68 protein-coding genes, 2 rRNA genes and 2 other annotated features (2 of these 72 cut by a window edge) are annotated in these 54,914 nt (G+C 48.4%); of the genes, 1 reads left to right on the top strand and 69 read right to left on the bottom strand.

What is annotated here, in order from left to right; translation table 11 throughout:
- Positions 1–341, bottom strand: partial view of a M15 family metallopeptidase gene (locus L985_RS00905; RefSeq protein WP_047390619.1) — the 5' portion only. 310 nt of this gene lie to the left of the window's left edge; only the first 341 of its 651 coding nucleotides appear in the window; it begins with the start codon at positions 339–341; its stop codon lies beyond the left edge, outside the window.
- A 96-nt stretch (positions 342–437) separates the two neighbouring features.
- On the opposite strand from L985_RS00905, the gene L985_RS00900 reads away from it, so the two are divergent.
- A complete protein-coding gene (locus L985_RS00900) occupies positions 438–725 on the top strand; it encodes a hypothetical protein (protein ID WP_047390616.1) in 288 nt (95 codons plus the stop codon).
- A 93-nt stretch (positions 726–818) separates the two neighbouring features.
- Here L985_RS00900 and rpsI read toward each other — a convergent pair whose 3' ends face one another.
- From rpsI to L985_RS00555, 68 genes are all read right to left on the bottom strand, one after another.
- Positions 819–1,211, bottom strand: coding sequence for a 30S ribosomal protein S9 (gene rpsI, locus L985_RS00895; RefSeq protein ID WP_023466655.1), 393 nt, complete (start codon positions 1,209–1,211; stop codon positions 819–821).
- A 24-nt stretch (positions 1,212–1,235) separates the two neighbouring features.
- Positions 1,236–1,673, bottom strand: a complete 438-nt coding sequence (rplM, locus tag L985_RS00890; protein ID WP_023466654.1) for a 50S ribosomal protein L13 — start codon at positions 1,671–1,673, stop codon at positions 1,236–1,238.
- 168 nt (positions 1,674–1,841) lie between these two features.
- Complete coding sequence (truA, locus tag L985_RS00885) at positions 1,842–2,576, bottom strand: tRNA pseudouridine(38-40) synthase TruA (RefSeq protein ID WP_035399345.1); 735 nt, start codon at positions 2,574–2,576, stop codon at positions 1,842–1,844.
- Entirely contained in the window at positions 2,576–3,367 is a 792-nt protein-coding gene (locus tag L985_RS00880) for an energy-coupling factor transporter transmembrane component T family protein (RefSeq protein ID WP_047390613.1), read from the bottom strand. The genes truA and L985_RS00880 overlap by 1 nt, the downstream gene beginning before the upstream one ends.
- Entirely contained in the window at positions 3,364–4,218 is an 855-nt protein-coding gene (locus L985_RS00875; RefSeq protein ID WP_047390609.1) for an energy-coupling factor transporter ATPase, read from the bottom strand. Before L985_RS00875 ends, L985_RS00880 begins: the two co-directional genes overlap by 4 nt.
- Positions 4,206–5,036: an energy-coupling factor ABC transporter ATP-binding protein gene (locus L985_RS00870; RefSeq protein ID WP_029343095.1), complete on the bottom strand. Its 831-nt coding sequence runs from the start codon at positions 5,034–5,036 to the stop codon at positions 4,206–4,208. The genes L985_RS00875 and L985_RS00870 overlap by 13 nt, the downstream gene beginning before the upstream one ends.
- Before the next feature lie 98 nt (positions 5,037–5,134).
- Complete coding sequence (rplQ, locus tag L985_RS00865) at positions 5,135–5,506, bottom strand: 50S ribosomal protein L17 (protein ID WP_023466649.1); 372 nt, start codon at positions 5,504–5,506, stop codon at positions 5,135–5,137.
- Between the two features lie 33 nt (positions 5,507–5,539).
- Complete coding sequence (locus L985_RS00860) at positions 5,540–6,484, bottom strand: DNA-directed RNA polymerase subunit alpha (protein ID WP_023466648.1); 945 nt, start codon at positions 6,482–6,484, stop codon at positions 5,540–5,542.
- 137 nt (positions 6,485–6,621) lie between these two features.
- Entirely contained in the window at positions 6,622–7,017 is a 396-nt protein-coding gene (gene rpsK, locus L985_RS00855) for a 30S ribosomal protein S11 (protein WP_023466647.1), read from the bottom strand.
- Positions 7,018–7,033: 16 nt separating this feature from the next.
- Entirely contained in the window at positions 7,034–7,399 is a 366-nt protein-coding gene (gene rpsM / locus L985_RS00850; RefSeq protein ID WP_023466646.1) for a 30S ribosomal protein S13, read from the bottom strand.
- 20 nt (positions 7,400–7,419) lie between these two features.
- Positions 7,420–7,533, bottom strand: a complete 114-nt coding sequence (rpmJ, locus tag L985_RS00845) for a 50S ribosomal protein L36 (RefSeq protein WP_003156543.1) — start codon at positions 7,531–7,533, stop codon at positions 7,420–7,422.
- A gap of 33 nt (positions 7,534–7,566) precedes the next feature.
- Positions 7,567–7,785: a translation initiation factor IF-1 gene (gene infA / locus L985_RS00840; protein WP_012369032.1), complete on the bottom strand. Its 219-nt coding sequence runs from the start codon at positions 7,783–7,785 to the stop codon at positions 7,567–7,569.
- A gap of 149 nt (positions 7,786–7,934) precedes the next feature.
- A complete protein-coding gene (gene map, locus L985_RS00835; RefSeq protein ID WP_023466644.1) occupies positions 7,935–8,687 on the bottom strand; it encodes a type I methionyl aminopeptidase in 753 nt (250 codons plus the stop codon).
- Positions 8,687–9,334: an adenylate kinase gene (locus L985_RS00830; protein ID WP_023466643.1), complete on the bottom strand. Its 648-nt coding sequence runs from the start codon at positions 9,332–9,334 to the stop codon at positions 8,687–8,689. The genes map and L985_RS00830 overlap by 1 nt, the downstream gene beginning before the upstream one ends.
- Before the next feature lie 71 nt (positions 9,335–9,405).
- Positions 9,406–10,695: a preprotein translocase subunit SecY gene (secY, locus tag L985_RS00825; protein WP_047390605.1), complete on the bottom strand. Its 1,290-nt coding sequence runs from the start codon at positions 10,693–10,695 to the stop codon at positions 9,406–9,408.
- Positions 10,695–11,135, bottom strand: a complete 441-nt coding sequence (gene rplO / locus L985_RS00820) for a 50S ribosomal protein L15 (RefSeq protein WP_047390602.1) — start codon at positions 11,133–11,135, stop codon at positions 10,695–10,697. Before rplO ends, secY begins: the two co-directional genes overlap by 1 nt.
- Before the next feature lie 35 nt (positions 11,136–11,170).
- Positions 11,171–11,356 carry a 50S ribosomal protein L30 gene (rpmD, locus tag L985_RS00815; protein ID WP_023466640.1) on the bottom strand — a complete coding sequence of 62 codons (186 nt, stop codon included), beginning with the start codon at positions 11,354–11,356 and terminating at the stop codon, positions 11,171–11,173.
- Positions 11,357–11,374: 18 nt separating this feature from the next.
- Complete coding sequence (gene rpsE / locus L985_RS00810; RefSeq protein WP_023466639.1) at positions 11,375–11,875, bottom strand: 30S ribosomal protein S5; 501 nt, start codon at positions 11,873–11,875, stop codon at positions 11,375–11,377.
- Positions 11,876–11,897: 22 nt separating this feature from the next.
- On the bottom strand, positions 11,898–12,248 hold the full coding sequence (gene rplR, locus L985_RS00805) for a 50S ribosomal protein L18 (RefSeq protein ID WP_029343092.1): 351 nt from the start codon (positions 12,246–12,248) through the stop codon (positions 11,898–11,900).
- A 37-nt stretch (positions 12,249–12,285) separates the two neighbouring features.
- A complete protein-coding gene (rplF, locus tag L985_RS00800) occupies positions 12,286–12,822 on the bottom strand; it encodes a 50S ribosomal protein L6 (protein WP_029343091.1) in 537 nt (178 codons plus the stop codon).
- Between the two features lie 31 nt (positions 12,823–12,853).
- Positions 12,854–13,252, bottom strand: coding sequence for a 30S ribosomal protein S8 (gene rpsH, locus L985_RS00795; RefSeq protein WP_012369023.1), 399 nt, complete (start codon positions 13,250–13,252; stop codon positions 12,854–12,856).
- A gap of 31 nt (positions 13,253–13,283) precedes the next feature.
- Complete coding sequence (gene rpsN, locus L985_RS00790; protein ID WP_023466636.1) at positions 13,284–13,553, bottom strand: 30S ribosomal protein S14; 270 nt, start codon at positions 13,551–13,553, stop codon at positions 13,284–13,286.
- Positions 13,554–13,567: 14 nt separating this feature from the next.
- Entirely contained in the window at positions 13,568–14,107 is a 540-nt protein-coding gene (rplE, locus tag L985_RS00785; protein ID WP_023466635.1) for a 50S ribosomal protein L5, read from the bottom strand.
- Positions 14,108–14,138: 31 nt separating this feature from the next.
- Positions 14,139–14,450 carry a 50S ribosomal protein L24 gene (gene rplX / locus L985_RS00780; protein WP_012369020.1) on the bottom strand — a complete coding sequence of 104 codons (312 nt, stop codon included), beginning with the start codon at positions 14,448–14,450 and terminating at the stop codon, positions 14,139–14,141.
- A 34-nt stretch (positions 14,451–14,484) separates the two neighbouring features.
- Complete coding sequence (rplN, locus tag L985_RS00775) at positions 14,485–14,853, bottom strand: 50S ribosomal protein L14 (RefSeq protein ID WP_012369019.1); 369 nt, start codon at positions 14,851–14,853, stop codon at positions 14,485–14,487.
- Between the two features lie 48 nt (positions 14,854–14,901).
- Positions 14,902–15,165: a 30S ribosomal protein S17 gene (gene rpsQ / locus L985_RS00770; protein WP_023466634.1), complete on the bottom strand. Its 264-nt coding sequence runs from the start codon at positions 15,163–15,165 to the stop codon at positions 14,902–14,904.
- Between the two features lie 31 nt (positions 15,166–15,196).
- The gene (gene rpmC / locus L985_RS00765; protein WP_012369017.1) at positions 15,197–15,400 is read right to left on the bottom strand and encodes a 50S ribosomal protein L29; all 204 of its coding nucleotides are present in this window, start codon (positions 15,398–15,400) and stop codon (positions 15,197–15,199) included.
- Positions 15,387–15,824 carry a 50S ribosomal protein L16 gene (rplP, locus tag L985_RS00760; protein ID WP_012369016.1) on the bottom strand — a complete coding sequence of 146 codons (438 nt, stop codon included), beginning with the start codon at positions 15,822–15,824 and terminating at the stop codon, positions 15,387–15,389. The genes rpmC and rplP overlap by 14 nt, the downstream gene beginning before the upstream one ends.
- 33 nt (positions 15,825–15,857) lie before the next feature.
- The gene (gene rpsC, locus L985_RS00755) at positions 15,858–16,514 is read right to left on the bottom strand and encodes a 30S ribosomal protein S3 (protein ID WP_023466633.1); all 657 of its coding nucleotides are present in this window, start codon (positions 16,512–16,514) and stop codon (positions 15,858–15,860) included.
- 12 nt (positions 16,515–16,526) lie between these two features.
- A complete protein-coding gene (rplV, locus tag L985_RS00750) occupies positions 16,527–16,859 on the bottom strand; it encodes a 50S ribosomal protein L22 (protein WP_012369014.1) in 333 nt (110 codons plus the stop codon).
- Positions 16,860–16,879: 20 nt separating this feature from the next.
- Positions 16,880–17,158 (bottom strand): 30S ribosomal protein S19, encoded by a 279-nt coding sequence (gene rpsS / locus L985_RS00745; RefSeq protein WP_012369013.1) that lies wholly within the window; start codon positions 17,156–17,158, stop codon positions 16,880–16,882.
- A gap of 63 nt (positions 17,159–17,221) precedes the next feature.
- Positions 17,222–18,052 (bottom strand): 50S ribosomal protein L2, encoded by an 831-nt coding sequence (gene rplB, locus L985_RS00740; RefSeq protein WP_023466632.1) that lies wholly within the window; start codon positions 18,050–18,052, stop codon positions 17,222–17,224.
- 32 nt (positions 18,053–18,084) lie between these two features.
- Positions 18,085–18,369: a 50S ribosomal protein L23 gene (rplW, locus tag L985_RS00735; RefSeq protein WP_047390592.1), complete on the bottom strand. Its 285-nt coding sequence runs from the start codon at positions 18,367–18,369 to the stop codon at positions 18,085–18,087.
- Positions 18,369–18,992 carry a 50S ribosomal protein L4 gene (rplD, locus tag L985_RS00730; RefSeq protein ID WP_023466630.1) on the bottom strand — a complete coding sequence of 208 codons (624 nt, stop codon included), beginning with the start codon at positions 18,990–18,992 and terminating at the stop codon, positions 18,369–18,371. The genes rplW and rplD overlap by 1 nt, the downstream gene beginning before the upstream one ends.
- A gap of 29 nt (positions 18,993–19,021) precedes the next feature.
- Positions 19,022–19,648 carry a 50S ribosomal protein L3 gene (gene rplC / locus L985_RS00725; protein ID WP_023466629.1) on the bottom strand — a complete coding sequence of 209 codons (627 nt, stop codon included), beginning with the start codon at positions 19,646–19,648 and terminating at the stop codon, positions 19,022–19,024.
- Positions 19,649–19,716: 68 nt separating this feature from the next.
- On the bottom strand, positions 19,717–20,025 hold the full coding sequence (rpsJ, locus tag L985_RS00720) for a 30S ribosomal protein S10 (RefSeq protein ID WP_029343090.1): 309 nt from the start codon (positions 20,023–20,025) through the stop codon (positions 19,717–19,719).
- 316 nt (positions 20,026–20,341) lie between these two features.
- Positions 20,342–21,529 carry an elongation factor Tu gene (gene tuf, locus L985_RS00710; protein WP_023466627.1) on the bottom strand — a complete coding sequence of 396 codons (1,188 nt, stop codon included), beginning with the start codon at positions 21,527–21,529 and terminating at the stop codon, positions 20,342–20,344.
- Positions 21,530–21,646: 117 nt separating this feature from the next.
- Positions 21,647–23,725, bottom strand: coding sequence for an elongation factor G (gene fusA, locus L985_RS00705; protein ID WP_029343088.1), 2,079 nt, complete (start codon positions 23,723–23,725; stop codon positions 21,647–21,649).
- A 124-nt stretch (positions 23,726–23,849) separates the two neighbouring features.
- On the bottom strand, positions 23,850–24,320 hold the full coding sequence (rpsG, locus tag L985_RS00700) for a 30S ribosomal protein S7 (protein ID WP_023466623.1): 471 nt from the start codon (positions 24,318–24,320) through the stop codon (positions 23,850–23,852).
- A 49-nt stretch (positions 24,321–24,369) separates the two neighbouring features.
- Complete coding sequence (gene rpsL / locus L985_RS00695) at positions 24,370–24,789, bottom strand: 30S ribosomal protein S12 (RefSeq protein WP_023466621.1); 420 nt, start codon at positions 24,787–24,789, stop codon at positions 24,370–24,372.
- A 125-nt stretch (positions 24,790–24,914) separates the two neighbouring features.
- The gene (locus L985_RS00690; protein WP_023466620.1) at positions 24,915–25,166 is read right to left on the bottom strand and encodes a ribosomal L7Ae/L30e/S12e/Gadd45 family protein; all 252 of its coding nucleotides are present in this window, start codon (positions 25,164–25,166) and stop codon (positions 24,915–24,917) included.
- Positions 25,167–25,246: 80 nt separating this feature from the next.
- The gene (gene rpoC / locus L985_RS00685; protein WP_047390588.1) at positions 25,247–28,846 is read right to left on the bottom strand and encodes a DNA-directed RNA polymerase subunit beta'; all 3,600 of its coding nucleotides are present in this window, start codon (positions 28,844–28,846) and stop codon (positions 25,247–25,249) included.
- 20 nt (positions 28,847–28,866) lie between these two features.
- Positions 28,867–32,424, bottom strand: a complete 3,558-nt coding sequence (rpoB, locus tag L985_RS00680; protein ID WP_047390625.1) for a DNA-directed RNA polymerase subunit beta — start codon at positions 32,422–32,424, stop codon at positions 28,867–28,869.
- Between the two features lie 231 nt (positions 32,425–32,655).
- Positions 32,656–33,252 (bottom strand): class I SAM-dependent methyltransferase, encoded by a 597-nt coding sequence (locus L985_RS00675; RefSeq protein WP_023466614.1) that lies wholly within the window; start codon positions 33,250–33,252, stop codon positions 32,656–32,658.
- Positions 33,253–33,334: 82 nt separating this feature from the next.
- Positions 33,335–33,703 (bottom strand): 50S ribosomal protein L7/L12, encoded by a 369-nt coding sequence (gene rplL, locus L985_RS00670; protein ID WP_023466613.1) that lies wholly within the window; start codon positions 33,701–33,703, stop codon positions 33,335–33,337.
- Between the two features lie 76 nt (positions 33,704–33,779).
- Positions 33,780–34,286, bottom strand: coding sequence for a 50S ribosomal protein L10 (gene rplJ / locus L985_RS00665; protein WP_023466611.1), 507 nt, complete (start codon positions 34,284–34,286; stop codon positions 33,780–33,782).
- A 50-nt stretch (positions 34,287–34,336) separates the two neighbouring features.
- Positions 34,337–34,488, bottom strand: a sequence feature (ribosomal protein L10 leader region).
- A 55-nt stretch (positions 34,489–34,543) separates the two neighbouring features.
- Positions 34,544–35,230, bottom strand: coding sequence for a 50S ribosomal protein L1 (gene rplA, locus L985_RS00660; protein ID WP_023466610.1), 687 nt, complete (start codon positions 35,228–35,230; stop codon positions 34,544–34,546).
- A gap of 117 nt (positions 35,231–35,347) precedes the next feature.
- The gene (gene rplK, locus L985_RS00655; RefSeq protein WP_023466609.1) at positions 35,348–35,773 is read right to left on the bottom strand and encodes a 50S ribosomal protein L11; all 426 of its coding nucleotides are present in this window, start codon (positions 35,771–35,773) and stop codon (positions 35,348–35,350) included.
- A 149-nt stretch (positions 35,774–35,922) separates the two neighbouring features.
- Entirely contained in the window at positions 35,923–36,474 is a 552-nt protein-coding gene (nusG, locus tag L985_RS00650; RefSeq protein ID WP_023466607.1) for a transcription termination/antitermination protein NusG, read from the bottom strand.
- Between the two features lie 19 nt (positions 36,475–36,493).
- A complete protein-coding gene (gene secE / locus L985_RS00645) occupies positions 36,494–36,664 on the bottom strand; it encodes a preprotein translocase subunit SecE (RefSeq protein ID WP_023466605.1) in 171 nt (56 codons plus the stop codon).
- 44 nt (positions 36,665–36,708) lie between these two features.
- Positions 36,709–36,855 carry a 50S ribosomal protein L33 gene (rpmG, locus tag L985_RS00640; protein WP_023466603.1) on the bottom strand — a complete coding sequence of 49 codons (147 nt, stop codon included), beginning with the start codon at positions 36,853–36,855 and terminating at the stop codon, positions 36,709–36,711.
- Between the two features lie 155 nt (positions 36,856–37,010).
- Positions 37,011–37,652: an RNA polymerase sporulation sigma factor SigH gene (sigH, locus tag L985_RS00635; RefSeq protein ID WP_029343084.1), complete on the bottom strand. Its 642-nt coding sequence runs from the start codon at positions 37,650–37,652 to the stop codon at positions 37,011–37,013.
- A 189-nt stretch (positions 37,653–37,841) separates the two neighbouring features.
- Positions 37,842–38,372 (bottom strand): NYN domain-containing protein, encoded by a 531-nt coding sequence (locus L985_RS00630; protein WP_029343083.1) that lies wholly within the window; start codon positions 38,370–38,372, stop codon positions 37,842–37,844.
- Positions 38,369–39,133 carry a 23S rRNA (guanosine(2251)-2'-O)-methyltransferase RlmB gene (gene rlmB, locus L985_RS00625; protein WP_035399377.1) on the bottom strand — a complete coding sequence of 255 codons (765 nt, stop codon included), beginning with the start codon at positions 39,131–39,133 and terminating at the stop codon, positions 38,369–38,371. The genes L985_RS00630 and rlmB overlap by 4 nt, the downstream gene beginning before the upstream one ends.
- Before the next feature lie 85 nt (positions 39,134–39,218).
- Positions 39,219–39,623, bottom strand: a complete 405-nt coding sequence (locus L985_RS00620) for a Mini-ribonuclease 3 (RefSeq protein WP_047390584.1) — start codon at positions 39,621–39,623, stop codon at positions 39,219–39,221.
- The gene (gene cysS, locus L985_RS00615) at positions 39,620–41,017 is read right to left on the bottom strand and encodes a cysteine--tRNA ligase (RefSeq protein WP_047390581.1); all 1,398 of its coding nucleotides are present in this window, start codon (positions 41,015–41,017) and stop codon (positions 39,620–39,622) included. Before cysS ends, L985_RS00620 begins: the two co-directional genes overlap by 4 nt.
- Positions 40,971–41,690: a serine O-acetyltransferase EpsC gene (gene epsC / locus L985_RS00610; RefSeq protein WP_255343794.1), complete on the bottom strand. Its 720-nt coding sequence runs from the start codon at positions 41,688–41,690 to the stop codon at positions 40,971–40,973. The genes cysS and epsC overlap by 47 nt, the downstream gene beginning before the upstream one ends.
- Before the next feature lie 9 nt (positions 41,691–41,699).
- Positions 41,700–41,918 (bottom strand) — a binding site (T-box leader).
- The gene (gene gltX / locus L985_RS00605; protein ID WP_029343080.1) at positions 41,918–43,366 is read right to left on the bottom strand and encodes a glutamate--tRNA ligase; all 1,449 of its coding nucleotides are present in this window, start codon (positions 43,364–43,366) and stop codon (positions 41,918–41,920) included. It overlaps the preceding feature by 1 nt.
- A gap of 43 nt (positions 43,367–43,409) precedes the next feature.
- Complete coding sequence (gene ispF, locus L985_RS00600; protein WP_029343079.1) at positions 43,410–43,892, bottom strand: 2-C-methyl-D-erythritol 2,4-cyclodiphosphate synthase; 483 nt, start codon at positions 43,890–43,892, stop codon at positions 43,410–43,412.
- A gap of 2 nt (positions 43,893–43,894) precedes the next feature.
- Positions 43,895–44,578 carry a 2-C-methyl-D-erythritol 4-phosphate cytidylyltransferase gene (gene ispD, locus L985_RS00595; RefSeq protein ID WP_029343078.1) on the bottom strand — a complete coding sequence of 228 codons (684 nt, stop codon included), beginning with the start codon at positions 44,576–44,578 and terminating at the stop codon, positions 43,895–43,897.
- A gap of 132 nt (positions 44,579–44,710) precedes the next feature.
- Positions 44,711–45,796 carry a PIN/TRAM domain-containing protein gene (locus L985_RS00590; protein WP_047390578.1) on the bottom strand — a complete coding sequence of 362 codons (1,086 nt, stop codon included), beginning with the start codon at positions 45,794–45,796 and terminating at the stop codon, positions 44,711–44,713.
- A 127-nt stretch (positions 45,797–45,923) separates the two neighbouring features.
- Positions 45,924–47,300, bottom strand: a complete 1,377-nt coding sequence (gene radA / locus L985_RS00585; RefSeq protein WP_029343076.1) for a DNA repair protein RadA — start codon at positions 47,298–47,300, stop codon at positions 45,924–45,926.
- Between the two features lie 76 nt (positions 47,301–47,376).
- Entirely contained in the window at positions 47,377–49,824 is a 2,448-nt protein-coding gene (clpC, locus tag L985_RS00580) for an ATP-dependent protease ATP-binding subunit ClpC (RefSeq protein WP_023466588.1), read from the bottom strand.
- Positions 49,824–50,897: an ATP--guanido phosphotransferase gene (locus tag L985_RS00575; RefSeq protein ID WP_029343074.1), complete on the bottom strand. Its 1,074-nt coding sequence runs from the start codon at positions 50,895–50,897 to the stop codon at positions 49,824–49,826. Before L985_RS00575 ends, clpC begins: the two co-directional genes overlap by 1 nt.
- On the bottom strand, positions 50,890–51,318 hold the full coding sequence (locus L985_RS00570; protein WP_029343073.1) for a hypothetical protein: 429 nt from the start codon (positions 51,316–51,318) through the stop codon (positions 50,890–50,892). Before L985_RS00570 ends, L985_RS00575 begins: the two co-directional genes overlap by 8 nt.
- 25 nt (positions 51,319–51,343) lie before the next feature.
- A complete protein-coding gene (locus L985_RS00565; RefSeq protein ID WP_029343072.1) occupies positions 51,344–51,799 on the bottom strand; it encodes a CtsR family transcriptional regulator in 456 nt (151 codons plus the stop codon).
- 131 nt (positions 51,800–51,930) lie between these two features.
- Positions 51,931–52,046: ribosomal RNA gene (gene rrf / locus L985_RS00560) — 5S ribosomal RNA — on the bottom strand.
- Between the two features lie 46 nt (positions 52,047–52,092).
- Positions 52,093–54,914, bottom strand: a 23S ribosomal RNA gene (locus L985_RS00555); it runs 92 nt beyond the window's last position.

Raw genomic sequence — 54,914 nt, 5'->3', positions numbered from 1 at the left:
TTCATCGCAGCAACAATCTTTTGAAAGCTTTGATCGTTTCGAAACAGCGCTTGTGTACCGTCTTTGGAATATTGAAAGAGGTCGACGGCAATTCCGCGATTATGATTGGATTGTCCCCCACGTGCATTCGTTACAATTGGTCCCGGTAGTGTCCGTCCCTGTGCGTACAACCGATTCTGTTCTGCAATGGATCGGTACCCTTGTGCGACGCCGACATAAATCCCTTGCGCATGCATCTCCCGAATGACCTCTTGCGTCCGTTTGGCGACTTCTCGCGAAAGTCCCGAAGCATTCAACTTCCGATTCGCTCGCTCGAGTAACCAGCTGATCGATAATGCCATCTATGCTCACTCCCTTTGTCTCCTGTTCCCGAAAACAAAATCCGCTATACTTATGGAATGCAGAATGATTTTAACTCATATCAAAAGGAGCATCCTATGAAAAAACGCATCATTTGGACACTTGGCGTCACCTGTCTCTTACATCTTAGCTTCGTCCTGTATCTGACGCTGCAACCGACTGTCGCTACCGAGACGAAGTTACCGGACAATGCAACCGTCTTAAGTGAAGAAACCGCTTTTACAGGACGTGTCGGTCAAGCGACGGCACATACACCTACCCAATTCATACAATCTCTCTTTGTTTGGAGCATCCCGCTGACGATCGTCATCCTCTACGTTCTTCTGACGATATTGCACCGATTACGCTCCACTCCGTCGACTTGACTTGAATCGCTGTTCTGACACTTCGTCAGGAGAGCGGTTTTTTAGTGCATAAAAAAACCTCCCACCACAAGGGTGAGAGGGATTCGAAAAGAATTAACGTTTCGAGAATTGTGGTGCACGACGAGCTGCTTTAAGACCGTATTTTTTACGCTCTTTCATACGAGCATCACGAGTCAAGAAGCCTTTCGCTTTGAGTGCGCCGCGGAATTCTGGATCCGCTTGAAGAAGAGCACGTGAGATACCGTGACGGATAGCGCCTGCTTGACCAGTGAAGCCGCCGCCTTTGACCGTTACGATTACATCGTACTTGCCTTCTGTTTCTGTGATTACGAGTGGTTCTTTTGCAGTCATGATCAATGTCTCATAACCGAAGTATTCGCTGATATCGCGACCGTTAACTGTGACTTTACCGTCTCCAGCAACGAGGAAAACGCGCGCTGCCGCGTGTTTCCGGCGACCAGTGCCGTAGTAACGTACATCTGCCATCGTGTAGTTCCTCCTAAATTCGTATTAACCGCGAAGTTCGTAAACTTCTGGTTGTTGTGCTTCGTGCTTGTGTGCAGCTCCAGCGTAGACGTGGAGTTTGTTGAACATTTGACGACCGAGGCTACCTTTTGGAAGCATCCCTTTGATCGCGAGTTCAAGCATGCGCTCAGGTTTGTTAGCAAGCATATCGCGTGCAACAGTCTGCTTTAAGCCGCCTGGATGACCAGAGTGACGGTAGTAGACTTTTTTGTCGAGTTTGTTACCAGTTAAAACGATTTTCTCAACGTTGATGAGGATAACGTTATCCCCACAGTCAACGTGTGGTGTGAACGTAGGCTTGTGCTTACCACGGAGAAGTGATGAAACTTCGCTCGCAAGGCGACCGAGTGTTTTACCTTCAGCGTCGATAAGGAGCCATTTGCGTTCTACATCAGTAGCTTTCGCCATGAAAGTTGTGCGCATGTAAAATACCTCCTAAGGAATTAAAAGTTCTGTTTTTGATTTTTCATTTATTCACTAGGTGAATCTATCATAATCTTAGGTGTACGGGGCTAAGATTGTGGTTTCATAATAAATGAAATGCCAATAAACATTGTATGTTTTTTAATAGCCAATGTCAATTGCCTTTTTTCACTCCGGATAGAAAACTTCCCATAGATAGAGTCCATGGGGAGGCGCTGTCACGCCTGCGACGTTCCGGTCCTTTGCCAGTAACATTTTTTTAATGTCCTCTGGTGCAAAACGACCGCGTCCGACGTCAAGTAACGTCCCGACCATGATCCGGATTTGATTATAGAGAAACCCACTGCCCTGGAACCGAAAGACGAGTTCGTCACCGACTGTCATCAACTCTGCCTCGTAAATCGTCCGGACCCGGTTATCCGTTTCCGTCTTCGCGACACAGAACGAACTGAAATCGTGCGTGCCGACGAGATGTGCCATCCCTTGACGGATGCGCTCGAGATCGAGCGGATACGGAATATGAACCGATAGATTCCGACGAAACGCATTTTCTTCGCGGCGGACGAAATAGCGGTATTCCTTCCCTACGACATCGTAACGCGCTTCAAAGGTCGGTTCGACCTCCTCGCAGCTCCGGACACGAATATCCGCTGGTAAGAGCGTATTCAGTGCCTTGACGACGTTCTCCGGTGGAATCGCTAGTTCCGTATCAAAATGAATGACTTGCCCGTAGGCATGCACCCTCGCATCCGTCCGTCCCGACCCGATGATCTTGACGGGATGTTTGTGCATCCGCGCAAGCGTCGTTTCAATTACTTCTTGAATCGTCAATCCGTTTGGTTGCACCTGATACCCGGCGTAGCCGGTTCCGTCATACTGAATCGTACATTTTAAACGACGCATTAACCGATCCCTCGCAATCCTACTAAATTGATCGTTAGGAGGACGAGTAGGATGATCAGACCTGTATCCCGCATCGTCCACTTGGACTCCCGTAGGCGTGTCCGTCCCTCTCCTCCACGGTATCCCCGCGCTTCCATTGCTGTCGCAAGATCCTCTGCCCGCTTAAAGGCGGAGATGAACAACGGAATCAATAACGGAATGATCGCCCGTAAACGTTCCTTGATCGGTCCTGCCGATAAATCAACACCACGTGCTTGCTGTGCCTTCATGATTTTCTCCGTCTCCTCCGCTAAGGTTGGTAAGAACCGAAGTGAGATTGATAACATTAAGGCGATCTCATGCGTTGGAACACGGACGACCTTGAACGGCTTTAACAACAACTCAATCGCATCTGTCAATTCGATCGGTGAGGTCGTCAGCGTGACGAGTGTCGTGATCGAGACAAGATAGAAGAAACGTAATGAGACGATGATCGCGAGTCGCAGTCCTTCTTCATAGATCCGAAGCCAGCCGAACTCAAAGAGGACAGCCCCTTCACGTGTGAAGAACAGCTGGATGACGAACGTAAAGACGATCAGGAACAGAATCGGTCGCAGTCCCTTTAGAACATAACGAAGTGGTAACCGACTACTCATGAGTGCTAAGAACGTAAAGACAAGTAAAAAGATGTTCGTTGCTGCATTGTTCGCGAGAAAGACGAGCGGAATGAAGCAGAAGGCGAAGATGATCTTCGCGAGTGCCGACGACCGGTGCAAGTACGACTGACCGGGAATATGTTGTCCGACGATCATTCGCTCACCCCTTTCGTCATCAACCACTCGATCAATTCGGTCTCCGTCCGGATCTCCGGTCGTTGCAATCCACGCCGATCAGCGACTTGCCAAGCAAGCGATAAGACGTGCGGAAGATCGAGGTGGAATTGCTCGAGGAATATCTCTTCTTTAAACAGATCAAGCGGTAGCCCGTCAAACGCCACCTGGGCGTCTTCCATGACGATCACACGCTCGGCATACTCAAGCACCTGATCCATGTCGTGCGTGATCAGGAGCAACGTCATACCGGTCTCTGCATGGAGCCGGGCAAACAGACTCAGCATATGCTTGCGCCCTTGCGGATCGAGTCCTGCCGTCGGCTCATCGACGATCAACACGTCTGGTTGACTAGCGAGTACGCCGGCAATTGCAACACGCCTCATTTGCCCACCAGACAGGTCAAACGGCGAACGACTCCAAAAGACTTCATCGAGTCCGACAGTCCGTAATGCCTCTTTCGCTAATTGCTCAGCCTTCGCGGCGTCATGACCGAAGTTCATCGGACCGAACATGACATCCTTTAAGACCGTCTCTTCGAACAATTGATATTCCGGATATTGAAAAACAAGCCCGACGCGACGTCTTAATGGCTTGAGGTCTTGTTTTTTCTTCGGTTCGACGATGATGTCATCGACTTGTACCTTCCCCGCTGTCGGCTTGAGCAACCCATTGATGTGCTGCACGAGCGTCGATTTCCCGGATCCGGTATGCCCTACAAACGCAACAAGCGCCCCTGACGGAATCTCAAGATTCACATCACGTAGCGCGACTCGTTCGAACGGACTATTGAGTTGATACGTATAATTTAATTCCTGGATTAAGATTGGCATAAACGGTTCACCAATTCTCTTTCATCTAGTATCGTCTCCTCGAGTGAGAGACCTTGCGCCCGTAAACGTTCTTGTACCCGAACAACGAATGGAACATCGAGTCCGATGTCTTCTAAGAACGATGCATGACGAAAGACTTCCTGAGGGGATCCTTCTAATACGATTTTCCCGGCATCCATGACGATGACACGACTAGCCCGTAATACTTCGTCTAATTCGTGTGTAATCGCGATGACCGCCATTGGGTGGGTCGCATGGAGTTCCTGAACGGTCGACATGACCTCTTGTCGTGCTAATGGATCAAGCATCGATGTAGCTTCATCGAGCACGAGAACATCAGGGCGCATCGCAAGCGCCGAAGCGATTGCGACACGCTGCTTCTGTCCGCCGGATAGTTGATGGGGTTCCCGATCAACAAAATCCGTAAGGCCAACGCGCGCTAGACTGTCGTCGATACGACGAACCATTTCCTCGCGTGGCACACCCCAGTTTTCTAGAGCAAATGCCACGTCGTCGCGCACGGTCGTGCCAACGAATTGATTATCTGGATTTTGGAAGACGATGCCGATTGCTCGGCGCATCTCCCACAGTTGCTCCGGATTCGCACTTGAAAAGCGCTCAGCAACCGTAACGGTCCCTGTCTCCGGTAACAACAATCCATTAAACAATTTCGTCAGCGTTGATTTTCCAGAGCCGTTGTGACCAACGATGGCGACCCATTCACCTGAACGAATCGTCAGAGAGACCTCGTGTAGGGCTGCTTGCTCCTGTTCCGGATACCGATAGGTGACCTGTTCCAGTTCAATCAGCTTGTCCATGATCTCTCCTCCTTCATCAAATCAATACTTTCATTTTGTAGCAAAAGGGCAGAAGCGGGATACGCACTGCCCTTTTATGGCGAATCATTTAATGAGGATTAAACGAGTTCGATGATGACCATTTCTGCGCCGTCACCACGACGTGGTCCCATTTTCATGATGCGTGTGTAACCACCTTGACGCTCAGCAAAACGTGGAGCCACATCAGCGAATAATTTTTGGATCGCGTCTTGTGCTTTGCCCTCTGCGTTTTGACCAGCAGCTTCACGGCGAACGAACGATGCAACTTGACGACGAGCGTGGAGATCACCGCGTTTACCTAAAGTGATGAGTTTCTCTACGACTGGACGAAGTTCCTTCGCTTTTTGTTCTGTAGTTTGGATACGCTCATTGATGATGAGATCAGTCGCAAGGTCACGCAAAAGTGCCTTACGTTGTGAGCTTGTACGGCCTAATTTCGAGTATGCCATGGATGGATTCCCTCCTTCGTGCAATTAATAGTATTAGTCTTCTTTGCGCAAGCCTAGTCCGAGTTCGTCGAGTTTCGCTTGAACTTCCTCGAGTGATTTACGTCCGAGGTTACGGACTTTCATCATCTCGTCTTCGCTCTTGTTCGCGAGTTCTTGAACCGTGTTGATACCAGCGCGTTTCAAACAGTTGTACGAACGAACTGAGAGATCGAGTTCTTCGATCGTCATTTCGAGTACTTTTTCTTTTTGATCTTCTTCCTTTTCGACCATGATTTCAGCATGGAGCGCTTCGTCCGTAAGACCAACAAAGATGTTTAAGTGTTCTGTCATGATTTTCGCACCGAGTGACACTGCTTCTTCAGGGCGGATTGAACCGTCCGTCCAAACATCAAGCGTCAACTTATCGAAGCTCGCATCTTGACCGACACGTGTTTTTTCAACTTGATAATTTACACGTTGAATTGGCGTGTAAATCGAGTCGATTGGGATTACACCGATTGGCATATCGTCCCGTTTGTTATCTTCAGCCTGAACATATCCACGACCACGGCGTGCTGTTAGACGCATATGAAGTGATGCACCTTCTGCAAGCGTTGCGATGTGAAGTTCTGGGTTGAGGATTTCGACGTCGCTGTCATGCGTAATGTTCGCAGCAGTGACAACACCAGCGCCTTGAATATCGATCTCAAGCGTTTTCTCTTCTTCCGAGTACACTTTGAGGGCGAGTTTCTTAAGGTTCAAGATGATTTGGGTAACGTCTTCTACAACGCCATCAATCGTCGAGAACTCATGAAGAACGCCATCGATTTGGACTGCAGTGACTGCAGCACCCGGAAGTGAAGACAATAGGATACGACGCAATGAGTTACCAAGCGTTGTACCGAATCCACGCTCAAGCGGCTCAACTACGAATTTACCAAACGTAGCGTTCTCGCTTAACTCGATCGTTTCAATCTTCGGTTTTTCGATTTCGATCATCTGAACCCCTCCTTGAATATCGTCATGTTGGCCATCGCGTTCAATCGCCAACCGCCTTGTGTACGTTTCTACTGCCTTGCTTGGTCAAACGATCAACAAAAGTCTACTCGAATCCCCGCTCTGCAGTACAAGACGGGTTACACGCGACGACGTTTTGGAGGGCGGCAACCGTTGTGTGGTACTGGAGTAACGTCACGGATTGCAGTGACTTCGAGACCGATTGCTTGAAGAGCACGGATAGCTGCTTCACGACCTGCACCAGGACCTTTAACGTTAACTTCTACAGTACGCATACCGTTATCCATTGCTGTTTTAGCAGCTGTTTCAGATGCCATTTGTGCAGCGAAAGGAGTCGATTTACGTGAGCCTTTGAAGCCCATGTTACCTGCAGTTGCCCAAGAGATTGCATTCCCTTGCATATCAGTGATCGTAACGATCGTGTTGTTGAATGTTGAACGGATATGCACGATACCAGATTCAATATTCTTTTTGACTTTACGTTTACTACGAACGTTCTGTTTGCGTTTTGCCATCTTAGTTTACCCTCCCTTACTTCTTCTTGTTCGCTACTGTACGGCGTGGGCCTTTACGAGTACGCGAGTTGTTTTTAGTGTTTTGACCACGAACTGGAAGACCACGACGGTGACGAACACCACGGTAGCAACCGATTTCGATCAAACGTTTGATGTTGAGTGAGATTTCACGACGAAGGTCACCCTCAACTTTGATTTTGTCTAAACCATCACGAAGTTGGTTCAATTGTTCCTCAGTCAAGTCGCGAGTACGAGTATCTTCAGAGATACCAGTTTCTTTCAAGACTTTTTGAGCAGTCGTTTTACCAACACCATAGATGTAAGTGAGTGAGATGACGATGCGTTTCTCACGTGGAATATCTACACCAGCAATACGTGCCATGTGTGCACCTCCTTGTTTAATTACCCTTGTTTTTGTTTATGCTTAGGGTTTTCGCAAATAACCATTACTTTGCCTTTACGGCGGATAACTTTACATTTTTCACAGATCGGTTTAACCGAAGGTCTTACTTTCATTGTGAATACCTCCTCCTGAAAAAATCGGAGTTTTTATTTGAAACGGTATGTGATCCGTCCGCGAGTCAAGTCGTATGGTGACAACTCAACCGTTACTTTATCTCCTGGCAAGATCCGAATGAAGTGCATCCGAATTTTTCCTGAGACGTGCGCGAGGACCGTGTGGCCGTTTTCTAACTCCACCTTAAACATCGCGTTTGGAAGCGGCTCGATAACCGTACCTTCCACTTCGATTACATCTTGTTTCGCCATCAATTATACCCCTTTCTCTATAAAGTTGATTGGGAGCCCAGACGATTTGTAGCGCTAGGGGCTTTCTACAAGAGCCATTGAGAGATCATCGGTCACAAACACGAGTGGATACTGGCTTATAGAAAGGTGACACCAATAACGCGCACAGCTCACTCTGCATCGACCGTTAAGATCTCGTAGCCGTCGTCTGTGATGGCGATGGTGTGCTCAAAGTGGGCGCACATGCTACCGTCCACCGTCACTACCGTCCAATTGTCGGATAGTGTGCGAACATAGCGTTTCCCGACGTTGACCATTGGCTCAATTGCCAGTGTCATGCCGGTTTTCAGGCGCGGCCCTTTCCCCGGTGGTCCATAATGTGGAATTTGCGGATCTTCATGCAAATTTTGTCCCACGCCGTGGCCCACATATTCGCGGACTACAGAAAAATTCGCTGCTTCAACATGTGACTGAATCGCATGCGAAATATCTGTCAGGTGCACGCCAGCTTTGGCGCGCTCCAATCCTTTATACAGAGATTCTTCAGTTACGTCAAGTAACCGCTTCGTCTCTTCAGAGATTGTACCTACCGGATATGTCCAGGCTGAATCTCCGTGATACCCATTGTACTCTGCTCCGATGTCAATCGAGATGATGTCACCGTCCTGAAGTACACGATCTCCCGGAATACCATGGACAAGCTCTTCGTTCACGGAAGCACAGATGCTACCCGTGAAACCATTATACCCTTTAAACGATGGTGTTGCCCCTTGACTTCGAATATAGCGTTCAGCGATCGCGTCGAGTTGCCCCGTCGTGATACCTGGGCGAATGTGAGCTTGAAGCTCCTTATGCGTCCGGGCGACGATTTGTCCTGCTTTACGCATGATGTCGATTTCACGCGGCGCTTTCGTGATGATCATTACTGATCACCAAGGAGTGCCTGAACATCGGAATATACATCGTTGATTGGACGATCACCGTCCAAATTACGAAGATACCCTTTTTCTGCGTAAAAGTCAATCAAAGGTTGCGCTTGAGCGACGTTGACTTCCAAGCGACGACGTACTGTCTCCTCTTGGTCATCTTCACGTTGTACAAGTGCTGATCCGTCGATATCACAGATCCCCTCCACTTTTGGTGGGTTATAGAGAACATGATACGTTGCTCCGCAAGTTGGGCAAATCCGGCGACCTGTCAAACGAGGGACAAGTTTCTCCGGGTCTACACCGATGTGGATGACGTGATCAATTTGTTTGCCCAGATCTTCAAGTAATGCTTCAAGAGCATCTGCTTGTTTCACTGTGCGTGGGAAACCGTCAAGGAGAAAACCATTTGCACAGTCTTCTTTGGCGAGACGCTCACGTACGATGCCGATTGTGACTTCGTCCGGAACGAGTTCCCCTTTATCCATGTATGATTTCGCTTCTTGTCCGAGTGGCGTTGAATCTTTGATCGCCGCGCGGAACATGTCGCCTGTCGAGATATGGGGGATCGCATAGTCTTCGATGATTTTCGCAGCCTGCGTTCCTTTACCAGCACCCGGCAAACCCATCAATACTAGATTCATGTCGGTAGCCTCCACTTCTATAGCTCTATAGACACAACAGAAAGGAAAGGGATGGTCCCCTTCCTCCCGCCTTATCGGATAAAGCCTTTGTAGTGTCGTTTAACCAATTGGCTTTCAATCTGTTTCATCGTCTCTAGTCCTACACCGATGACGATCAACAAGCTCGTTCCACCAATCTGCACCGAGTTCGGTAAGCCAGCAAACTTAATAAAGAATGTCGGCGTCACCGCGATGACAGCGAGGAAGAGTGAACCGAAGAATGTCAGACGGTATAGAATCTTCGTGATGTACTGCTCCGTTTGCTTACCAGGACGAATACCAGGAATGTATCCGCCTTGTTTTTGAAGGTTCTCTGCCATTTGTTCCGGGTTCACCTGAACAAATGTGTAGAAGTACGAGAACGCGATGATCAGTGCCACATAGATCGACATACCGATTGGACTCGTGTAGTCGAAGATGTCACGGATCTTCGTTGCCGTTTCCGGACTTGCAAAGAAACTCGCAATCGTTGGTGGCGTCACCATGAACGACACCGCGAAGATGACTGGAATAACACCGGCAGCGTTCAATTTGATCGGCAAGTGTGCCGATTGACTGCCAACTGGTGTCCGGTTCACCGTACGCTTAGCGTACTGAATCGGAATCTTACGTGCAGCTTGCTGGACGTAGATGACTCCGACGATGACCGCGATGATGATTAAAAGCAAGAGTACGATATAAAGCACGTTTACAAACAAAGCATCCCCTGCATTTTGGAGCTTCGTTTCGTAAATCTGGCGGAATGCATTCGGGAAGCCCGCGACGATCCCAGCGAAGATGATCATTGATATCCCGTTACCAATGCCCTTCTCCGTGATGAGTTCACCGATGAACATCAAGAATGCTGTTCCCGCTGTCAATACGAGTGCAATCATAACGTATGTCCAGGTGCCGAACTGTTCGTCGACAAGACCTGGGTAGATACGGTTAAATCCAAGCGCGATTCCAAACGCTTGGACTAAGCCGAGTACGATCGTTCCATAGCGCGTTACCGTTGCTAACTTCTTACGGCCCGCCTCTCCTTGTTTTGCCCATTCGGCAAACTTTGGAACAACGTCCATCTGTAAGAGTTGGACAACGATCGAGGCCGTGATATACGGCATGATTCCCATCGCAAAGAGTGAGAAATTCTGCAAAGCATTCCCACCGAACGAGTTCAAGAAACCAAGAATACCATTCTGGTCGATCTTGAACACTTCCGTGTTTACCATCGGCACCGGGATATGTGCTCCGATCCGGAACACGATGACCAATGCCAAGGTAAAGAGAATGCGCCGACGAATGTCAGCTACGCGCCACATATTGGAGATCGCTTGAAACATTAGATCACCTCAACCGTACCGCCGGCAGCTTCGATCGCTTGCTTCGCAGCTTCGGAGAACTTATGAGCTTTAACTGTTAGTTTCTTTTCGATCTTACCGTTAGAAAGGATCTTAACGCCGTCTTTCATGCCTTTGACTGTACGAGTCTCGACAAGAAGTTCTGGAGTGATTTCAGTTCCTTCTTCAAAACGGTTGAGTGTGTCAAGGTTAATGACCGCGAACTCTTTACGAGTTGGGTTGTTGAAGCCGCGTTTTGGTAAACGACGGTAAAGTGGGTTTTGTCCACCTTCGAAACCTGGACGAACACCACCGCCTGAACGAGCTTTTTGACCTTTGTGACCACGGCCAGAAGTCTTACCGTTACCAGAAGACATACCGCGACCTACACGGTTGCGTTCTGAACGTGAACCAGCAGCTGGTTTCAATTCATGGAGTTTCATAGTGGGGCACCTCCTCATAAAATTATATCGAACTATTACTCTTGAATTTCTTTTACTGTCACTAAGTGTGACACGTGGTTAATCATCCCACGCATAGCAGCGTTGTCAGGTACGACAACAGTCTGGTGCATCTTACGGAGACCAAGCGTACGAGTAGTAACGCGTTGGTTCTCCGGACGACCGATCATGCTGCGTGTGAGGGTAACTGCGAGTTTCGCCATCTGTTTTCCCTCCCTTTCTTAACCGCGAAGTTCTTCGACGGTTTTACCGCGGAGTTTCGCAACTTCTTCAGCACGTTTGAGTGATGTGAGACCTTCGACAGTCGCACGAACCATGTTGATTGGAGTGCTTGATCCAAGTGATTTTGAAAGAATGTCGTTGATTCCCGCTAATTCGAGAACCGCACGAACTGGACCACCAGCGATGACTCCAGTACCTTCAGAAGCAGGCTTCAAGAAGACGTGACCTGCACCGAATACACCGTTGACTTCGTGTGGAATTGTTGTGTTAACGATTGGAACGTTAACCATGTTTTTCTTAGCATCTTCGATTGCTTTACGGATCGCTTCAGGCACTTCCTGAGCTTTACCCGTACCGAAACCTACGTGACCATTCTTGTCACCAACGACGACGAGTGCAGCAAAACGGAAGCGACGGCCACCTTTTACTACTTTCGCGACGCGGTTTACGGTAACAACGCGTTCTTCGAGTTGATCCATGTTAATTTCTAACTGGCGCATGTAGAGGTTCCCTCCTTTTCTATTAGAATTTGAGACCAGCTTCACGAGCTGCTTCAGCTACAGCTTTGATACGTCCATGATAGAGATATCCTCCACGGTCGAAAACGACTGTTTCAATACCCTTTTCAAGAGCGCGCTCAGCTGCAAGCTTACCAACTGCTGTTGCAGCGTCAGTCGTGTTGCCTTTTTCAAGGTCGAGTGATGATGCAGATGCGAGTGTTGCATGTGTTGCATCGTCAATGACTTGTACGTAAATGTTCTTGTTCGAACGGAATACGTTCATACGTGGACGTGTTGCAGTCCCGATGATTGTACGACGGACACGACCATGACGTTTTTTACGCGTAGCGTTTTTATCTGCCTTTGAGATCATTTATGCCACTCCTTTCCGGTCAATTCGCATTTGCGAATTACTTACCTGTTTTACCTTCTTTACGACGAACGACTTCATCACTGTAACGAATACCTTTACCTTTGTACGGCTCAGGCTGACGGTACGAACGGATCAATGCAGCGACGTGACCAACACGTTCTTTGCTGATTCCGCGAACGATGAGTTGCGTATTCGTAGGAACTTCGACTTCGATGCCTTGTTCCGGAGTGTACTCGATTGGGTGTGAGTAACCGAGGTTGAGTACGATTTTGTTACCTTGCTTTTGTGCACGGTAACCAACACCTTGGATATCGAGTGTCTTAGCGAAACCGTTGTTTACACCTTCGACCATGTTCGCGATAAGCGCACGAGTCGTTCCGTGGATCGTACGGCTTGCTTTCTCGTCGTTCGGACGAGTGACAGTCAATTCATTACCTTCTACGTTGATCGCCATAGCTGGGCTGAACTCGCGTGTGAGTTCCCCTTTAGGACCTTTTACCGTAACCGTGTTGTTTTCAACTGTTACTGTAACGCCTGCTGGGATGACGACTGGCTTTTTACCAATACGTGACATTTAAGACACCTCCGTTCTTTTTATGCGTGTATTACCAGATGTATGCGATCACTTCGCCGCCGACTTTTTGTTGGCGAGCTTCTTTGTCAGTCATTACACCTTTAGATGTTGAAACGATAGCGATTCCGAGACCACCGAGTACTTTCGGGATTTCATCAGCTTTCGCGTAAACGCGAAGACCTGGTTTCGAGATACGTTTGAGTCCAGTGATGACGCGCTCGTTGCTTGCGCCGTATTTAAGGAATACGCGGAGCGTACCTTGTTTGCTGTCCTCGAGATATTCAACATCGCGGATGAAACCTTCACGTTTGAGGATTTCAGCGACTTCACGTTTGATTGTAGAAGCTGGCATTTCCAACTTCTCATGGCGAACCATGTTTGCATTACGAATGCGTGTAAGCATATCTGCAATCGGATCTGTCATAACCATGCGATGTACCTCCTTTCACAACTTTAATGAATTACCAGCTTGCTTTTTTAACACCAGGGATTTGACCTTTATGAGCAAGATCACGGAACTTAATACGGCTGATACCGAATTTACCAATGTAACCGTGTGGACGGCCAGTGATACTACAACGGTTGTGTAAACGAACCGCTGAAGAGTTACGTGGGAGTTTGCTCAAGCCGATGTAGTCGCCTTGTGCTTTCAATTCTGCGCGTTTTTCAGCGTAGCGCTCAACGAGTGCTTGACGTTTTACTTCACGTGCGATCATTGATTTCTTAGCCATGTTGTCGACCTCCCTTATTTTTGGAATGGCATGCCGAGTGCTGTGAGAAGCTCACGTGACTCTTCATCCGTGTTAGCAGTAGTTACGATAACGATGTCCATACCACGGACTTTCGATACGCGATCGTAGTCGATCTCTGGGAAGATCAATTGTTCCTTCACGCCTAGCGTGTAGTTACCACGGCCATCGAAAGATTTTTTCGATACGCCACGGAAGTCACGTACACGTGGAAGTGACACGTTGATCAACTTGTCGAGGAATTCGTACATGCGCTCGCCACGAAGTGTAACCTTCGCACCGATTGGCATACCTTCACGAAGTTTGAAACCAGCGATTGATTTCTTAGCTTTCGTGATGAGTGGCTTCTGACCAGTGAGGAGCTGAAGCTCTTCAACTGCCATGTCAAGTGCCTTAGAGTTCGTAACAGCGTCACCAACACCCATGTTGATTACGATTTTATCGACTTTCGGCGCTTGCATTACAGAACTGTAATTGAATTTCTCCATCATTACTTTGACGATTTCGTCTTGGTATTTAGCTTTTAAACGGTTCATCAGAAAGTGGACCTCCTTTCTTTAAATCTTCTTATTTATCTAAAGCTTCGCCCGATTTTTTAGCGATACGTACTTTCTTGCCGTCAACCACAGTGAAACCAACGCGTGTTGGGTTACCTGTCTTAGGGTCGATGAGCATAACGTTCGATACGTGAATCGGTGCTTCTTTCTCGACAATTCCGCCTTGCGGGTTGAGTTGAGAAGGTTTTGAGTGTTTTTTGATCATGTTAACGCCTTCGACGATTACGCGATCTTTTTTAGGCATAGCTGTAAGGACAACGCCTTGTTTGCCTTTGTCTTTACCAGTCATCACCTGAACTTTATCACCTTTTTTGACATGCATCGTTAGAGCACCTCCTTGTAGGAATTCTTTGGAATTAAAGTACTTCCGGTGCCAACGAGACGATCTTCATGAAGTCTTTTTCACGAAGTTCGCGTGCGACTGGTCCGAAGATACGTGTGCCACGTGGGCTTTTGTCATCTTTGATGATGACTGCTGCGTTTTCGTCAAAACGGATGTACGAACCGTCTTTACGACGAACGCCACGTTTAGTACGAACGACTACTGCGCGTACAACTTCACCTTTTTTGACAACGCCACCTGGTGTTGCTTGTTTTACTGTACAAACAATAACGTCACCAATGTTAGCAGTTTTACGACCAGAACCACCGAGGACTTTGATCGTCAAGACTTCACGAGCTCCTGAGTTGTCTGCTACTTTTAAGCGAGATTCTTGTTGAATCATACGATTGTACCTCCCTCCGGATGTTTATTCACCCGAACTAATTAGAGTTTAGATGATTACTGCTTCTTCAATGACTTCTACGAGACGGAAACGTTTGTCCTTAGATAATGGACGTGTTTCTTGAATGCGTACAACATCACCGATTTTAGCTGTGTTGTTTTCATCATGCGCTTTGTACTTTTTAGAGTAGTTTACGCGTTTGCCGTAAAGCTTGTGCTTTACTTTTGTTTCAACTGTAACTACGATCGTTTTGTCCATTTTGTCAGAAACGACGCGTCCAGTTAACACTTTGCGGTTGTTAGTGCGTTCCATTGAGTGTTCCTCCTCTCAGAATCCGAGTGAATTATGCGTTGTTGATGCCGAGTTCGCGTTCACGAAGAACGGTTTTCGCGCGTGCAATCGACTTGCGCACTTCACGGATACGAGCAGGGTTCTCAAGCTGACCAGTCGCGAGTTGGAAACGAAGGTTGAACAACTCTTCTTTCCACGAACCGACTTTACCGTTAAGCTCTTCAGTTGTTTGCTGACGGAGATCAGTTGCTTTCATTCGTATCACCACCATTTTCTTCACGTTTTACGAACTTACATTTTACTGGAAGTTTGTGTGATGCAAGACGGAGAGCTTCGCGTGCGATCTCTTCCGATACTCCTGCGATTTCGAACATTACTTTACCCGGTTTGACGACTGCTACCCAGCCCTCCGGAGCACCTTTACCTGAACCCATTCGGACTTCAAGAGGTTTTTTAGTGTATGGCTTGTGTGGGAAGATCTTGATCCACACTTTACCACCACGTTTCATATAACGAGTCATCGCGATACGCGCTGATTCGATTTGACGGCTAGTGATCCAGCTAGCTTCTTGAGCTTGGATACCGAACTCGCCGAAGTGTACTGTAGTACCACGTTTCGCTTTACCACGCATGTTGCCGCGGTGAACACGACGATATTTTACACGTTTTGGTAACAACATGTTGTGTTGCCTCCTTCCCTAGACGGATGTGGATTATTCTTCGTTTGCTGCTGCTTTTTTCGTAGGAAGCACTTCACCGTGGTGGAGCCATACTTTTACGCCAATTTTGCCGTAAGTTGTATCAGCTTCTGCAGTACCGTAATCGATGTCTGCACGGAGTGTATGAAGTGGAACTGTTCCTTCCGAATACTTCTCAGAACGAGCGATATCAGCGCCACCAAGACGACCAGAAACTTCAGTCTTGATTCCTTTGATACCAGAACGCATTGAGCGTTGGATTGATTGCTTCATAGCACGACGGAACGATACGCGACCTTCAAGTTGGCGAGCGATGTTCTCAGCGACGAGCTTAGCAACTGCATCCGGGTTTTTCACTTCAACGACGTTAACGTGAACGCGTTTGCCTTTTGCAAGGTTAGTGATGTCTTTACGAAGTGTTTCGATTTCAGAACCGCCTTTACCGATAACCATACCAGGCTTAGCAGTGTGAAGTGAGATGTTCAAGCGGTTAGCTGCGCGCTCGATTTCTACTTTAGAGACACTAGCGTCTTTAAGACGTTTTTCGATATATTCACGAACTACGTAGTCTTCATGAAGGAGATCAGCATAGTCTTTATCTGCGAACCAACGTGATTCCCAGTCTTTGATGATACCTACGCGAAGACCAGTTGGGTTAATCTTCTGACCCACGGTAATCCCTCCTTATTTTTCAGATACCACGATGTGAACGTGGCTCGTACGTTTGTTGATGCGGCTTGCGCGACCCATTGCACGTGGGCGGAAACGTTTGAGCGTTGGACCTTCGTTTACGTAAGCCTCAGTGACTACGAGGTTTTCGATGTTCATGTCGAAGTTGTGCTCAGCGTTCGCGATTGCCGATTTCAATACTTTCTCAACGATTGGCGTTGCTGCCTTGTTCGTGTAAGCAAGAATCGAAAGTGCTTCGCCGATTTGCTTCCCGCGGATTAAGTCTACTACGAGACGTGCCTTACGAGGAGCAATGCGAACCATATTAGCCGATGCTTTTGATTGCATAATGAGTACCTCCCCTCAGATTAACGTTTCGTTTTCTTATCGTTTCCAGCATGTCCTTTGTAAGAACGTGTTGGAGCGAATTCACCAAGTTTGTGACCGACCATATCTTCTGTCACGTAAACCGGTACGTGTTTACGACCATCGTAGACAGCGATCGTGTGACCGATGAACTCTGGGAAGATTGTCGAGCGGCGTGACCAAGTTTTGATGACATGTTTGTCACCAGCTTCGTTGGCTTTATCAACCTTAGCGAGCAGATGGTGATCTGCGAATGGACCTTTTTTCAAGCTGCGACCCATAGTTGTACCTCCCTTTGGCATGATTCAGGAACGGTTCCTACGAACCGTCCAGAAATCATGTAATTATTTTTTAGAACGACGGACGATATATTTATCGCTCGCTTTGTTTTTCTTACGAGTTTTGTATCCGAGTGCCGGTTTACCCCAAGGAGTAAGTGGGCCCGAACGACCGATTGGAGCACGTCCTTCACCACCACCGTGTGGGTGATCGACTGGGTTCATGACAGAACCACGAACTGTAGGACGTTTTCCGAGCCAGCGTGAACGACCAGCTTTACCGATATTGACGAGCTCGTGCTCTTCATTACCGACAGCGCCGACTGTTGCACGGCAAGTAGCAAGGATCATACGAGTTTCGCCTGATTGAAGACGAACGATCGCGTATTTACCATCTTTACCGAGAAGCTGAGCAGAAGTACCAGCTGCGCGAACGAGCTGACCACCTTTACCTGGCTTAAGTTCGATGTTGTGGATCAACGTACCGACTGGGATGTTTGAAAGTGGAAGAGCATTACCGACTTTAATGTCAGCTTCTGGTCCAGCCATGACTTGCATGTCTACTTTCAAGCCTTTCGGTGCGAGGATGTAGCGTTTTTCACCATCGATGTAGTGGATCAATGCGATGTTAGCAGAGCGGTTTGGATCGTACTCAATTGTAGCGACACGACCAGCGATGCCATCCTTGTTCCGTTTGAAGTCGATGATACGATATTTACGTTTGTGTCCGCCACCTTGGTGACGTACTGTCAAGCGACCTTGGTTGTTACGTCCGCCCTTTTTCGAAAGCTTTTCAGTTAACGATTTTTCAGGACGTGAAGCCGTAATCTCAGCAAAGTCAAGTGCAGTCATATTACGACGACCGTTAGTGGTCGGTTTAAACTTTTTAATTCCCATCGAGAGTTCCCTCCTTTTCTACAGAGTTCCGATTAACCGAGGTAATCGAGTTCTTTGCTATCTGCAGTAAGCGTGACGACCGCTTTTTTGCGGCGTGCTGTGTAACCAGCGTGACGACCTACGCGTTTTGCTTTTGGTTTTGAGATCAATGTATTGACTTTGTCAACTTTCACTCCGAAGATCGCTTCAACTGCATCTTTGATTTGAGCCTTAGATGCCTTCACGTCTACTTCGAATGTGTACTTTTTCTCAGCCATTTGGTTTACTGAACGTTCAGTAATGACAGGACGTTTGATAATGTCGTGTGTGTGTGCCATTATGCAAGCACCTCCTCTACTCTCGCAACAGCGTCCTTCGTAATGATGACTTTGTCATGAGCGACAAGATCAAGGACGTTTACACCTGCAGCGTCAACGACTGTGACACCTGGGATGTTGCGTGTTGAAAGAACGACTGACTCGTTGTAATCAGCAGTAACGACGAGAACTTTACGTTCGATTGAAAGAGCAGCGAATACTGCGATCATGTCCTTAGTTTTAGGAGCATCGATTGTCAATCCTTCAAGAACGATGAACTCGTTGTTAGCGACTTTCGAAGAAAGTGCTGAACGAAGTGCGAGACGACGAACCTTTTTAGGAAGTTTGTAAGCGTACGAACGTGGTGTTGGACCGAAGACTGTTCCACCGCCAACCCATTGTGGCGAACGGATCGAACCTTGGCGTGCACGACCAGTACCTTTTTGTTTCCATGGTTTACGGCCGCCACCGCGAACTTCCGAGCGACCTTTTGTATCATGTGTACCTTGGCGACGTGAAGCTTGTTGCATGACGATTGCATCGTATACGACTGCTTCATTTGGCTCGATTCCGAAAACGGCATCTGCGAGCTCGATGTCTCCAACTTGTGTACCTGTTTGGTTAAGCAAAGCTACTTTAGGCATTCGTTATTCCTCCTTTCCTTGCAAACGGATTAGTTGCCTTTAACCGCAGTTTTGATGACAACTTGGCTCTTACGTGCGCCTGGGATAGCACCCTTGACGAGGAGTAAGCCGCGTTCTGCATCAACTTTTACGATTTCAAGGTTTTGAACAGTGATTTGCTCTCCACCCATGCGTCCAGGGAGCAATTTCCCTTTGAATACACGGTTAGGAGCAACAGGACCCATTGAACCTGGGCGACGGTGGTAACGCGAACCGTGAGCCATTGGACCACGTGATTGGTTGTGACGCTTGATTGCACCAGCGAAACCTTTACCTTTCGACGTACCTGTTACATCAACCATTTCGCCTGCAGCGAAAGTATCTGCTTTAATCTCTTGACCGATTTCGAAATCTGCTACTGATGTACGGATTTCTTTAATGAAGCGCTTAGGTGTCGCGTTTGCTTTCGCAGCGTGACCTTTTTGCGGTTTGTTTTGACGACCTTCTTTGATATCACCAAAGCCGAGTTGTACTGCTTCGTAACCGTCAACTTCCGTTGTTTTTAATTGAAGAACAACGTTACCTTCGACTGAAACGACAGTAACAGGGACGACTTCGCCTGACTCGTTGAAGATTTGTGTCATACCGAGTTTAGTTCCTAAGATTCCTTTAGCCATGAGATACACCTCCTAATATTGAATGATTTTGATCTTCTGGCTAGTATCAACTATCTATAGAAGAAAAATTAAAGTTTGATTTCGATGTCAACGCCCGATGGAAGTTCGAGACGCATAAGCGCATCAACAGTTTTCGGTGTTGGGTTAACGATGTCGATCAAACGTTTGTGTGTACGCATTTCGAACTGCTCACGAGCATCTTTGTACTTGTGAACGGCACGAAGTACTGTGTAGACCGCTTTCTCCGTTGGGAGTGGGATCGGACCAGATACAGTAGCACCTGAACGTTTTGCTGTGTCGACAATTTTCTCAGCCGATTGATCAAGCACGCGGTGATCGTATGCTTTCAAACGGATCCGAATTTTTTCATTTGCCATGTTATTTCCCTCCTTTTCGCCTATTTTGTAAATAGACATTCTCCGCGGAAATTTCCACACTAGCCATGGCAATGCCGCCTGGTGTGTCATAACCTCCCGCTTCATCGCGTTGTGTTTGTGACCAACATATTCTATCATACTGAATCACCAGCAAGAATGCAAGCACTAATAAAATAGAATATGTATTCAAGTCTCTCACCACTCGCACAAACACTTTCCTCAGTATATAAGATGTCAGACCATGTTGCAAGACTGTTTTCAAAGAAATGAAAAAAGGTCTTCCGCCACGGGAGACGGAAGACCTTTGTCTTAAAAATTACTCAACGATTTCTGTAACTGATCCAGCGCCTACTGTACGGCCACCTTCACGGATTGAGAAACGAGTTTCTTTTTCAAGAGCGATTGGTGCGATGAGTTCAACAGTCATTTCGATGTTGTCCCCAGGCATAACCATTTCAGTACCTTCTGGAAGTTGAACCATACCAGTTACGTCAGTTGTACGGAAGTAGAACTGCGGGCGGTAGTTCGCGAAGAATGGCGTGTGACGGCCACCCTCTTCTTTAGAAAGAACGTAAACTTGCGCTTTGAACTTTTTGTGTGGTGTGATTGTGTTTGGTTTCGCGAGAACTTGTCCACGCTCGATGTCGTCACGTGATACACCACGGAGAAGAGCACCGATGTTGTCGCCAGCTTCAGCATAGTCAAGAAGCTTACGGAACATCTCTACACCAGTACATACTGATTTTTTAGTTTCTTCGTGAAGACCAACGATTTCGATCTCGTCGTTGACTTTAAGAACTCCACGCTCAACGCGGCCAGTAGCAACTGTACCACGACCAGTGATTGAGAAGACATCCTCAACTGGCATCATGAAGTCTTTTTCAGTGTCACGAGTTGGTTCTGGGATGTACTCATCGACAGCTGCCATGAGTTCCATGATTTTTTCTTCCCATTTAGCTTCGCCGTTAAGCGCGCCAAGAGCAGAACCTTGGATAACTGGGAGGTCATCACCTGGGAAGTCGTACTCAGAAAGAAGCTCACGGATTTCCATTTCGACGAGCTCAAGAAGCTCTTCGTCGTCAACCATGTCAACTTTGTTCATGAATACTACGATGAAAGGAACACCTACTTGACGTGAAAGCAAGATGTGCTCACGTGTTTGTGGCATTGGACCATCTGTTGCAGAAACAACGAGGATCGCGCCGTCCATTTGTGCAGCACCAGTGATCATGTTTTTAACATAGTCAGCGTGACCTGGGCAGTCAACGTGTGCATAGTGGCGTTTTTCTGTTTCGTACTCGATGTGAGCTGTTGCGATTGTGATACCGCGCTCGCGCTCTTCTGGAGCACCATCGATTTGGTCAAACTTAGTTGCAGCTTTACCTTGTGCTTTTGCAAGTACAGCTGAGATAGCTGCTGTTAAAGTTGTTTTACCGTGGTCGACGTGGCCGATTGTACCAACGTTAACGTGCGGTTTAGAACGGTCGAATTTTTCCTTACCCATTCTGAATTCCTCCTCTATGTGTCTAATAATTTTTTATAACTAGGAAGGTGAGTCGTAAGATAACGTACACCTTCCTTAGCTTACACTAATCATAAAAGCGTGACAACCTGTGAAGGATTAGCCGTTCGCTTTTTTGATGATTTCTTCCGCAACTGATTTCGGTACTTCTTCGTAGTGATCGAAGTGCATCGAGTACGTTCCGCGACCTTGTGTGCGTGAACGAAGACCAGTAGCGTATCCAAACATTTCAGAAAGTGGAATCATTGAACGGACAACTTGAGCGTTACCGCGTGCTTCCATACCTTCTACGCGACCACGGCGTGATGTAACATCACCCATGATGTCTCCCATGTATTCGTCTGGGATAACGATTTCAACTTTCATCATTGGCTCAAGGATAACAGCGCCGCTCTTATCTTTAAGTTGTTTGACTGCCATTGAAGCCGCAACTTTAAATGCCATCTCGTTTGAGTCGACATCGTGGTACGATCCGAAGACGAGTGAAGCTTTTACGTCAACGACTGGGTAACCAGCAAGGATACCGTTTTGAAGTGCTTCTTCGATTCCGTGCTCAACCGCTGGGATGTATTCACGTGGAACAACACCACCGACGATTTTGTTGTTGAACTCGAAGCCAGCGCCTTCTTCGTTCGGCTCGAATTCTACGACGACGTGACCATACTGACCACGACCACCAGATTGACGAGCGAACTTCGAATCGATCTTCGCCGCTTGGCGGATCGTTTCACGGTAAGCTACTTGTGGAGCACCAACGTTTGCTTCGACTTTGAACTCGCGACGCATACGGTCAACGATGATGTCGAGGTGAAGCTCACCCATACCTGAGATGATCGTTTGACCAGTCTCTGGGTTTGTTTCAGTGCGGAACGTTGGATCCTCTTCAGCAAGCTTAGCGAGGGCTTGACCCATTTTATCTTGGTCAGCTTTCGTTTTTGGTTCGATAGCGACCGAGATAACTGGTTCTGGGAATGTCATTGACTCGAGAACGACGTTGTCTTTCTCTGCACAAAGCGTATCTCCAGTAGTCGTATCTTTCAAACCTACAGCTGCAGCGATGTCACCCGCGTATACCATCGGGATCTCTTCACGGCTGTTTGCGTGCATTTGAAGGATACGTCCAAGACGCTCACGTTTGCCTTTTGTTGAGTTTTTAACGTACGATCCTGCCGAAGCTGTACCAGAGTACACACGGAAGAATGTAAGTTTACCGACGTAAGGGTCAGTCATGACTTTGAACGCGAGTGCAGAGAATGGTGCTTCGTCCGAAGACTCACGCACGATTTCTTCATCCGTATCCATGTCGATACCTGAGATCGCTTTTACGTCGATTGGTGATGGGAGGTAATCGAGAACTGCGTCAAGCATAAGCTGAACACCTTTGTTCTTGAATGCCGAACCTACGAGTACAGGATAGAAGTCAACTGTCAGAGTTGCTTTACGGATAGCCGCTTTCAACTCGTCGATTGTGATTTCTTCACCCTCGAGGTATTTCATCATCAATTCTTCTTCATAATCCGCAACTGCTTCGATCAATGATCCACGGAGTTCTTCAGCTTGATCAGCGAGATCAGCTGGGAAACCGTCAGTCACTTCGATGTCAGTTCCGAGATCGTTACCGTACATATATGTTTTCTGTTCGACGAGGTCGATGATTCCTTTGAATTCATCTTCCGCACCGATTGGAAGTTGGATCGCGTGTGCGTTCGCTTGAAGGCGTTCGCGAAGCGTTCCGACCGAGTACAAGAAGTCTGCACCGATTTTATCCATTTTGTTAACGAAAACGATACGTGGTACGCCGTAAGTTGTAGCTTGGCGCCATACTGTCTCAGTTTGTGGCTCAACACCAGACTGAGCGTCAAGTACTGCTACCGCACCATCAAGTACGCGAAGTGAACGTTCAACCTCAACTGTGAAGTCTACGTGTCCAGGTGTATCGATGATGTTTACGCGGTTACCTTTCCATTGAGCAGTTGTTGCTGCCGATGTAATCGTGATCCCACGCTCTTGCTCTTGCTCCATCCAGTCCATTTGTGAAGCACCTTCGTGCGTTTCACCAATCTTGTGGATACGACCCGTGTAATACAGAATACGCTCAGTCGTTGTTGTTTTACCAGCATCGATGTGAGCCATGATCCCGATGTTACGAGTGTTCTTAAGGGAGAATTCTCTTGCCATCTTTAAACATTCTCCTTTCGCATTTTAGTTTAGTGGTCGTGTGTTGCCACACGTCATGACTATACCCGAAAGCCACCTCATAATTCCATTAAAAATGGCATGCATGAGGTGGTGATTTTCGGAATTACCAGCGGTAGTGAGCAAACGCTTTGTTCGCTTCCGCCATTTTGTGCATATCTTCGCGCTTCTTAACAGAAGCACCAGTGTTGTTTGCAGCGTCCATGATTTCGTTAGCAAGGCGCGCATCCATAGTTTTTTCGTTACGGAGACGTGAGTAGTTCACGAGGTAACGAAGTGCGAGTGTCGTACGACGCTCTGGGCGAACTTCGACAGGAACTTGATAGTTAGCTCCACCTACACGGCGTGCTTTAACTTCAAGAACTGGCATGATGTTGTTCATCGCTTCTTCAAAGACTTCCATTGCATCGCGACCTGAACGTTCAGCGATAGTTTCGAAAGCTTTGTATAAGATTTGTTGAGCAGTACCTTTTTTACCATCTAACATAAGACGGTTGATAAGGCGGGTAACGAGTTTAGAGTTGTAGATCGGATCAGCCATTACATCACGACGTTCTGCTTGACCTTTACGTGGCATTCCGAGTCCCTCCTTTCATATAGTGAGGTGATATCTTAAGATATCTAGATTATTTTTTAACTTTAGGACGTTTCGTACCGTATTTCGAACGACCTTGCATACGGCCGTCAACACCAGCTGTATCAAGCGCACCACGAACGATGTGGTAACGTACCCCTGGTAAGTCTTTTACGCGGCCGCCGCGGATAAGAACAACACTGTGCTCTTGAAGGTTGTGGCCGATACCTGGGATGTAAGCTGTTACTTCCATTGTGTTCGTCAAACGTACACGTGCGTATTTACGAAGAGCCGAGTTCGGTTTCTTCGGAGTCATTGTACCTACACGAGTACAAACACCACGTTTTTGTGGTGAGCTGATGTCAGTACGAGCTTTAATGAAGCTGTTGTACCCTTTGTTCAGCGCTGGCGAATCTGATTTCACAACTTTTGATTGACGTCCTTTACGGACTAATTGGTTGATAGTAGGCATCTTTGAGATCCTCCCTTCCTGAATTCATGACAAATTTCAAAACCACCGAGCCGGGTGGTTCATCGAAAGTCATAATGAAACGTTTTGCGTGGCTCAGGCATTCCATCGCCACACAAAACGCATTATCAAACTTTCTTAATTGCAACAGCGGTTGCTGCGACATCGATTCCACAAGCTTTTCCAAGCTCTTGCTTAGAAGGAACATTCACGACTGGAACGTTAGCTTGTTTCGCCGCATCGAGCAATGCTTGTTTTACGTGTTCATCTGCGTCATCCGCAATGATCACTTCCGACGCCTTGCCAGATCGCAATGCTTTGAGCGTTTGCTTTTGACCGACAAACTTCAAATCTGCGCCGACTACTTTTTTGTAAGACATGAAGATATCCTCCAAAATAACACAGCCGGTTGGCAACACTATATCATAGTAGCACCGCCATACCGGCGTGTCAAGGCGTTTTATTCTACCGGAGAATCGGCTTCTACAGGTGCTTCGCCAGCTACTTCGAGATCGATCTGACGGTAACGTGCCATCCCAGTACCAGCTGGAACCAACTTACCGATGATGACGTTCTCTTTCAAGCCGCGAAGGTAGTCGCTCTTCCCTTTAATCGCTGCATCCGTAAGGACACGAGTCGTTTCTTGGAACGACGCAGCCGATAGGAATGAATCTGTTTCAAGTGACGCTTTCGTGATACCGAGAAGAACTGGTTTCGCCGAAGCGAGAGCTTTCCCGTTACGGAGCGCTTCTTTACAAGCTTCCTTGAACGTGCTGATATCGACGAGCGAACCTGGTAAGAGTGAAGTCTCACCAGACTCGATGACACGTACGCGACGGATCATTTGGCGAACCATGACCTCGACGTGTTTGTCACCGATCTCAACCCCTTGCATCCGGTATACTTTTTGAACTTCTTGGAGCAAGTAGTTCTGAACGCCGGATACACCTTTAACGTTCAAGAGTTCTTTCGGATCGATCGAACCTTCCGTGAAGACTTGACCGGCTTTGACCTCGTCCCCGAGCTGAACACGTAGACGCGAACCGAATGGGATCGTGTATGTGCGTGTTTCGCTGAGTCCTTGGACCGTCAATTCACGTTTGTCACGCGATTCCGTGAAGTCGATGACTTGACCATCGATTTCCGAAATGACCGCTTGACCTTTCGGGTTACGCGCTTCGAACAACTCTTGGATACGCGGAAGACCTTGTGTGATATCATCCCCGGCAACCCCACCTGTGTGGAAGGTACGCATTGTAAGCTGCGTTCCTGGCTCACCGATTGATTGTGCCGCAATGATACCGACAGCTTCGCCGACTTCGACGTCGTTGCCTGTTGCCAAGTTACGTCCGTAACATTTCTTACAGACACCATGGCTTGTGTTACATGTGAAGGCAGTACGGATCTCAACGTTATCGACACCAGCATCAGTGATGACACGAGCGATGTCTTCATCGATGAGTTCGTTCGTTGAAACGAGGACTTCTCCTGTTTCTGGGTGAACGACGTTTTCGAATGCAGTACGTCCGACGAGGCGGTCGTAGAGGCTTTCGATCTCTTCCGTTCCTTCACGGAGTGCTGTGACGCGGATACCACGATCCGTTCCACAATCATCTTCACGGATGATGACGTCTTGAGCAACGTCAACGAGACGACGAGTCAGGTAACCTGAGTCAGCCGTTTTCAAGGCTGTATCGGCAAGACCTTTACGTGCACCGTGTGTCGAGATGAAGTATTCCTGTACCGTTAGACCCTCACGGAACGATGATTTGATCGGGAGCTCGATGATCCGTCCACTTGGAGCGGCCATGAGTCCACGCATACCAGCGAGCTGCGTGAAGTTCGACGCGTTACCACGGGCACCGGAGTCACTCATCATGAAGATCGGGTTAAGACGGTTGAGGGATTTCATCAGACGAGACTGAATTTCATCCTTCGCATCATTCCACGATTTAACGACACGCTCATAGCGCTCGTCTTCTGTGATGAGACCACGACGGTACGATTTCATGACGCGGTCGACATTGTCCTGCGCTTCAACAAGAATCTCTTGTTTGTCCGGAAGAACGATGATGTCCGCGATCCCTACCGTGATACCGGCACGAGTCGAGTGTTTGAATCCGAGGTTTTTCATGCGGTCGAGCATGCGGCTTGTTTCTGTCGTCTCAAACCGTTTGAAGACTTCCGCGATGACATTTCCAAGGAATCCTTTTTTGAACGGGTCGATGATCGGACGGTTCTTCAGTTCTGCCGCGACATCTGTTCCTTTTTCAAGGAAGTACTTGTCTGGCGTCGCTTCTTGAAGGTTCGTCATCGTTGGTTCGTTCAAGTAAGGGAACGTCGTTGGGAGGATCTCGTTGAAGATCAACTTACCGACTGTTGTAATCAATAATTTCTCGTTTTGCTCTTCCGTGAATGTCGGGTTCTTGAGAACGCCGGCTGGAATCGCAACACGTGTATGGAAGTGCGCATAACCGTTTTGGTAAGCGATGAGCGCTTCGTTCACTGTCGAGAAGATTTTACCTTCGCCGATCGCGTTTTCGCGCTCGAGCGTGAGGTAGTAGTTACCGAGGACCATATCCTGCGATGGTGTAACAACAGGTTTACCGTCTTTCGGGTTCAAGATGTTTTGTGCAGCGAGCATGAGAAGACGCGCTTCTGCTTGTGCTTCTGCCGAAAGTGGTACGTGAACCGCCATTTGGTCACCATCGAAATCGGCGTTGTAAGCCGTACATACGAGTGGGTGAAGGCGAATCGCGCGTCCTTCGACGAGCGTTGGTTCGAACGCCTGGATACCGAGACGGTGAAGTGTCGGTGCACGGTTCAAGAGAACCGGATGCTCACGGATGACTTCTTCGAGGACATCCCAGATTTCAGGTTGAACGCGCTCGATTTTCCGTTTCGCACTCTTGATGTTCGGTGCGATGCCACGAGAGACGAGTTCTTTCATGACGAACGGTTTGAAGAGCTCAAGGGCCATTTCTTTTGGAAGACCACATTGATACATCTTCAGGTTTGGACCAACGACGATAACCGAACGACCAGAGTAGTCGACACGTTTACCGAGCAAGTTTTGACGGAAACGTCCTTGTTTCCCTTTCAACATATGTGAAAGTGATTTAAGTGGACGGTTACCTGGTCCAGTGACTGGACGACCGCGACGACCGTTATCGATCAAAGCATCGACTGCTTCTTGAAGCATCCGTTTTTCATTCTGAACGATGATGTTCGGAGCGCCAAGGTCAAGAAGACGCTTGAGACGGTTGTTACGGTTGATGACGCGGCGGTACAAGTCGTTCAAGTCAGACGTTGCGAAACGTCCGCCATCGAGTTGAACCATCGGACGAAGTTCCGGTGGGATGACTGGAAGTACTTCAAGCACCATCCATTCTGGATTGTTGCCTGAGTTACGGAACGCATCGAGAACTTCAAGGCGTTTGATCGCACGAGTACGACGTTGTCCTTGAATCATACGAAGCTCTTCACGTAATGCAGCGACTTCTTTATCGAGTTCTACGTCACGGAGCAATTTACGAACTGCTTCCGCACCCATTTCAGCAGTGAACGAACGACCGAACTTCTCACGATAGGCACGGTATTCTTTCTCTGAAAGGAGTTGTTTCTTCTCAAGTGTCGATTCGCCTGGATCTGTGACGACGTACGACGCGAAGTAGATGATCTCTTCTAACGCACGCGGTGACATGTCGAGGACGAGTCCCATACGGCTAGGAATTCCTTTGAAGTACCAGATGTGCGAAACCGGTGCTGCGAGCTCGATGTGACCCATGCGCTCACGACGGACTTTCGACTTCGTGACTTCAACGCCACAGCGGTCACAAATGATTCCTTTATAGCGGATCCGTTTGTATTTACCACAGTAACATTCCCAGTCTTTCGTTGGACCAAAGATACGTTCACAGAACAAACCGTCTTTCTCCGGTTTGAGTGTACGATAGTTGATCGTCTCCGGCTTTTTCACTTCCCCGAAAGACCATGAACGGATCTTTTCGGGGGAAGCGAGGCCGATTTGCATATATTCAAATCTATTAACATCTACCAAGGGGTGGACCTCCCTTTCGCTTATTCCTCTTCAGTAACAACTGGTGCGACAGGCGCTTGAACTTCTTCGAGTGCTGGAGTCGCGTTCGGGATATTGTCCTCGTCTTCGTCGCGCATTTCGATCTCTTCATCATCAGCAGACATCATCTTGACGTCCATACCGAGGGATTGAAGCTCTTTAATGAGGACTCGGAACGATTCCGGTACGCCCGGTTGTGGTACATTCTCACCTTTGACGATTGCTTCGTACGCTTTAACACGACCGATCGTGTCATCCGACTTGATTGTAAGGATCTCTTGGAGCGTGTAGGCTGCGCCGTATGCTTCAAGTGCCCATACTTCCATCTCACCGAAACGCTGACCACCGAACTGTGCTTTACCACCGAGCGGTTGTTGTGTAACGAGTGAGTATGGTCCTGTCGAACGTGCGTGAAGTTTATCATCGACCATGTGAGCAAGTTTAATCATATACATGACACCGACAGAGATGCGGTTATCGAACGCTTCACCCGAACGACCATCATAAAGGACAGTCTTCGCGTCGCGATCCATACCTGCTTCTTCAATCGTTGCCCAAACATCTTCCTCACGCGCACCATCAAATACTGGTGATGCGACTTTGATGCCGAGTTGACGTGCTGCCATCCCGAGGTGAAGCTCGAGCAACTGCCCGATGTTCATCCGTGATGGAACCCCAAGTGGGTTCAACATGATGTCAATTGGCGTACCGTCTGGCATGTACGGCATGTCTTCTTCTGGAAGGATACGCGAGATAACACCTTTGTTACCGTGACGACCCGCCATTTTGTCACCCTCGTGAATCTTACGCTTCTGAACGATATAAGCACGGATCAACTGGTTGACACCAGGTGAGAGCTCGTCCCCGTTATCGCGGTCGAAGATTTTGACGTCGAGGATGATTCCATCACCACCGTGTGGTACACGGAGAGATGTATCACGGACTTCACGTGCTTTTTCACCGAAGATCGCATGAAGAAGACGCTCTTCCGCTGTCAATTCCGTTACACCCTTCGGCGTAACTTTACCGACGAGGATATCGCCGTCCTTGACTTCCGCACCGACGCGGATGATTCCGCGATCGTCGAGGTTTTTCAAGGCATCATCACCGACGTTCGGAATATCACGTGTGATTTCTTCCGGTCCGAGTTTCGTATCACGCGACTCACATTCGTATTCTTCAATGTGGATCGATGTGTAGACGTCGTCTTTGACAAGACGCTCACTCATGATGACAGCATCCTCATAGTTGTAACCATCCCATGTCATGAAACCGACGAGTACGTTACGACCAAGCGCAAGTTCCCCACCGTCCATCGATGGACCATCTGCAAGGATCTCGCCTTTATCGACTGGGTCGCCTGCTTTGATGATTGGTTTTTGGTTATAACACGTTCCTTGGTTGGAACGGATGAATTTTTGGATCTTGTAACGGTCGAGCTCACCTTCAACGATGTTGCCATCGACTTCCGTCGTACGACGGACAAGGATTTCACGCGCCGTGACACGCTCAGCGATCCCTGCGTGCTTCGCAACAACAGCGGCTCCTGAGTCTTTCGCAGACACGTACTCCATACCTGTACCAACAATCGGAGATTCCGGGTTCAGAAGTGGGACGGCCTGACGTTGCATGTTCGCTCCCATGAGGGCACGGTTCGAGTCATCGTTCTCAAGGAACGGGATACAAGCCGTTGCGGCAGATACAACCTGCTTCGGTGAAACGTCCATGTAATCGACACGTGCTGGTTCGACAGACAAGTTTTGTCCACGGAAACGTGAAAGAACGTGTGAATCTTGGAACGTCTTCTCTTCCGTCAACAACATGTTTGCCTGAGCGACGACGTAGAGATCCTCTTCGTCAGCAGTCATGTAGTGGATTTCATCCGTGACAACGCCCGTTTCCGGATCGACACGACGATATGGCGCTTCGATGAAGCCGTACTCATTGACCTTCGCGTACGAAGACAACGAGTTGATCAAACCAATGTTTGGTCCCTCTGGCGTTTCGATCGGACACATACGGGAATAGTGCGAGTAGTGTACGTCACGAACTTCGAAACCAGCGCGCTCACGTGTCAAACCACCAGGTCCGAGTGCTGAAAGACGACGTTTGTGCGTCAATTCCGCAAGCGGGTTCGTTTGGTCCATGAACTGAGACAACTGCGAGCTACCGAAGAACTCTTTAATCGATGCGATGACTGGACGAATGTTGATCAATGCCTGTGGCGTGATCGCATTCTGATCCTGAATCGACATCCGTTCCTTAACGACACGTTCCATCCGTGAGAGACCGATCCGGAATTGGTTCTGGAGCAGCTCACCAACTGAACGGAGACGACGGTTACCGAGGTGATCGATATCGTCTGTCGTACCGACTTCATGCAACAAGTTGAAGAAGTAGTTGATAGAAGCAATCATGTCAGCAGGCGTGATGTGCTTGATGTCACGATCGATGTTACCGTTACCGATGATATTGATGATGCGTTCACCTTCAGCATCGTCCGGTGCGAACACCTTGATTGACTGTAAGTTGAAAGCCTCACCTTGCGTCACGCCGCCTGTAGGCGTCGCTTCGATGTAACCAACGGATCCTTCGAGGAATGGAAGGACTTTATCGAGCATACGACGATCAAGGACCGTTCCTGCTTCCGCGATGACTTCACCTGTCTCAGGATCAACAAGCGTTTCCGCAAGTTTTTGACCGAAGAGACGGTTCTTAAGATGAAGCTTTTTATTGATTTTATAACGACCAACGTTTGCCAAATCATAACGTTTCGGGTCAAAGAAGCGCGACACGAGTAACGCTTTTGCGTTTTCGACTGTCGGCGGCTCTCCCGGACGTAGACGCTCATAAATCTCGATGAGGGCTTTTTCCGTTGATTCCGTATTATCTTTTTCAAGTGAATTCCGGAGGTACTCATCATCACCGAGAAGATCGATGATTTCCTGATCCGTACCGAAACCAAGAGCACGTAAAAGAACCGTTACTGGAATCTTACGCGTGCGATCAATGCGAACATAAACGATGTCTTTCGCGTCTGTCTCGAGCTCGAGCCATGCACCACGGTTTGGGATGACTGTCGCGGAGAATCCACGCTTACCGTTCTTATCTAACTTATTGTTGTAATAAACACTTGGCGAACGAACAAGCTGCGAAACGATTACGCGCTCCGCTCCATTGATGATGAATGTTCCCGACTCCGTCATAAGCGGGAAGTCACCCATGAAGACTTCTTGTTCTTTCAATTCACCCGTCTCTTTATTTTGAAGACGGACTTTAACGCGTAGTGGTGCCGAATAGGTCACGTCGCGCTCTTTCGATTCATCGATCGAATACTTCGGCTCTCCGAGCGAGTAGTCGATGAATTCTAATACGAGATTCCCTGTGAAATCGGAAATCGGCGAAATGTCATGAAACATCTCACGAAGACCTTCCCGCAGGAACCACTCATACGAATTCGTTTGAATCTCGATTAAGTTTGGAAGTTCCAATACTTCGCTGATACGTGCATAGCTTCTTCTCTGACGGTGACGACCGTACTGAACAAGTTGACCAGTCAACTGATTCACCTCTCAGACCCACTTCTTCTTATAGAGAAGGACGGGTGTAATATCGAACATTGAAGCCATTTTTTGATTGATAAGCGCAAAAAAGCGACGTCTTGTCTACTCAATCATCTGTAGTCGAGAACGCCAGCTGCTTTCAAACATCTTATCCAAAAATCACTCCAATGGCATTTTATAATACTATCATAGACACAACATGCGGTCAACGACAAATCCTTCGATTTGTCAAGACCGAATTGATTTAAATATCGAGTACCCTTTATCGCGGGTAACTGTCTCACACATACCGAATACGTCTTCCATCAACTTCTTCGCAGATGGTCCACCTTGTTTCTTTTGAATGACAACCCAAAGCTCGCCGCCAACGACGAGGTGGTCATACGCTTCCCGGAGGATACGATGAACGACCGTTTTCCCCGCCCGAATCGGTGGATTCGTCACGATCGCTGCGAATGTCGATTCGCCTACCCCATCATACCCGTCACTCACACCGGTCGTCACGGAAACACCGTTCGCGCGCGCATTGTCTGCCGCTAGTTCGAGCGCCCGTTCATTGACATCGATCAAGTGTGCCGGACGACCAGTCGACTTCGAAAGCGCAATACCCATCGGTCCGTATCCGCAACCGACATCCAAGATGTCTCCCGCTACAGCCGGTTCCGTGAATGCCTCGATCAACAGACGGGAACCAAAATCGATTCCGTTCTTCGAAAAGACACCATGATCCGATGTAAAGCGGAGCGTCTGACCACGCAGAACATATTCCCACGTCTTCGGATCTCGTTTCGATGAAGGGTCATTCGTATAATAATGATCCGCCATGCTTCCTTCCCCTCTCATGTAAAAGATGAAAACAAAAGAAGCTCGCAATGCGAGCTTCTCTTGTTTCTACGGAAGAAGAAAATTACTTAACTTCTACAGTAGCGCCAGCTTCTTCAAGCTTAGCTTTCATTGCTTCAGCGTCTTCTTTCGAAACGCCTTCTTTAACTGGTGCTGGAGTTCCGTCTACGAGAGCTTTCGCTTCTTTAAGACCGAGACCAGTCAATTCGCGAACTGCTTTGATGACGTTGATTTTACCAGATCCAGCGTTAGTAAGGATAACGTCGAATTCAGTTTGCTCTTCAGCTGCTGCGCCTGCGCCAGCACCTGCAACTGCTACTGGAGCTGCTGCTGATACGCCGAATTCTTCTTCGATTGTTTTTACGAGTTCGTTAAGTTCAAGAACAGTCATGCCCTTGAGGTCTTCGATAAATTGCTCTTTGTTGAAAGCCATTATGGTTTTCCTCCTTTGATTTAGCCCACGTTGGGGTGTGAAAATTGTGTTGGTTGCCTATCCCGCTAAGCAGAAATTAAGCAGATTGTTCTTCTTTTTGCTCTGCGATTGCGTTCGTTGCCACCGCGAGTCCACGGATTGGCGCTTGAAGCACGCTGAGGAGCATCGAAAGGAGACCTTCGCGTGATGGAAGTTCCGCAAGGGCTTTGACATCTTCTACTGAAGTGACTTTGCCTTCGATGATACCACCTTTAAGTTCGAGAGCCTTGTGCGTTTTAGCGAAGTCGTTCAAGATCTTAGCTGGCGCGATAACGTCTTCATTGCTGAAGGCGATCGCACTAGGACCTGTGAAGACTTCATCAAGACCTTCGAGGTTGCTTTGAACTGCCGCGCGGCGGAGGAGACCGTTTTTGTAAACTTTGAATTCAACGCCCGCTTCGCGGAGTTGTTTACGAAGTTCAGTGACTTCTTCTACTGTGAGACCACGGTAGTCGACGACAACTGTTCCTGCGCTCGCTTGGAGTTTCTCAGCGATCTCAGATACGAGATCCGCTTTGACAGCGATAACTTTTTCGTTTGCCATTTCTGTTGCACCTCCTGGTAGATGAAATGTACCGGTGCGAGGGGCTGCTCGATTTCAAATAAAAAGCCTCCGTCTGCAGAGCAGAGGAGGCGTAATCGTCAAAAAGGATACCTGAACAAACAGGCTCTCTGAGCAAGAACACCTCGGAAGGATTTATGCCCATGTGAGCACCTTCTGTCTACGGTATGTCGAAATATATCAACGTTTTATACTGTAACAGCGTTCTTAGAACGTTGTCAAGTTCGTTTTAGACGAAATTATTTCGCGAAGTCAGCTGAAGATACTTTTACACCAGGACCCATTGTAGAAGCGATCGCGATGTTCTTAAGGTATACACCTTTAGCAGTAGCAGGCTTAACTTTTACGAGAGTTTCGATAACTGTGTTGATGTTCTCAACGAGTTTCTCGTTATCGAATGATTTTTTACCGACAGGAACGTGGATGTTACCTGATTTGTCGACACGGTACTCAACTTTACCAGCTTTGATATCGTTGATTGCTTTTGTGACGTCAAATGTAACTGTACCTGTTTTCGGGTTTGGCATGAGGCCTTTTGGTCCGAGAACGCGACCAAGTTTACCAACTTCACCCATCATGTCTGGTGTCGCGACGATAACGTCGAAGTCGAACCATCCTTGTTGGATTTTGTTGATGTACTCAGCATCACCAGCGTAATCTGCTCCAGCAGCTTCCGCTTCTTTTAATTTCTCACCTTTCGCGAAGACGAGAACTTTTTGTGTTTTACCAGTACCGTGTGGCAATACGACTGCTCCACGGATTTGTTGGTCTGCTTTCTTCGGATCTACTCCGAGACGAACAGCCAATTCGATAGTCTCATCGAATTTCGCAGTTGCAGATTTTTTAGTCAAATCTACAGCTTCTGCGAGTTCGTATGAAACCGTACGATCGATAAGCTTAGCAGCTTCTTTGTACTTCTTACCCATTTTAGGTTCCTCCTTTGTGGTTGTGCGGAAAATCCTCCCACATAATGAAAGGGTAGCAGGCTTCAAGAAACTATCCGCCTGCGACCCTCATCGTTGTTCATGGTAATCAAAAAGACATTAGTCTTCGATTACGATACCCATAGAACGTGCAGTACCTTCAACCATCAACATTGCTGTTTCAACAGATGATGCGTTAAGGTCTGGCATTTTTGTTTCAGCGATTTCACGAACTTTGTCACGTTTGACAGTCGCTACTTTCTTACGGTTCGGTTCACCTGAACCACTCTCAATTCCAGCTGCTTTCTTCAAGAGAACTGCTGCTGGAGGAGTTTTAGTGATGAATGTGAATGAACGATCTTCAAAAACCGTGATGACTACAGGGATAATCAAGCCGGCTTGGTCTTGTGTACGAGCGTTGAACTCTTTACAGAAGCCCATGATGTTCACACCTGCTTGACCGAGTGCCGGTCCAACTGGTGGAGCTGGGTTTGCTTTGCCCGCAGGAATTTGAAGTTTTACGAGTTTCATAACCTTCTTCGCCACGAGACACACCTCCTTAATTCTTTAATGTGGTTTAATTGGACGTTGCGCGTCCTCCCACTCATTCTATTCGACGAGTTATTTATCGAAATAAGCACAACATCAAACACGAAAAATTGTATCATTAAAACAAAACATTCGCAATAGGAAACTTAATCGATTTTATCGACCTGTGCGAAATCAAGCTCGACCTTCGTTTCGCGACCGAACATATCAACAGAGACTTTCATTTTCTCAGCATCTGTATCAAGCTCCTCGATCGTACCTTCGAGATTCTCGAAAGCTCCTTCTTTGATTCGGACGATTTGTCCGAGTGAGAAGTCATAACGGCTCTTCAGATCGACGAGACCCATTGATCCAAGGATGTTTTCTGCTTCTTCCGGAAGGAGTGGTGTCGGTTTTGAACCGCCGCCGACTGATCCGAGGAAGCCCGTGACGTTCGGAGTATTCCGGACGACATACCAAGAATCATCCGTCATGACCATCTCAACGAGGACATACCCCGGGAAGATCTTGACTTCACGTTCCTTGATTTTCGTTTCTCCCTTTTTGTTCGTTACTTCTTCTTGTACCGTTTCAATCGGAACGAGTACACGGAAGATTTTTTCGTCCATGTTCATGGATTCAATCCGACGTTCAAGGTTCGCCTTGACGTTGTTTTCAAATCCGGAATACGTTTGGACGACAAACCATTGTTTCTCCATGGTAGGCCACCTCTTCTTTTTACTTAATCAACCAGCTCATCAATGCGCTAAGCCCTGAATCGACGCCGAAGATGAAGACACCCATGAAGATCACCATACCGATGACCGTCAATGTGTATTTCGTCAGCTCTTTCCGTTTTGGCCAGCTCGTCTTTTTCAATTCATTCCATACGTCACGCAAAAATTTCATCGTACTTTCCCTCCAGGATGTAATAAATCGGGACAGATGAAGCCTTATTTCGCTTCTTTATGAATCGTATGCGCGTTACAACGACGGCAGAATTTCTTCAATTCCAAGCGGACAGTGACGTCCTCTTTTTTCATCGTCGTATAGTCGCGGGCACCGCAATTATCACAAGCAAGGCCTACTTTCTTCGCCATCTCAAAGTCCTCCTTCTTTGCCACTCTTCTCTTCTGTTAAGGTACTTTCCTTCCGAAAAAGAGCGTAAAAAAAAACGCCTATGAGCGGCGTCTCGCTAGTAAGGCGCTAGTTATACAGTAGCATAGGAAGGGATTACGGTCAATCTACCTCTCTGTTAGACCGTCATCTTTCGTGCTTCGAGATATCGCTCAAGTTTGCGCTTGACACGTTGCAAGGCATTGTCGATCGATTTCACATGACGATCGAGGTCGTCAGAGATTTCCTGATACGTCCGTCCGTCGAGATAGAGCGCGAGGACCTTCCGTTCGAGGTCGCTCAGAATCTCATCCATCTTCGATTCGATGTCTGCGTATTCTTCCCGGTTGATGATCAAGATTTGTGGATCAGAAGGTGCTGTCGACGTGATGATATCAAGTAACGTCCGCTCCGATTCATCGTCATAGATCGGTTTATCGAGCGAGATGTACGAGTTCAACGGGATATGTTTCTGACGTGTCGCCGTCTTGATCGCAGTGATCATCTGTCGCGTGATGCATAATTCGGCAAATCCTTTAAACGAGGCGAGCTTATCCGTTCGGTAATCCCGTACCGCCTTATAGAGACCAATCATTCCTTCTTGGATGATGTCTTCTCGGTCTGCCCCGATCAAAAAGTAAGAACGGGCTTTGGCACGTACGAAATTTCGATACCGCTCGATCAAAAATTCGAGCGCATCGCTGTTATCGAACTCTTTCGCTTGTTCTACAAGCGCTTCATCGGTCATGCACTCAAACTGGTCGAACGAAACCAAACTCATCCTGTATCCCTCCAAGCATCATTGACGAATAGTTCAATTGTTTTTAATTATACAATAATTACCTGTGGCACGACAATGAAAATTGGCATGACCTCTTTTGTTGTATCCAAAATGTATCTTTTATACAAAAAAATCCACCGTTCTTTCGAATGAAGGAGAACGGTGGATTGCTCATGCGAATGGTTCATATCATGTATCTGAATTCTTTCGGCGACGAATCGCTTCGAGGCGCGCGATGACGTCTTCCGGTAAATCAATCTTCGAACGCGGTTGAGCCGTCGTCTTCGCAGACGTCGTCTGTTGCTTGATGACGGCAACTGCTGCTTTCCACTCACGCCGGAGTTCCTGCGCCGATATACGGAGTGCTCCAAGCGTGAAGATGACCCATTGCTCCGTGTAGTCGTTCGTCGCTACCGTCAGCTTGACCCGGATATCCTGCAGCCAGTCAGCCGCTGTTTTCTCGATCCATTCGTCCGCCGTCTCGTTTTCTCGTGTGTAGACGATATCGATTCCGCTTTTTAGCATCCTAGACTCACGTCCTGGTTGCAGATAGGCATCAAAGACGATCGTAACGCTGATCCCTGTGACGGCTTGGTACTCCGCCATCGCATGAATCAACCGTTCCCGTGCTAATTCAAAGTCTTGCTCCCGCAACGTCCGAAATTCTGGCCATGCGCCAATGATATTGTAGCCATCTACGATGAGGCGATCATATTTCATCGCGCATACGGCTTTCTAGTCCGATAGACTTCATATAATAATAGCGAAGCCGCAACCGATGCGTTGAGCGACGTGACATGTCCTGCCATCGGGAGGTGGACGAGGAAGTCACATTTCTCACGTACGAGCCGGCTCATTCCTTTTCCTTCACTTCCAATGACGATTCCGAGCGGCATCGTACCATCGAGTGTCCGGTAGTCGTCACTTTCACGTGCATCCGTTCCAACGAACCAGATACCTTGTTTCTTTAGATCCTCCATCGTCCGAGCGAGGTTCGTCACGCGAACGACCGGGATATGTTCGATTGCGCCTGTTGATGCCTTCGCGACGACTTGCGTCAACCCGACTGAGCGACGCTTCGGAATGATGATCCCGTGAGCTCCGACAGCATCTGCCGTCCGCAAGATCGATCCAAGATTATGTGGATCCTCGAGTTCATCAAGCATGATCAAGAGTGGTGTTTCATCCTTTTGACGGGCAAGCTCGAAGATATCTTCCATCTCAGCGTACTCATACGCCGCAACCGCTGCGACGACACCTTGGTGATTTTCCGTTCCAGCTAAACCGGTTAACCGTGAACGCGGGACGAGCTGAATTTGAATGCCCGCTTCCTGCGCCATCGCATGGATGACGGCAAGCGGTCCTTTTTGTTGTCCTTCCTGCAAGAACAGCTTGTTCATTTCTCGTCCGCTCCGTAATGCCTCTAGGACCGGATTACGACCTGACAAGAAATCTTGTCCTTCTTCGAGCGGTTCAATCACGACGGGCTGTTCCTTGACCGGAGCGGGTTTTCGTTTCTCTTGCGCTGGACGCTGTGCCTTCGTTTTTGGCTTCGCACCGGTAGCCTTAGGATTCGTCTGTTTTTTCGGCTTCGAGTAGTTCGAACGCTTGTCCGATGAGTTCTTCAAGGCGATCCCCTCCTTCTGAAAGATAAATATAACCGAGCAATGCTTCAAATGCTGTCGCGTAGCGATACGTGTGGACGTCCGTGCTCTTCGGGACAGAACCGGATTTCGCGTTCTTTCCGCGCCGGACGACCGCTGCTTCTTCTTCTGTCAACACATCCGTGTTCAACCAGTGCGTCACGACCGTCGCTTGTGCTTGTGCCCGAACATACCGGACAGCTGCTTTGTGCAACTCGCCCGGCTTCACATAACCTTGTTCGAGCAATCGCTCCCGCACACGAATCTCATAGACGACGTCGCCCATGTACGCTAACGCGAGTGCATTCAGTTGTTTGTAGTTCTTCATCCGCGCTTCCACCGCATCCCTTGCGCTGTGTCTTCGAGCAGGATCCCTTGATCACGTAGCTGATCACGGATTGCGTCCGCTCGTGCGAAGTCACGATTTTGACGTGCTGTGTTCCGCTCTTTGATCAACTGTTCGACTTCTTCATCGAGTAAGCCTTTGTCGACTGTCAACGTGACACCGAGGACATCTGATAATTCCGAGAAGAGTGCGAGGAACTGTTCGAGCACCTGTTTTGACACATGTGCTTCTCCGAGGTATAAATTGGCTTCTTTCGAGAGATCAAATAAATCCGTCACAGCGTTCGCTGTATTGAAATCATCATCCATCGATGTGATGAAGTGTTCCTTGATCGCCGCTAGACGATTCAACCACTTCTCGTCACCTGTTCCGAGATCGGCCGTCATTTCAAGGCGGTGTTCGATGTTTGCGACCGACTCCCGAATCCGCGCGAGACCATTCGCTGCTTGATCGATCAGTTCACGACTGTAGTTGATCGGGTGACGATACTGAACCGATAACATGAAGAAACGTAACACCATCGGGTCGACTGCTTGGATCGCTTCATGGACCGTCAGGAAGTTACCGAGTGACTTCGACATCTTCTCGTTTTCGATGTTCAAGAACCCGTTATGCATCCAGTAGTTCGCGAACTTCTGCGAGTTGCATGCTTCTGACTGGGCGATCTCATTCTCATGGTGCGGGAACTTCAAGTCTTGTCCACCAGCATGGATATCAATCGTCTCCCCGAGGTATTTCTTCGCCATCGCCGAGCACTCGATGTGCCAGCCTGGTCGTCCTTCGCCCCATGGACTCGTCCATGCCGGCTCCCCTGGTTTTGCTGCTTTCCAGAGCACGAAATCAAGCGGATCTTCTTTTTTCTCTCCGACTTCGATTCGTGCGCCTGCGCGCAATTCATCGATCGACTGTTGGCTCAATTGACCATAATCCTTGAAACTACGCGTCCGGAAGTAGACATCTCCGCTTGATGCGTAGGCATTGCCTTTTTCGACGAGGACTTCGATGAAGGCGATGATATCGTCCATCGTTTCCGTGACGAGTGGATGGATGTCCGCTTTTTGGACATTCAAGGCACCCGTATCCGCGTGGTACGCCTCGATGAAACGTTTCGTCAACGCATGATAGTCTTCTCCGAGTTCGTTCGCTGTCCGGATGATCTTATCATCGACGTCCGTGAAGTTCGAGACATATTTGACTTCGTATCCGCGGTATGTGAAGTAGCGACGAACCGTATCGAAGACGATTGCTGGACGTGCGTTCCCGATATGAATGTAGTTGTAAACAGTCGGGCCACAGACATACATCTTGACCTTTCCTTCTTCTAATGGTTTAAATGGTTCCTTTTTTCCGGTCATGCTGTTGTACAGTTGAATCATGACGTCGCCCTCCTTTAATCCGTTCAATTTCTTGTTTTAATACTTCTAGTTCCATTTCAATTCGCTCTTGGCATTCGCTGACCGGATCCGGGAAACGATGATCAAGCGGTGCTTCGACCTTCATGCCATCTTGAATGACGACACGTCCCGGAATGCCGACGACGGTCGCATTTGGCGGAACGTGTTTTAAGACGACGGAACTGGCACCGATTTTTGAGTATGCCCCGATCGTGATATCACCAAGGACACGGGCACCGGCAGAGACAAGTACGCCGTCTTCAATCGTCGGATGACGCTTTCCTGTTTCTTTCCCCGTTCCGCCGAGCGTCACGCCTTGAAATAACGTGACGTCATCACCAATGATCGTCGTCTCACCAATGACGACACCCATCCCGTGGTCAATAAAGAATCGGCGTCCAATCGTCGCTCCTGGGTGAATCTCGATGCCTGTCAAAAAGCGACTGAACTGCGAAATTAATCGACCGAGTAAGCGAAACTTTGCGTTCCAGAGTCGATGGGCCAGGCGATGCATCCAAATCGCATGTAAGCCCGGGTATGTCAAAATGACTTCTAACGTGCTGCGGGCAGCTGGATCTTGCTCAAACACATTGCGGATATCTTCTCGTATCCGTGTCATATACGTTCTCCTCTCCATAAGAAAAAGCGCCTCTATGCATTGCTGCACAGAGACGCTAACGAAGCGCGGTCCCACTCTGTTTGGACGATTGACTCGTCCCTCTCGACGTCCGTTAACGCCGGAGATACGTCTGCGCCTACTCTCAGGGATTTCGGGCAGCACTCAGAGGGGCATTTCATGATTCGCTTCTTCAAGCCCTCGCACCATTCGAGCTTGTCTCTGGAGAAGAAGACGCATCGTTACTTTCCTCGTCTACGCTTTCGTTATTCTGCTTCAAGCCGTGCAAGCACACGGTCTTTTCCTAGTAATTGAATCGTGTTCGGGAGTTCTGGACCATGTGTCTGTCCTGTCGTCGCGACACGAATTGGCATGAACAAGTTTTTACCTTTTTGACCAGTCGCTTTTTGCGTCGCTTTGATCGATGCTTTGATTGCTTCTGGTGTCCACTCTTCGAGAGCGCGTAACTGGTTCGCGAATTCTGTAAGTACAGTTGGAACCGTCTCGCCACTCAAGACAGTGTTTGCCTCTTCATCATACACCACTTCGTCCTCAAAGAACATCTCTGAAAGCTTGACGATTTCCGCGCCATGCGTCATCTGTTCGCGGTATAACGCGACAAGATCACGTGCCCAAGCGAGCTCTTCTTCTGAAGGCGACGCTTCGACGCGACCTGCTTCTTGTAAGAACGGAAGACTGGCTTCGAATACTTCTTCGAACGATTGATGTTTCATGTACTGACTGTTGATCCAAGCCAATTTGTTTTGGTCAAAGACAGCTGGACTCTTCGAGAGACGATCCGCGTCAAAGATTTCGATGAACTCTTCTTTCGTGAAGATTTCTTGTTCGCCGACCGGTGACCATCCGAGAAGCGTGATGAAGTTGAGCAATGCTTCCGGGAGATAACCGAGCTCTTTATACTGCTCGATGTACTGAATGATCGAGTGATCACGCTTCGAGAGTTTCTTGTGTGATTCGTTGACGATCAATGTCATGTGACCGAACGTTGGGTATTCCCAACCGAACGCATCATAGATCATCATCTGTTTCGGTGTGTTCGAAATATGATCATCGCCACGAAGAACATGGCTGATCGCCATTAAATGATCGTCGATGACGACGGCAAAGTTGTACGTCGGAATGCCATCTTTTTTGACGATGACCCAGTCACCGAAGTCTTTTGATTCGAATGAGACATCGTCTTTAACGATATCATTCCATGTATACGTGACATCCTCCGGTACACGAATCCGAATTGACGGCGTGCGACCTTCTGCGCGGAACGCTTCTTCTTGTTCTGCTGTCAGGTTACGGTGCGCTCCTGAATAACGTGGTGCTTCTCCGCGTGCGATTTGTGCTTCGCGTTCTGCTTCGAGTTCTTCCGATGTCATGTAGCAACGGTAAGCAAGTCCTTTTTCAAGTAACTCATCCGTGTACTTTTGATAGATATCGAGACGTTCCATTTGTGAATAAGGACCGTACTCGCCACCGCGACCTGGACCTTCGTCCCAATCGACACCGAGCCACTCGAGGTTCTTCATTTGACTCTCGACACCACCTGCGATGTTCCGCTTTTGGTCCGTATCCTCGATTCGTAATACCATCTTACCGCCTAAATGGCGTGCAAACAGATAGTTAAATAATGCAGTCCGGGCATTCCCGATATGCAAGTGTCCTGTTGGACTTGGGGCATAACGTACTCGTACTTCTGCCATTGCCAATCACTCCTTCGACTAAAATTCGCTTATCTAGTATACCTTATTCTTCGATTCGTTTCAGTAGAATCACTGCTTGACAAGCGATTCCCTCTTCACGTCCCGTAAAACCTAACCATTCCGTCGTCGTTGCCTTGACATTGATCTGTTCAATGTCCGCTTCGAGTAATTCCGCGATCCGCGCACGCATCGTGTCGATGTAAGGACGCAGCTTTGGTGCCTGTGCGATGACTGTCGCATCTAAGTTGCCAAGCTCATACCCTTGTTGTTTAACAAGCGCGTAAACATGTTGTAGCAATTTTGCTGAATCGGCATCCTTGAATTCCGGATCCGTATCTGGAAAATGTTTTCCGATATCCCCTGCTGCGATCGCACCAAGTGCTGCGTCGGCAATCGTATGTAATAAAACGTCTGCATCCGAATGACCGAGCAATCCTTTCGTATGCGGAATCTCGATGCCGCCTAAAATCAATTTCCGATCCTCTGCAAAGGCATGTACATCAAAGCCTTGTCCAATTCGAATCATCGTCATTTCCCTCGTTTCATTAGAATCGCTTCACCGAACCAAAGATCGTCCGGTGTCGTCATCTTGATATTTTCGTAGTGACCGTGGACGATCGTTACTTTTCCTCCGTCCCATTCTATCAAACTTGCATCGTCGGTTCCTAGGTATTTCGTTGCCGCTTTTTCATGAACCGTACGAATCGTCGCAAGATCAAACGCTTGTGGTGTCTGGGCTGCCATCAGGTGCTCCCGCGGAACGGTCTCGCTGATGTGGTTCGCTTCAATCCGTTTGACGGTGTCTTTGATCGGCACGGCAAGAATCGCTGCTTGATCCAAAGCTGCCGCCTGGACGACCGCATGAATCGCTGCTTGTGAAATGAACGGTCGGGCACCATCATGGATCAGAACAATTCCTTCGCCTTCTAACGCCTCAAGACCACGGAGCACACTTTCCTGACGTTCGGCACCACCCGTGACAAGTTTAATCGATGTCTTATAAGACGCGATAATACTTGTAAACCATTCCTGTTCTAGTGGATTGATCGCGAGGACGATTTCCGTACAAGCTGGATCTGCCTCGAAGACATCTAGTGTCCAAGCGATGATTGGACGGTCTCTCAGTTCAAGCATCAATTTATTACGATCTGCGCCCATCCGCTTACCGGCACCGGCAGCGGGGATGACGACGCGATAGGTGGTTGTAGACATCCCATTCCCTCTTTTCTCTCTCACTGATCATCGTGATTCATTCCATCACACCGAAAACGGACTCGATCATGAAATCGAATCCGTTGCGGGGTCTATCCGAATGCCTCTCGATGTCTCTCTAGGCATAGTGTCTCATTTTTCTTGTGGTTTCGCAAAAATCATTCGTCCAGCTGACGTCTGCAAGACACTCGTGACGACGACACCAATCGTTTTCGAAATGAGGTGTTTGCCTCCTTCGACGACGACCATCGTCCCATCTTCGAGATAAGCGATGCCCTGTTTTTGTTCTTTCCCTTCCTTGATGACAAGGACGGTCATCTCTTCTCCTGGAATGACGACTTGTTTGACGGCATTCGCCAGATCATTGATGTTGAGAACAGGAACATGTCGGACTTCACAGACTTTGTTCAAGTTATAGTCGTTCGTGACGACGATGCCTTTGACGAGTTCCGCGAGTTTAATTAGCTTAATATCGACTTCCGGTACATCCTCGAAATCGCCGTCATAAATTTCGACCTCGACTCCAGGGATGTCTTGTAACTCTTTTAAGACATCAAGTCCACGACGTCCACGGTTTCGTTTCAACGTATCGGAAGAATCCGCGATGTACTGCAACTCACCGATAACGAATTGCGGGACGATCAGTTTTCCTTCGACGAAGCCGGTTTTCGTGATATCCGTAATTCGTCCGTCGATGATGACGCTCGTATCAAGTACCTTGCTGTTTGATTTAACTGGAACGACGACTTCAGGTGTTGCTTTTTTCTCACTTTGGTTGCTGCGTAAGAAGATTTTCGTCAATTCATGACGTTTACGATACCCGACCGTAAAGCCGAGATATCCGAATAACGCGGTCACGAAAATCGTTAAGACGTTACTGAGGACAGGAATACCTACTAAATCAATCAATGTACTAACAAGGAAAGCCAGTACCAACCCGATCAACAAACCAAATGTTCCAAAAAAGAGATCTGCCACTGGGGCTTTGACGAGTCGTTCTTCTAAAAATCGGAGAAGTCGAATTACCGAATCCGTAATGAATAATCCAATTAATAAGAATATGAGTGCACCAATCGTTCCAGTTACGTATTCGCTCATCAACCAGGCGGGGAATGTCGTATTCGTTGCCGTTTCAATTAATTGGAAGAACTGAGGCAGCAACAAAATCCCGAGGGCAAGTCCGAGTAATGCAAAAAATACCCGAATGACGATTTTCAATCTTCTCACCTCCTTTGCTTATTTTAAGTTCATTGTAACATGTACTGATTTGAACTACCTACGCCGGAAGGAGGGGAAACTGTTTACATATCCATTACAGTTCCCCCATTTTTTGCGTCATTCCAGTTTAAAACGGAATTGTTTCACGTAATGCTTCGTCCACACTCTCGACACCAACGACCGTAATTCCATCCGGATACGTCCAACCACCCAAGTTGTTTTTCGGAATGATGGCGCGTGTGAAACCAAGTTTAGCTGCTTCTGCTACACGTTGTTCGATCCGCGATACACGGCGAACCTCACCTGTCAATCCGACTTCACCAATCACGACATCCGTCGGACGCGTCGGTTTGTCACGGAAACTAGAAGCAATCGCAACACAAACCGCCAAGTCAATCGCAGGTTCATCAAGCTTCACACCACCGGCTGCCTTGAGGTAGGCATCTTGTGTTTGTAAGAGAAGACCCGACCGTTTCTCAAGAACAGCCATCAATAAGGCAACCTTATTTTGATCGATTCCGGTCGCCATCCGTCTTGGATTCCCGAATGACGTCGGTGAAATCAACGCTTGTAGTTCAACGAGGACCGTCCGTGTCCCCTCCATGGAAGCGACGATCGTCGAACCAGATACACCGGATGTCCGTTCCTCGAGGAAAATTTCTGACGGATTCAAGACCTCTTCAAGACCGGACTCCCGCATCTCAAAAATTCCGATTTCATTCGTTGAACCAAATCGGTTTTTGACGGCACGCAGAATCCGGAACGTATGGTGACGTTCGCCTTCGAAATACAAGACGGCATCCACCATGTGCTCCAGTAAACGTGGTCCAGCAATCGAACCCTGTTTCGTGACGTGACCGACGATGAAGATAGCAATACCGCGACTCTTCGCAATTTTCATCAGCATCGCCGTACATTCACGTACCTGTGTCACGCTGCCGGGTGCGGACTGGATTTCATCGATGTAGACGGTTTGAATCGAGTCGATGATTAAAAAACGTGGCTGTTCTTCATCGACGACACGTTCAATCATGTTCATATCCGTCTCACTGAGGACGAACAAATCTTGTGTCGGTAAGCCAAGCCGTTCCGCGCGCAATTTGGTTTGTTTAAGCGATTCTTCCCCTGAGATGTAGAGCACTTTTTCGCCACGTTGAGCAAGGCGTGCACTCGTCTGCAGCAAGATTGTCGACTTCCCGATCCCTGGGTCTCCTCCAACAAGCACCATCGAACCTGGAACGATACCTCCTCCGAGGACACGGTCGAATTCACCACTTCCGGTAAAGACGCGACTCTCTTCTTGCGAGACGATGTTCGCGAGACGCTCTGGCTTCAATTGTTTTGTCGTCGTATGAACGAAAGCGGCACCGCGCCGTCCTTTTTTCTCTTCGACGACTTCTTCGACCATCGTGTTCCATTCCCCGCACCCGGAACAACGTCCCATCCATTTCGGTGATTCGGTCCCACAGCTTTGACAAACGAATTTTGTTTTTAACTTAGCCAATCGATTCATCCTTTCTGTTTCAAAAAAAGGACCAGCTTCGCTCAGAAAGTGCGAAAGCTGGCCCTGTGCTCAGTGCTTATTCCGTTGCGGCAGAACTCACGTGATTCCGGCGAACGATGAATTCGTTCTCTTCGACATCAAGCGCAACACGTTCTCCTTTTTGGATATCGCCTGCGAGCAATGCTTCTGACAACCGGTCTTCCGCTTCCCGTTGAAGGGCACGACGGATTGGACGTGCGCCGTACTCTGGATCGTACCCGATATCAGCGATCTTCGAGAGGGCAGCTGGTGTCAATTCGAAATGAATTTCCTGTTCAGCCAAACGTTTTTCAAGGGTTTTCGCCATCAACTTCACGATCTCTTCGATGTGTTGTTTCTCGAGTGAGTGGAAGACGATCGTTTCATCAATCCGGTTCAAGAACTCTGGACGGAATGCCCGTTTGAGTTCTTCCATGACTTTATCTTTCATGTCTTTGTATTCGCGATCCGTATCTTCAGAAACAGCGAATCCAACATATTTATTCCGTTTAAGGGCACTTGCACCGACGTTCGATGTCATGACGATGATCGTGTTACGGAAATCAACCGTCCGACCTTTCGAGTCTGTTAAGCGTCCATCATCAAGTACTTGCAAGAGAATGTTGAAGACTTCTGGGTGCGCCTTCTCGATTTCATCAAGTAAGATGACCGAATACGGTTTCCGGCGAACTTTTTCCGTTAATTGACCGCCTTCTTCGTAACCGACATATCCTGGCGGTGAACCGACGAGACGGCTCGTTGCATGTTTCTCCATGTACTCTGACATGTCGATCCGGATGATCGCATCCTCATCTCCGAACATCGCTTCGGCAACAGCGCGTGCGAGTTCTGTTTTACCAACCCCAGTAGGGCCGAGGAAGATGAACGAACCGATCGGACGTTTTGGATCTTTGAGTCCAGCACGTGCGCGGCGGATGGCTTTTGAAATCGATTTAACGGCTTCGTTTTGACCGATGACACGATCGTGAAGGATTTCTTCGAGACGAAGGAGACGATCCGTCTCTTCTTCCGCGATCTTCGTGACCGGTACACCTGTCCAGTTGGCAACAACTTGTGCGATGTCATCTTTTGTGACTTCAAGTTTTTCGTTGCCTTGTTTATTCTGCCATTCCTCTTTCAAACGCTCAAGTTCATCGCGTAATTTTTGTTCTGTGTCACGAAGACTTGCTGCTTTTTCAAACTCTTGGCTTTGGACAGCTTCATCCTTGTCCTTACGGATACCTTCGAGTTTTGCTTCGACTTCTTTTAAGTTCGGTGGTGCTGTATACGAGCGTAAACGAACTTTTGATGCCGCTTCATCGATCAAATCGATCGCTTTATCCGGAAGGAAACGATCCGAAATGTATCGATCCGACAATGTGACGGCTTCTTGGATTGCTTCGTCTGTGATCGTCACACGGTGGTGTGCTTCATAACGATCGCGAAGACCAAATAGGATTTGTGTTGCTTCATCCGTCGTTGGCTCTGCGACTTGGATCGGTTGGAAACGACGTTCGAGTGCCGCATCTTTTTCGATGTATTTCCGGTACTCATCAAGAGTCGTTGCTCCGATACACTGAAGTTCGCCTCGTGCGAGTGATGGTTTAAGGATGTTCGATGCATCGATCGCACCTTCTGCTCCACCCGCTCCAATCAATGTATGCAACTCATCGATGAAGAGAATGATGTTCCCCGCTTGACGAATCTCATCCATGACCTTTTTCAAACGATCTTCGAATTCACCACGGTATTTCGTACCAGCGACGAGTGTTCCCATGTCGAGTACCATGACACGTTTATTGCGTAACGTCTCCGGCACTTCGTTGTTGATGATTTGTTGAGCGAGACCTTCGACGACAGCCGTTTTACCGACCCCTGGTTCCCCGATCAAGACCGGGTTATTCTTCGTCCGGCGGCTTAAGACTTCGATGACGCGTTGAATTTCTTTCGCTCGACCGATAACTGGGTCAAGACGTGTTTCGCGCGCTTGTTGTGTCAAATCACGAGCAAGACCATCAAGTGTAGGTGTTGCGACACCTGAACCTGCTTGCGACGCGTTTGCTGTCGTTTCGCTGTTCCCGAGCAACTGGAGTACTTGCTGACGGGCTTTTGAAAGACTGATGCCTAAGTTATTCAAGACACGAGCAGCAACGCCCTCTCCTTCTCGAATCAATCCGAGCAAGAGGTGTTCTGTCCCAACGTAAGAGTGACCAAGTTTACGTGCCTCATCCATTGATAACTCGATGACCTTTTTCGCACGTGGTGTATAGTGAATCGTCGTTGCACCATCTTGTCCGCGACCGATCAATGCTTCGACTTCCATTTGAATTTTATCTGAACTGAGACCGAGTGCTGTTAAGGCTTTCGCAGCGATTCCGTCTCCTTCACGTACAAGTCCGAGTAAAATGTGTTCTGTTCCGATATTGTGGTGCCCCAACCGTACTGCCTCTTCTTGAGCAAGTGCCAATACACGTTGTGCACGTTCTGTGAATCGTCCAAACATCATTATGCAAAACCTCCTTGTGTGTGATCCCTGTTTGTCTGTTCGGTTAACATCGTCCGGATTCGTTTCGCCCGTTCGATGTCCCGTTCTCTAGATGTTAATTGTTTCCCGAAATGCTTTTGTAGAAAACCTGTTTGTAGTGATACGAGCAGTTGATGAAAAAGATTTGGAGGAAGATTGACCTCTAGTCCCAGACTATCTGCTAAGCGGACATCCGATAGTCGTTCCGTTGCTTCCCGCGCTGTAATCAGTCGAGCTGATGTCAGGATGCCATAGGAACGATATAGTCTGTCCTCTAGTTCTTCTTGATACATCTCCAATAATCCTTTTCGTGCTGCCTGTTCTGCTTCAATTAATGCTTCAACGGCAAATTGATAGTCCGTGATTAGCATATCCTCGCTTGCCCCAAGCGTCCGTTGGTTCGACAGTTGAAACATACGACCAGATGCATCGCTTCCCTCGCCGTAACGCCCACGAATCGCGAATCCAAGCTGTCGTAAGTGTTTGATATAGCCTTGAATCTGATTCGTCAGGACCAGTCCCGGTAAATGCAACATCACGGAAGCACGAAGACCTGTTCCGACGTTACTCGGACATGTCGTTAAATAACCAAGCGTGTCATCAAAAGCAATTTTAAATCGTTCACTGATCAAGCGATCGACTTGTTTTGCGATCCGAAACGCTTCTTCAAGTTGAAGTCCCGGTAATAACGTCTGAATCCGGAAATGATCCTCTTCATTGACCATGACACTGATCTGCTCATCTTCACTGATGAAGAGTCCTGTCCGTGGATGACTCGCTAACGCCGGACTGATTAGATGCTTTTCTACTAAAGCGGTTCGAGTCAGGACATCCGCCTGATCGACGCGACCAAACCGAAACCCTTTCATCCCGTTTAGTTGGCGTTCCGTCTCGTCAATGAGCGCATTGGCTTGTGCTTCTGACAACATCGTTGAGAACGGATAACGTGTCGTATTGCGCGCCAATCGGATCCGTGTCGAAACGACGATGTCGTCAAAGGGAGAAGATTGATTCATCGATTCGCTTAAAGGGTGTTGGAGCAACTCTTCAAACATGACGCAAATCCTCCTCGACACTTTCAATCTGTTGTTTTATGATTTCTGCTTCTTCATAGTCTTCTGCTAAGATTTTGCGATTGAGTTGTTCTTTCAGTCGACTGAGCTGCTGGTTCAATCGTTTTTCCACGGATTCCTCATCAGGTCGTGAGCCATAGTGTTGCGTATGACCGTGTTGGAACTGACGAACCATGCCGTCGACTTCGTCTTTAAAAAATGAATAACAAGTCGGGCAACCGACTTTACGAAGATGAAGCAATTGTTGACGGGTCATACCGCAAGACGGACACGCCGTCCCTTGATATTCACGTGCTAACTCCCGCACACAAACCGAGCATAAGAACTTCTCATCGGTTTCCGATTCTTGTGGAAGTTTGACACGGACGATTGCTTCTCGTTCGCCACATCGTTGACAACGCATCATGCATTCCTCCAATGTCCGACGACTAGAGTCGCTTCATGGTTTGAAGAAGCGTCCGCATCAAGTGGGCACGCATCCGGTGTTGATCTTCGACCGCCATTGGCAAACTCTCTTTTTGCAACAGCGATTGAATCAAAATAGCTTCCCGCCGCGTCAGTAATTGTTCGTTCATCAAACGAATCAAATAATCTTCTGCAGCTTGTTCCGTCAAATGATCATCGATCCATGAACTGACTTCATCTAATAGATCGTGACTATCGAGCACAACGATTTTTTGAATCCGAATGTATCCACCGCCACCCCGTTTACTTTCAACGAAATAACCCTTTTCGACCGTAAAACGAGTATTGATGACGTAGTTGATTTGTGATGGAACACAGTCAAAACGCTGTGCAATTTCTTGACGTTTGATTTCAATCGTCTTTTCGTCGTGTAAAATTTGCTTTAAATAGGCTTCGATGATATCTGTGATGTTTTGCATTGGCACCACCTCTCTGACCATCTTTGACTATTGTTTGATTTAATAGTAATCATCTAAAAAAAGAAATGCAACTGATAAGGCTTTTTATAAAACACAAAAAGACCGACCTGCAATCTGCAGATCGGTCAAGTGCCTGGCAACGTCCTATCCTCACAGGGGGAAGCCCCCAACTACTTTCGGCGTTCAAGTGCTTAACTTCCGTGTTCGGCATGGGAACGGGTGTGACCACTTGGCTATCGTCACCAGACGACGGGCTCGCGCCCTCAAAACTGAAGTCATCAACAAGCATCTGCTAGAACAAGGCCTCGACCGATTAGTATCACTCAGCTCCACATGTCGCCATGCTTCCACCCGTGACCTATCTACCTCATCGTCTCTGAGGGGTCTTTCTTGATTACTCAAAGGGAAATCTCATCTTGGAGGGGGCTTCATGCTTAGATGCTTTCAGCATTTATCCCGTCCGCACGTAGCTACCCAGCGATGCTCCTGGCGGAACAACTGGTACACCAGCGGTGCGTCCATCCCGGTCCTCTCGTACTAAGGACAGCTCTCCTCAAATTTCCTGCGCCCACGACGGATAGGGACCGAACTGTCTCACGACGTTCTGAACCCAGCTCGCGTACCGCTTTAATGGGCGAACAGCCCAACCCTTGGGACCTACTCCAGCCCCAGGATGCGATGAGCCGACATCGAGGTGCCAAACCTCCCCGTCGATGTGGACTCTTGGGGGAGATCAGCCTGTTATCCCCAGGGTAGCTTTTATCCGTTGAGCGATGGCCCTTCCATGCGGAACCACCGGATCACTAAGCCCGACTTTCGTCCCTGCTCGACTTGTAGGTCTCGCAGTCAAGCTCCCTTCTGCCTTTGCGCTCTACGAATGATTTCCAACCATTCTGAGGGAACCTTTGGGCGCCTCCGTTACTGTTTAGGAGGCGACCGCCCCAGTCAAACTACCCGCCTGACACGGTCCTCCAGCCGGATCACGGCTGCGAGTTAGAGACTCTATGCATGAAGGGCGGTATCCCAAGGGTGACTCCTCCGAAGCTGGCGCTCCGGGCTCGACGTCTCCCGCCTATCCTGTACATCATGCACAAAGCCTCAATATCAGGCTGTAGTAAAGCTCCATGGGGTCTTTCCGTCCTGTCGCGGGTAACCTGCATCTTCACAGGTACTATGATTTCACCGGGTCTCTCGTTGAGACAGTGCCCAAATCGTTACGCCTTTCGTGCGGGTCGGAACTTACCCGACAAGGAATTTCGCTACCTTAGGACCGTTATAGTTACGGCCGCCGTTTACTGGGGCTTCGGTTCAAAGCTTCGCTTGCGCTAACCCATCCCCTTAACCTTCCAGCACCGGGCAGGCGTCAGCCCCTATACGTCATCTTGCGATTTAGCAGAGACCTGTGTTTTTGCTAAACAGTCGTTTGGGCCTATTCACTGCGGCTCTACTCATGTAGAGCGTCCCTTCTCCCGAAGTTACGGGACCATTTTGCCGAGTTCCTTAACGAGAGTTATCCCGCGCGTCTTAGAATTCTCATCTCGCCTACCTGTGTCGGTTTACGGTACTGGCGCCTTCCCCCTCACTAGAGGCTTTTCTTGGCAGTGTGAAATCGTGACCTACGTCCCTACGGGACTCCGCATCGTTCCTTGACTTTGGTGCCTGACGGATTTGCCAATCAGACGGTCTTGAAACTTGCACATGCACTTCCATCCGCATGCGTCACTATCCTCCTGCGTCCCCCCATTGTTCAAACGGTGGATCGGCGGTACAGGAATATCAACCTGTTATCCATCGCCTACGCCTTTCGGCCTCGGCTTAGGTCCAGACTAACCCTGAGCGGACGAGCCTTCCTCAGGAAACCTTGGGCTTTCGACGGAGGGGATTCTCACCCCTCTTTTCGCTACTCACACCGGCATTCTCACTTCCAAACGCTCCACTGCTCCTTCCGGTACAGCTTCACAGCGGTTTGGAACGCTCCCCTACCATTCCTTACGGAATCCGCAGCTTCGGTGGTATGTTTAGCCCCGTTACATTTTCGGCGCGGCGCCACTCGACTAGTGAGCTATTACGCACTCTTTGAATGGTGGCTGCTTCTAAGCCAACATCCTAGCTGTCTAGGCAGCGCCACATCCTTTTCCACTTAACATACACTTTGGGACCTTAGCTGGCGGTCTGGGCTGTTTCCCTCTTGACTACGGATCTTATCACTCGCAGTCTGACTCCCGAGTATAAGTTGCTGGCATTCGGAGTTTAACTGAATTCGGTAACCCTGTGGGGGCCCCTAGTCCAATCAGTGCTCTACCTCCAGAACTCTCAACCTCGAGGCTAGCCCTAAAGCTATTTCGGGGAGAACCAGCTATCTCCAGGTTCGATTGGCATTTCACCGCTACCCACACCTCATCCCCGCACTTTTCAACGTGCGTGGGTTCGGACCTCCAGTCAGTGTTACCTGACCTTCATCCTGGACATGGGTAGATCACCTGGTTTCGGGTCTACGACAACGCACTGAACGCCCTGTTCAGACTCGCTTTCGCTACGGCTCCGCCTCATCGGCTTAACCTCGCGCGTTATCGTAACTCGCCGGTTCATTCTACAAAAGGCACGCCATCACCCGTTAACGGGCTCTGACTACTTGTAGGCATACGGTTTCAGGATCTATTTCACTCCCCTTCCGGGGTGCTTTTCACCTTTCCCTCACGGTACTGGTTCACTATCGGTCACTAGGGAGTATTTAGCCTTGGGAGATGGTCCTCCCGGATTCCGACGGGGTTTCACGTGTCCCGCCGTACTCAGGATCCACTCTGGAGGGAAAACAGTTTCAGCTACAGGGCTGTCACCTTCTTCGGCCGACCTTTCCAGGTCCTTCACCTACTGTCTTCCTTTTTGACTCCGTATAGAGTGTCCTACAACCCCGAAGAGCATGCTCTTCGGTTTGGGCTGTTCCCGTTTCGCTCGCCGCTACTCAGGGAATCGCATTTGCTTTCTCTTCCTCCGGGTACTTAGATGTTTCAGTTCCCCGGGTCTGCCTCACGCTACACTATGTATTCATGTAACATGTCCCATCCCATTACAGATGGTGGGTTCCCCCATTCGGAAATCTTCGGATCAAAGCATA

This window comes from Exiguobacterium sp. ZWU0009 (genome assembly GCF_000798935.2).
Taxonomy (GTDB): domain Bacteria; phylum Bacillota; class Bacilli; order Exiguobacteriales; family Exiguobacteriaceae; genus Exiguobacterium_A; species Exiguobacterium_A acetylicum.
This window is presented reverse-complemented; position numbering and strand designations above follow the sequence as displayed.

What these genes read in the sequence shown, in the direction of transcription:
- L985_RS00570 (WP_029343073.1), bottom strand. Translation starts at nt 51,318, where the DNA reads ATGCGTTGTCAACGATGTGGCGAACGAGAAGCAATCGTCCGTGTCAAA.
- rplD (WP_023466630.1), bottom strand. Translation starts at nt 18,992, where the DNA reads ATGCCTAAAGTAGCTTTGCTTAACCAAACAGGTACACAAGTTGGAGAC.
- L985_RS00830 (WP_023466643.1), bottom strand. Translation starts at nt 9,334, where the DNA reads ATGAATCTAGTATTGATGGGTTTGCCGGGTGCTGGTAAAGGAACGCAG.
- rpsI (WP_023466655.1), bottom strand. Translation starts at nt 1,211, where the DNA reads ATGGCAGATGTACGTTACTACGGCACTGGTCGCCGGAAACACGCGGCA.
- L985_RS00575 (WP_029343074.1), bottom strand. Translation starts at nt 50,897, where the DNA reads ATGTTTGAAGAGTTGCTCCAACACCCTTTAAGCGAATCGATGAATCAA.
- rplW (WP_047390592.1), bottom strand. Translation starts at nt 18,369, where the DNA reads ATGGCACACACACACGACATTATCAAACGTCCTGTCATTACTGAACGT.
- rpsL (WP_023466621.1), bottom strand. Translation starts at nt 24,789, where the DNA reads ATGCCTACTATCAACCAATTAGTCCGTAAAGGACGTCAATCAAAAGTT.
- L985_RS00900 (WP_047390616.1), top strand. Translation starts at nt 438, where the DNA reads ATGAAAAAACGCATCATTTGGACACTTGGCGTCACCTGTCTCTTACAT.
- L985_RS00875 (WP_047390609.1), bottom strand. Translation starts at nt 4,218, where the DNA reads ATGCCAATCTTAATCCAGGAATTAAATTATACGTATCAACTCAATAGT.
- rpsH (WP_012369023.1), bottom strand. Translation starts at nt 13,252, where the DNA reads ATGGTTATGACAGATCCGATTGCAGATATGCTTACACGCATTCGTAAT.
- rplL (WP_023466613.1), bottom strand. Translation starts at nt 33,703, where the DNA reads ATGGCTTTCAACAAAGAGCAATTTATCGAAGACCTCAAGGGCATGACT.
- cysS (WP_047390581.1), bottom strand. Translation starts at nt 41,017, where the DNA reads ATGATTCAACTGTACAACAGCATGACCGGAAAAAAGGAACCATTTAAA.
- rplV (WP_012369014.1), bottom strand. Translation starts at nt 16,859, where the DNA reads ATGCAATCAAAAGCATCGGCTAATATGGTTCGCATTGCTCCTCGTAAG.
- rplJ (WP_023466611.1), bottom strand. Translation starts at nt 34,286, where the DNA reads ATGGCAAACGAAAAAGTTATCGCTGTCAAAGCGGATCTCGTATCTGAG.
- rpsM (WP_023466646.1), bottom strand. Translation starts at nt 7,399, where the DNA reads ATGGCACGTATTGCTGGTGTAGATATTCCACGTGAGAAACGCATCGTC.
- sigH (WP_029343084.1), bottom strand. Translation starts at nt 37,652, where the DNA reads ATGAGTTTGGTTTCGTTCGACCAGTTTGAGTGCATGACCGATGAAGCG.
- L985_RS00630 (WP_029343083.1), bottom strand. Translation starts at nt 38,372, where the DNA reads ATGAAATATGATCGCCTCATCGTAGATGGCTACAATATCATTGGCGCA.
- rplO (WP_047390602.1), bottom strand. Translation starts at nt 11,135, where the DNA reads ATGAAACTCCATGAATTGAAACCAGCTGCTGGTTCACGTTCAGAACGC.
- rpsK (WP_023466647.1), bottom strand. Translation starts at nt 7,017, where the DNA reads ATGGCAAAACGCAAACAGAACGTTCGTAGTAAACGTAAAGTCAAAAAG.
- L985_RS00880 (WP_047390613.1), bottom strand. Translation starts at nt 3,367, where the DNA reads ATGATCGTCGGACAACATATTCCCGGTCAGTCGTACTTGCACCGGTCG.
- clpC (WP_023466588.1), bottom strand. Translation starts at nt 49,824, where the DNA reads ATGATGTTTGGACGATTCACAGAACGTGCACAACGTGTATTGGCACTT.
- L985_RS00620 (WP_047390584.1), bottom strand. Translation starts at nt 39,623, where the DNA reads ATGAAGAACTACAAACAACTGAATGCACTCGCGTTAGCGTACATGGGC.
- truA (WP_035399345.1), bottom strand. Translation starts at nt 2,576, where the DNA reads ATGCGTCGTTTAAAATGTACGATTCAGTATGACGGAACCGGCTACGCC.
- rpsJ (WP_029343090.1), bottom strand. Translation starts at nt 20,025, where the DNA reads ATGGCAAATGAAAAAATTCGGATCCGTTTGAAAGCATACGATCACCGC.
- rpsQ (WP_023466634.1), bottom strand. Translation starts at nt 15,165, where the DNA reads ATGGAACGCACTAACAACCGCAAAGTGTTAACTGGACGCGTCGTTTCT.
- secY (WP_047390605.1), bottom strand. Translation starts at nt 10,695, where the DNA reads ATGTTTCAAGCGATCTCCAATATGTGGCGCGTAGCTGACATTCGTCGG.
- rplC (WP_023466629.1), bottom strand. Translation starts at nt 19,648, where the DNA reads ATGGCTAAAGGAATCTTAGGAACTAAACTCGGTATGACACAAATCTTC.
- rplP (WP_012369016.1), bottom strand. Translation starts at nt 15,824, where the DNA reads ATGTTGTTACCAAAACGTGTAAAATATCGTCGTGTTCACCGCGGCAAC.
- L985_RS00870 (WP_029343095.1), bottom strand. Translation starts at nt 5,036, where the DNA reads ATGGACAAGCTGATTGAACTGGAACAGGTCACCTATCGGTATCCGGAA.
- rpsE (WP_023466639.1), bottom strand. Translation starts at nt 11,875, where the DNA reads ATGCGCCAGTTAGAAATTAACATGGATCAACTCGAAGAACGCGTTGTT.
- L985_RS00860 (WP_023466648.1), bottom strand. Translation starts at nt 6,484, where the DNA reads ATGATCGAAATCGAAAAACCGAAGATTGAAACGATCGAGTTAAGCGAG.
- rplR (WP_029343092.1), bottom strand. Translation starts at nt 12,248, where the DNA reads ATGATCTCAAAGGCAGATAAAAACGCTACGCGTAAAAAACGTCATGGT.
- rplN (WP_012369019.1), bottom strand. Translation starts at nt 14,853, where the DNA reads ATGATTCAACAAGAATCTCGCTTAAAAGTAGCAGACAACTCAGGAGCT.
- rplX (WP_012369020.1), bottom strand. Translation starts at nt 14,450, where the DNA reads ATGCATGTCAAAAAAGGTGATAAAGTTCAGGTGATGACTGGTAAAGAC.
- L985_RS00690 (WP_023466620.1), bottom strand. Translation starts at nt 25,166, where the DNA reads ATGTCTTACAAAAAAGTAGTCGGCGCAGATTTGAAGTTTGTCGGTCAA.
- ispF (WP_029343079.1), bottom strand. Translation starts at nt 43,892, where the DNA reads ATGATTCGAATTGGACAAGGCTTTGATGTACATGCCTTTGCAGAGGAT.
- secE (WP_023466605.1), bottom strand. Translation starts at nt 36,664, where the DNA reads ATGAAATTTTTGCGTGACGTATGGAATGAATTGAAAAAGACGAGCTGG.
- rpmJ (WP_003156543.1), bottom strand. Translation starts at nt 7,533, where the DNA reads ATGAAAGTAAGACCTTCGGTTAAACCGATCTGTGAAAAATGTAAAGTT.
- rplF (WP_029343091.1), bottom strand. Translation starts at nt 12,822, where the DNA reads ATGTCACGTATTGGTAAAAAGCCAGTCGTCATCCCAGCAGGCGTTACA.
- rpmD (WP_023466640.1), bottom strand. Translation starts at nt 11,356, where the DNA reads ATGGCGAAACTCGCAGTTACCCTCACACGCAGCATGATCGGTCGTCCG.
- ispD (WP_029343078.1), bottom strand. Translation starts at nt 44,578, where the DNA reads ATGTCTACAACCACCTATCGCGTCGTCATCCCCGCTGCCGGTGCCGGT.
- rplQ (WP_023466649.1), bottom strand. Translation starts at nt 5,506, where the DNA reads ATGGCATACTCGAAATTAGGCCGTACAAGCTCACAACGTAAGGCACTT.
- rplM (WP_023466654.1), bottom strand. Translation starts at nt 1,673, where the DNA reads ATGCGCACAACTTTCATGGCGAAAGCTACTGATGTAGAACGCAAATGG.
- rplB (WP_023466632.1), bottom strand. Translation starts at nt 18,052, where the DNA reads ATGGGAATTAAAAAGTTTAAACCGACCACTAACGGTCGTCGTAATATG.
- tuf (WP_023466627.1), bottom strand. Translation starts at nt 21,529, where the DNA reads ATGGGTAAGGAAAAATTCGACCGTTCTAAACCGCACGTTAACGTTGGT.
- nusG (WP_023466607.1), bottom strand. Translation starts at nt 36,474, where the DNA reads ATGGAGAAACAATGGTTTGTCGTCCAAACGTATTCCGGATTTGAAAAC.
- L985_RS00675 (WP_023466614.1), bottom strand. Translation starts at nt 33,252, where the DNA reads ATGGCGGATCATTATTATACGAATGACCCTTCATCGAAACGAGATCCG.
- rpsN (WP_023466636.1), bottom strand. Translation starts at nt 13,553, where the DNA reads ATGGCTAAGAAATCAATGATCGCACGTGAAGTAAAACGTCAAGCACTC.
- rplA (WP_023466610.1), bottom strand. Translation starts at nt 35,230, where the DNA reads ATGGGTAAGAAGTACAAAGAAGCTGCTAAGCTTATCGATCGTACGGTT.
- gltX (WP_029343080.1), bottom strand. Translation starts at nt 43,366, where the DNA reads ATGGCAGAAGTACGAGTACGTTATGCCCCAAGTCCAACAGGACACTTG.
- rpsG (WP_023466623.1), bottom strand. Translation starts at nt 24,320, where the DNA reads ATGCCACGTAAAGGTCAAGCAGAACGTCGTGATGTAATGGCTGATCCG.
- rplE (WP_023466635.1), bottom strand. Translation starts at nt 14,107, where the DNA reads ATGAACCGTTTAAAAGCTAAATACCAAGACGAAATCGTCAAAGTAATG.
- infA (WP_012369032.1), bottom strand. Translation starts at nt 7,785, where the DNA reads ATGGCGAAACAAGATGTAATCGAAGTGGAAGGTACGGTTATCGAGCCG.
- fusA (WP_029343088.1), bottom strand. Translation starts at nt 23,725, where the DNA reads ATGGCAAGAGAATTCTCCCTTAAGAACACTCGTAACATCGGGATCATG.
- rpsS (WP_012369013.1), bottom strand. Translation starts at nt 17,158, where the DNA reads ATGGGTCGCAGCTTGAAAAAAGGTCCATTCGCAGATCACCATCTGCTC.
- L985_RS00565 (WP_029343072.1), bottom strand. Translation starts at nt 51,799, where the DNA reads ATGCAAAACATCACAGATATCATCGAAGCCTATTTAAAGCAAATTTTA.
- rpmC (WP_012369017.1), bottom strand. Translation starts at nt 15,400, where the DNA reads ATGAAAGCAACTGATCTCCGTCAGCAAACAACTGAAGAGCTTAACGGT.
- rpmG (WP_023466603.1), bottom strand. Translation starts at nt 36,855, where the DNA reads ATGGCGAAGAAAGTAGGCCTTGCTTGTGATAATTGCGGTGCCCGCGAC.
- map (WP_023466644.1), bottom strand. Translation starts at nt 8,687, where the DNA reads ATGATCATCACGAAAGCGCCGCGTGAAATCGACATCATGCGTAAAGCA.